Annotated in this window: 51 protein-coding genes, 1 tRNA gene and 1 pseudogene (1 of these 53 running past the window's edge); 28 read left to right on the top strand and 25 right to left on the bottom strand. The window is 49.2% G+C overall.

Annotation, left to right across the window (positions count from 1 at the left end; all coding sequences use genetic code 11):
• Positions 1-1,248, bottom strand: partial view of an alpha/beta hydrolase family protein gene (locus ACQ4MZ_RS12510; protein ID WP_430845415.1) — the 5' portion only. 3 nt of this gene lie to the left of the window's left edge; only the first 1,248 of its 1,251 coding nucleotides appear in the window; the start codon lies at positions 1,246-1,248; its stop codon lies beyond the left edge, outside the window.
• A gap of 169 nt (positions 1,249-1,417) precedes the next feature.
• Here ACQ4MZ_RS12510 and ACQ4MZ_RS12505 point away from each other — a divergent pair, with 169 nt between their 5' ends.
• The 6 genes from ACQ4MZ_RS12505 (at position 1,418) to ACQ4MZ_RS12480 (ending at position 8,139) form a co-directional block, all read left to right on the top strand.
• Positions 1,418-2,728 carry a cytochrome ubiquinol oxidase subunit I gene (locus ACQ4MZ_RS12505; RefSeq protein ID WP_430845414.1) on the top strand — a complete coding sequence of 437 codons (1,311 nt, stop codon included), beginning with the start codon at positions 1,418-1,420 and terminating at the stop codon, positions 2,726-2,728.
• Between the two features lie 219 nt (positions 2,729-2,947).
• Positions 2,948-3,973, top strand: coding sequence for a cytochrome d ubiquinol oxidase subunit II (locus ACQ4MZ_RS12500; RefSeq protein ID WP_430845413.1), 1,026 nt, complete (start codon positions 2,948-2,950; stop codon positions 3,971-3,973).
• 176 nt (positions 3,974-4,149) lie between these two features.
• Complete coding sequence (locus ACQ4MZ_RS12495; protein WP_430845412.1) at positions 4,150-4,896, top strand: LytR/AlgR family response regulator transcription factor; 747 nt, start codon at positions 4,150-4,152, stop codon at positions 4,894-4,896.
• Between the two features lie 135 nt (positions 4,897-5,031).
• Positions 5,032-6,288 carry an L-fucose:H+ symporter permease gene (gene fucP / locus ACQ4MZ_RS12490; protein WP_430845411.1) on the top strand — a complete coding sequence of 419 codons (1,257 nt, stop codon included), beginning with the start codon at positions 5,032-5,034 and terminating at the stop codon, positions 6,286-6,288.
• Positions 6,289-6,327: 39 nt separating this feature from the next.
• Positions 6,328-7,116, top strand: coding sequence for an SDR family oxidoreductase (locus tag ACQ4MZ_RS12485; protein WP_430845410.1), 789 nt, complete (start codon positions 6,328-6,330; stop codon positions 7,114-7,116).
• Positions 7,117-7,125: 9 nt separating this feature from the next.
• Complete coding sequence (locus ACQ4MZ_RS12480) at positions 7,126-8,139, top strand: zinc-binding alcohol dehydrogenase family protein (protein WP_430845409.1); 1,014 nt, start codon at positions 7,126-7,128, stop codon at positions 8,137-8,139.
• A gap of 104 nt (positions 8,140-8,243) precedes the next feature.
• On the opposite strand, the gene ACQ4MZ_RS12475 is transcribed toward ACQ4MZ_RS12480, so the two are convergent.
• From ACQ4MZ_RS12475 to ACQ4MZ_RS12445, 7 genes are read right to left on the bottom strand one after another with little or no spacing between them, the layout of a single operon-like run.
• Entirely contained in the window at positions 8,244-9,362 is a 1,119-nt protein-coding gene (locus ACQ4MZ_RS12475; protein WP_430845408.1) for an ABC transporter permease, read from the bottom strand.
• Complete coding sequence (locus tag ACQ4MZ_RS12470) at positions 9,359-10,465, bottom strand: ABC transporter permease (RefSeq protein ID WP_430845407.1); 1,107 nt, start codon at positions 10,463-10,465, stop codon at positions 9,359-9,361. Before ACQ4MZ_RS12470 ends, ACQ4MZ_RS12475 begins: the two co-directional genes overlap by 4 nt.
• A gap of 2 nt (positions 10,466-10,467) precedes the next feature.
• A complete protein-coding gene (locus ACQ4MZ_RS12465) occupies positions 10,468-11,214 on the bottom strand; it encodes an ABC transporter ATP-binding protein (protein ID WP_430845406.1) in 747 nt (248 codons plus the stop codon).
• A gap of 8 nt (positions 11,215-11,222) precedes the next feature.
• On the bottom strand, positions 11,223-12,134 hold the full coding sequence (locus ACQ4MZ_RS12460; RefSeq protein WP_430845405.1) for an ABC transporter ATP-binding protein: 912 nt from the start codon (positions 12,132-12,134) through the stop codon (positions 11,223-11,225).
• Positions 12,134-13,069: an HlyD family secretion protein gene (locus ACQ4MZ_RS12455; protein ID WP_430845404.1), complete on the bottom strand. Its 936-nt coding sequence runs from the start codon at positions 13,067-13,069 to the stop codon at positions 12,134-12,136. The genes ACQ4MZ_RS12460 and ACQ4MZ_RS12455 overlap by 1 nt, the downstream gene beginning before the upstream one ends.
• An 18-nt stretch (positions 13,070-13,087) precedes the next feature.
• Complete coding sequence (locus ACQ4MZ_RS12450) at positions 13,088-14,374, bottom strand: TolC family protein (protein ID WP_430845403.1); 1,287 nt, start codon at positions 14,372-14,374, stop codon at positions 13,088-13,090.
• A gap of 58 nt (positions 14,375-14,432) precedes the next feature.
• Positions 14,433-15,044, bottom strand: a complete 612-nt coding sequence (locus ACQ4MZ_RS12445; protein WP_430845402.1) for a TetR/AcrR family transcriptional regulator — start codon at positions 15,042-15,044, stop codon at positions 14,433-14,435.
• 164 nt (positions 15,045-15,208) lie between these two features.
• Here ACQ4MZ_RS12445 and ACQ4MZ_RS12440 point away from each other — a divergent pair, with 164 nt between their 5' ends.
• The 11 genes from ACQ4MZ_RS12440 to hslV all read left to right on the top strand — a co-directional run bounded on the left by ACQ4MZ_RS12440 (position 15,209) and on the right by hslV (position 26,955).
• Positions 15,209-15,565, top strand: coding sequence for a hypothetical protein (locus ACQ4MZ_RS12440; protein WP_430845401.1), 357 nt, complete (start codon positions 15,209-15,211; stop codon positions 15,563-15,565).
• A 32-nt stretch (positions 15,566-15,597) separates the two neighbouring features.
• A complete protein-coding gene (locus tag ACQ4MZ_RS12435) occupies positions 15,598-16,623 on the top strand; it encodes an HTTM domain-containing protein (RefSeq protein WP_430845400.1) in 1,026 nt (341 codons plus the stop codon).
• 126 nt (positions 16,624-16,749) lie between these two features.
• Positions 16,750-18,537, top strand: coding sequence for a translation elongation factor 4 (gene lepA, locus ACQ4MZ_RS12430; RefSeq protein WP_430845399.1), 1,788 nt, complete (start codon positions 16,750-16,752; stop codon positions 18,535-18,537).
• A 12-nt stretch (positions 18,538-18,549) separates the two neighbouring features.
• Positions 18,550-20,247, top strand: a complete 1,698-nt coding sequence (locus tag ACQ4MZ_RS12425) for a DUF6044 family protein (RefSeq protein ID WP_430845398.1) — start codon at positions 18,550-18,552, stop codon at positions 20,245-20,247.
• A gap of 110 nt (positions 20,248-20,357) precedes the next feature.
• The gene (locus ACQ4MZ_RS12420) at positions 20,358-21,089 is read left to right on the top strand and encodes a class I SAM-dependent methyltransferase (RefSeq protein ID WP_430845397.1); all 732 of its coding nucleotides are present in this window, start codon (positions 20,358-20,360) and stop codon (positions 21,087-21,089) included.
• Positions 21,086-21,880 carry a class I SAM-dependent methyltransferase gene (locus ACQ4MZ_RS12415; protein ID WP_430845396.1) on the top strand — a complete coding sequence of 265 codons (795 nt, stop codon included), beginning with the start codon at positions 21,086-21,088 and terminating at the stop codon, positions 21,878-21,880. Before ACQ4MZ_RS12420 ends, ACQ4MZ_RS12415 begins: the two co-directional genes overlap by 4 nt.
• A complete protein-coding gene (locus tag ACQ4MZ_RS12410; RefSeq protein WP_430845395.1) occupies positions 21,877-22,695 on the top strand; it encodes an aldolase/citrate lyase family protein in 819 nt (272 codons plus the stop codon). Before ACQ4MZ_RS12415 ends, ACQ4MZ_RS12410 begins: the two co-directional genes overlap by 4 nt.
• Positions 22,692-23,636 carry a D-2-hydroxyacid dehydrogenase gene (locus ACQ4MZ_RS12405; protein ID WP_430845394.1) on the top strand — a complete coding sequence of 315 codons (945 nt, stop codon included), beginning with the start codon at positions 22,692-22,694 and terminating at the stop codon, positions 23,634-23,636. The genes ACQ4MZ_RS12410 and ACQ4MZ_RS12405 overlap by 4 nt, the downstream gene beginning before the upstream one ends.
• Positions 23,636-24,382, top strand: a complete 747-nt coding sequence (locus ACQ4MZ_RS12400) for a glycosyltransferase family 2 protein (RefSeq protein WP_430845393.1) — start codon at positions 23,636-23,638, stop codon at positions 24,380-24,382. Before ACQ4MZ_RS12405 ends, ACQ4MZ_RS12400 begins: the two co-directional genes overlap by 1 nt.
• 232 nt (positions 24,383-24,614) lie before the next feature.
• On the top strand, positions 24,615-26,306 hold the full coding sequence (locus ACQ4MZ_RS12395; RefSeq protein WP_430845392.1) for a pyruvate dehydrogenase complex dihydrolipoamide acetyltransferase: 1,692 nt from the start codon (positions 24,615-24,617) through the stop codon (positions 26,304-26,306).
• Between the two features lie 106 nt (positions 26,307-26,412).
• Positions 26,413-26,955: an ATP-dependent protease subunit HslV gene (hslV, locus tag ACQ4MZ_RS12390; RefSeq protein ID WP_015815054.1), complete on the top strand. Its 543-nt coding sequence runs from the start codon at positions 26,413-26,415 to the stop codon at positions 26,953-26,955.
• 41 nt (positions 26,956-26,996) lie between these two features.
• Here hslV and dacB read toward each other — a convergent pair whose 3' ends face one another.
• Entirely contained in the window at positions 26,997-28,475 is a 1,479-nt protein-coding gene (gene dacB, locus ACQ4MZ_RS12385) for a D-alanyl-D-alanine carboxypeptidase/D-alanyl-D-alanine endopeptidase (protein ID WP_430845391.1), read from the bottom strand.
• Between the two features lie 198 nt (positions 28,476-28,673).
• Between dacB and ACQ4MZ_RS12380 the strand changes: the two genes are divergently transcribed.
• Genes ACQ4MZ_RS12380 through ACQ4MZ_RS12360 form a run of 5 tightly spaced genes read left to right on the top strand, consistent with a single transcriptional unit; the run spans position 28,674 to position 33,983 of the window.
• Positions 28,674-30,095: an MBL fold metallo-hydrolase RNA specificity domain-containing protein gene (locus ACQ4MZ_RS12380; protein WP_430845390.1), complete on the top strand. Its 1,422-nt coding sequence runs from the start codon at positions 28,674-28,676 to the stop codon at positions 30,093-30,095.
• Between the two features lie 39 nt (positions 30,096-30,134).
• Entirely contained in the window at positions 30,135-31,091 is a 957-nt protein-coding gene (locus ACQ4MZ_RS12375; RefSeq protein ID WP_430845389.1) for an acetyl-CoA carboxylase carboxyltransferase subunit alpha, read from the top strand.
• An 8-nt stretch (positions 31,092-31,099) separates the two neighbouring features.
• A complete protein-coding gene (locus tag ACQ4MZ_RS12370) occupies positions 31,100-31,735 on the top strand; it encodes an HAD family hydrolase (protein WP_430845388.1) in 636 nt (211 codons plus the stop codon).
• Positions 31,725-32,924, top strand: a complete 1,200-nt coding sequence (locus ACQ4MZ_RS12365; protein ID WP_430845387.1) for a site-2 protease family protein — start codon at positions 31,725-31,727, stop codon at positions 32,922-32,924. The genes ACQ4MZ_RS12370 and ACQ4MZ_RS12365 overlap by 11 nt, the downstream gene beginning before the upstream one ends.
• A gap of 45 nt (positions 32,925-32,969) precedes the next feature.
• Complete coding sequence (locus ACQ4MZ_RS12360; RefSeq protein ID WP_430845386.1) at positions 32,970-33,983, top strand: phosphotriesterase family protein; 1,014 nt, start codon at positions 32,970-32,972, stop codon at positions 33,981-33,983.
• Positions 33,984-33,988: 5 nt separating this feature from the next.
• On the opposite strand, the gene ACQ4MZ_RS12355 is transcribed toward ACQ4MZ_RS12360, so the two are convergent.
• The 8 genes from ACQ4MZ_RS12355 to ACQ4MZ_RS12320 form a co-directional block, all read right to left on the bottom strand.
• On the bottom strand, positions 33,989-35,275 hold the full coding sequence (locus ACQ4MZ_RS12355) for a sensor histidine kinase (RefSeq protein WP_430845385.1): 1,287 nt from the start codon (positions 35,273-35,275) through the stop codon (positions 33,989-33,991).
• Entirely contained in the window at positions 35,272-36,645 is a 1,374-nt protein-coding gene (locus tag ACQ4MZ_RS12350; protein ID WP_430845384.1) for a sigma-54-dependent transcriptional regulator, read from the bottom strand. The genes ACQ4MZ_RS12355 and ACQ4MZ_RS12350 overlap by 4 nt, the downstream gene beginning before the upstream one ends.
• Positions 36,646-36,892: 247 nt before the next feature.
• Positions 36,893-38,059, bottom strand: a complete 1,167-nt coding sequence (locus tag ACQ4MZ_RS12345; protein ID WP_430845383.1) for an ABC transporter permease — start codon at positions 38,057-38,059, stop codon at positions 36,893-36,895.
• 80 nt (positions 38,060-38,139) lie between these two features.
• Entirely contained in the window at positions 38,140-39,384 is a 1,245-nt protein-coding gene (locus ACQ4MZ_RS12340; RefSeq protein ID WP_430845382.1) for an ABC transporter permease, read from the bottom strand.
• A gap of 74 nt (positions 39,385-39,458) precedes the next feature.
• The gene (locus tag ACQ4MZ_RS12335; RefSeq protein ID WP_430845381.1) at positions 39,459-40,121 is read right to left on the bottom strand and encodes an ABC transporter ATP-binding protein; all 663 of its coding nucleotides are present in this window, start codon (positions 40,119-40,121) and stop codon (positions 39,459-39,461) included.
• Positions 40,122-40,285: 164 nt separating this feature from the next.
• Complete coding sequence (locus tag ACQ4MZ_RS12330) at positions 40,286-41,734, bottom strand: TolC family protein (RefSeq protein WP_430845380.1); 1,449 nt, start codon at positions 41,732-41,734, stop codon at positions 40,286-40,288.
• On the bottom strand, positions 41,731-42,975 hold the full coding sequence (locus tag ACQ4MZ_RS12325; protein ID WP_430845379.1) for an efflux RND transporter periplasmic adaptor subunit: 1,245 nt from the start codon (positions 42,973-42,975) through the stop codon (positions 41,731-41,733). The genes ACQ4MZ_RS12330 and ACQ4MZ_RS12325 overlap by 4 nt, the downstream gene beginning before the upstream one ends.
• 188 nt (positions 42,976-43,163) lie before the next feature.
• The gene (locus tag ACQ4MZ_RS12320; RefSeq protein ID WP_430846396.1) at positions 43,164-44,426 is read right to left on the bottom strand and encodes an asparagine synthetase B; all 1,263 of its coding nucleotides are present in this window, start codon (positions 44,424-44,426) and stop codon (positions 43,164-43,166) included.
• Between the two features lie 204 nt (positions 44,427-44,630).
• Here ACQ4MZ_RS12320 and ACQ4MZ_RS12315 point away from each other — a divergent pair, with 204 nt between their 5' ends.
• Positions 44,631-45,875, top strand: a complete 1,245-nt coding sequence (locus tag ACQ4MZ_RS12315; RefSeq protein ID WP_430845378.1) for an ABC transporter permease — start codon at positions 44,631-44,633, stop codon at positions 45,873-45,875.
• 115 nt (positions 45,876-45,990) lie between these two features.
• Positions 45,991-46,074, top strand: a tRNA-Leu gene (locus ACQ4MZ_RS12310).
• 748 nt (positions 46,075-46,822) lie between these two features.
• On the opposite strand, the pseudogene ACQ4MZ_RS12305 reads toward ACQ4MZ_RS12310, so the two are convergent.
• The 4 genes and pseudogenes from ACQ4MZ_RS12305 to ACQ4MZ_RS12290 form a co-directional block, all read right to left on the bottom strand.
• Positions 46,823-47,380, bottom strand: a pseudogene (locus tag ACQ4MZ_RS12305) (recombinase family protein); the annotation flags it as partial.
• A gap of 448 nt (positions 47,381-47,828) precedes the next feature.
• Positions 47,829-48,248 carry a transposase gene (locus ACQ4MZ_RS12300; RefSeq protein ID WP_430845377.1) on the bottom strand — a complete coding sequence of 140 codons (420 nt, stop codon included), beginning with the start codon at positions 48,246-48,248 and terminating at the stop codon, positions 47,829-47,831.
• Positions 48,160-48,522, bottom strand: coding sequence for an IS3 family transposase (locus ACQ4MZ_RS12295; RefSeq protein ID WP_430846394.1), 363 nt, complete (start codon positions 48,520-48,522; stop codon positions 48,160-48,162). The genes ACQ4MZ_RS12300 and ACQ4MZ_RS12295 overlap by 89 nt, the downstream gene beginning before the upstream one ends.
• Positions 48,523-48,730: 208 nt before the next feature.
• A complete protein-coding gene (locus ACQ4MZ_RS12290) occupies positions 48,731-49,000 on the bottom strand; it encodes a hypothetical protein (protein WP_430845376.1) in 270 nt (89 codons plus the stop codon).
• A gap of 301 nt (positions 49,001-49,301) precedes the next feature.
• Here ACQ4MZ_RS12290 and ACQ4MZ_RS12285 point away from each other — a divergent pair, with 301 nt between their 5' ends.
• Positions 49,302-50,624 (top strand): C10 family peptidase, encoded by a 1,323-nt coding sequence (locus tag ACQ4MZ_RS12285; RefSeq protein WP_430845375.1) that lies wholly within the window; start codon positions 49,302-49,304, stop codon positions 50,622-50,624.
• A gap of 10 nt (positions 50,625-50,634) precedes the next feature.
• Entirely contained in the window at positions 50,635-51,168 is a 534-nt protein-coding gene (locus tag ACQ4MZ_RS12280; RefSeq protein ID WP_430845374.1) for a hypothetical protein, read from the top strand.
• Positions 51,169-51,602: 434 nt separating this feature from the next.
• On the opposite strand, the gene ACQ4MZ_RS12275 is transcribed toward ACQ4MZ_RS12280, so the two are convergent.
• The 4 genes from ACQ4MZ_RS12275 to ACQ4MZ_RS12260 all read right to left on the bottom strand — a co-directional run bounded on the left by ACQ4MZ_RS12275 (position 51,603) and on the right by ACQ4MZ_RS12260 (position 54,076).
• Positions 51,603-51,812, bottom strand: coding sequence for an integrase core domain-containing protein (locus ACQ4MZ_RS12275; RefSeq protein ID WP_430845373.1), 210 nt, complete (start codon positions 51,810-51,812; stop codon positions 51,603-51,605).
• Positions 51,733-52,089, bottom strand: coding sequence for a DDE-type integrase/transposase/recombinase (locus tag ACQ4MZ_RS12270; protein WP_430845372.1), 357 nt, complete (start codon positions 52,087-52,089; stop codon positions 51,733-51,735). Before ACQ4MZ_RS12270 ends, ACQ4MZ_RS12275 begins: the two co-directional genes overlap by 80 nt.
• Positions 52,090-52,551: 462 nt before the next feature.
• Positions 52,552-52,764 (bottom strand): transposase, encoded by a 213-nt coding sequence (locus ACQ4MZ_RS12265; RefSeq protein ID WP_430845371.1) that lies wholly within the window; start codon positions 52,762-52,764, stop codon positions 52,552-52,554.
• A 403-nt stretch (positions 52,765-53,167) separates the two neighbouring features.
• Complete coding sequence (locus ACQ4MZ_RS12260; RefSeq protein ID WP_430845370.1) at positions 53,168-54,076, bottom strand: hypothetical protein; 909 nt, start codon at positions 54,074-54,076, stop codon at positions 53,168-53,170.
• Positions 54,077-54,190: 114 nt separating this feature from the next.
• Between ACQ4MZ_RS12260 and ACQ4MZ_RS12255 the strand changes: the two genes are divergently transcribed.
• Both ACQ4MZ_RS12255 and ACQ4MZ_RS12250 read left to right on the top strand, forming a co-directional pair.
• Positions 54,191-55,567 (top strand): hypothetical protein, encoded by a 1,377-nt coding sequence (locus tag ACQ4MZ_RS12255; protein WP_430845369.1) that lies wholly within the window; start codon positions 54,191-54,193, stop codon positions 55,565-55,567.
• A gap of 11 nt (positions 55,568-55,578) precedes the next feature.
• Positions 55,579-57,411, top strand: a complete 1,833-nt coding sequence (locus ACQ4MZ_RS12250; RefSeq protein WP_430845368.1) for a sialate O-acetylesterase — start codon at positions 55,579-55,581, stop codon at positions 57,409-57,411.
• Positions 57,412-57,671 lie beyond the last annotated feature (260 nt).

The raw sequence follows: 57,671 nt of genomic DNA, 5'->3' as shown, positions 1-57,671 counted from the left end.
ATCCGCCCTCCCGTCCTTCAAAAACACCGTCGTCCCAGAAATCCCATCGGTATCCTTCAAATAGAAGAAAGCATACTTATACCCTTCTTTTGGAACCGGCTGGACGATCGTCTGTGTATCTTCATTGATCGTGGATGGGACATAGCTCCATACGCGGTGCTCGTTGTCGGAAGTCACATCATTGGTATAGTAAAACTCGGCAGAAGCTACCTGCTTACCCGAGGTAGGTTTTAGGATAACCGTTAGCTGATTTTTATCCAAACTAATGGTACTCGCCGTCACAAACGGGCGAGGATTACCATTTAATGCACCATCGAAAAAAGTACGTATCTCAGCAGGTGCCCAACCGTCCTTATGGCTATGGGGCATATCAGGAATAATGCATACTTGTTTGTTTTTACTTAACTGATAGGTCTTAATATAGGGGCCAACATTATAGTGCTTATCCTTATTTCCATTGATGAAAAACATAGACGGCTTTGAATAAGACAGGTAAGCCGACGGGTCAAAGAACTTCATCCAACCTGCTTTCGCCCCAGGCGACAATGCGTTCAGATTTTGTTTGAAAACGTCCGATTCATCGTAAAAACCACAGCCGTAAACCGGCGCGGCGGCGATGAAGCGGCTATCCAGACTCGCCACGAGGCAGGTAAGATAACCTCCCCAGCTAATGCCGGTCACGCCCGTGCGGAGCGGATCGATCTCGGGAAAGCTCAACAGCAGTGAATGCGCCAGAATAGAGCTCGCCACCGCGTGGTAGGTCCACACATTTTTCAAATTGCCTTTTTCGATCTTCTGAAACTTGTTTTCATTCGACTGCTCCGGCCCGGGTTGCTCTATCTTCTTACCATCAGCGCCATTACCCGACAGATCCATCGCAATCACTGCATAACCTTCGTTCGCCCATTTCTCCACCCATTCGCGGAATGCTTTCCCGCCTCCGCCATGGATGAGCACCAGGCCTGGGAACTTCTGGTTGGTCGCGGGGCGACCGGCGACAATATCCGGATTGGAATAGTAGGCAAACACCTCCGTCGGCTTGCCTTCGAAATCAACGCTTTTGTACAATAGCGATCGCACGGTGCTGGTGTCATCGAGCCAGCGCGACTGCGGCGCGGCGCTGAGCTCATTCAAGTCCCACAGCAGGGTATCGACTTTGATATGCCTGGCGTCGATCAGCCACGGTTGTTTGAACTGTGCATGGGCGCCGACCGCCAGCAATAGCAGTAGGGCAATGATTTTTTTCACCGTGTTCATGGTTATTTTTAACACTAGAAACATTTTGATAAAAAAAGACCAGAAAACCGATCATTTTAGCACAAATGATGGTTGTTCTAGAAAGTCTTGACTAGTTTTGAAATACCCTTTGGCAGCTGTTCCTAACCCGAAAAAGGTATTTTTCAGTAAATCTATTCCCATGAACGACTTCATAGCCGCCAGATCCCAAATGGCCCTTTCCCTGGGCTTCCACATCATATTTTCCTGTATCGGAATGGTCATGCCGTTCTTCATGGCCGTGGCCCATTATTACTATCTCAAAACCGGCCAGACCATCTACAAAAACGTCACCAAGGCTTGGAGTAAAGGGGTTGCCATTTTCTTCGCAACCGGCGCGGTTTCGGGTACGGTGCTTTCTTTTGAGCTTGGGCTTTTATGGCCGGAGTTTATGAAACACGCCGGGCCTATTTTCGGAATGCCGTTTTCCCTGGAAGGAACGGCATTTTTTATTGAAGCGATCGCGCTGGGCTTTTTTCTTTATGGCTGGGACCGGTTCAATCCATGGTTCCATTGGTTCACCGGAGTGTTCGTGGGTGTAAGCGGACTGGCGTCTGGCATACTCGTGGTCGCGGCTAACGCGTGGATGAACAGCCCTGCGGGTTTTGAACTTTTAAATGGCCAATACCTTAACATAGACCCCATTGCGGCGATGTTCAATGAAGCCTGGTTCTCGCAGGCGTTGCACATGACGATCGCTGCATTCGCCGCAACCGGCTTCGCGGTGGCGGGGGTGCATGCGCTCATGATCCTGCGAGGGAACAATGTTCTTTTCCATACCAAATCCTTCACGATCGCGGCAGTATTCGGCTGTGCAGCGGCGCTCGTGCAGCCATTAAGCGGCGATATTTCCGCCAAGGACGTGGCGATCCGGCAACCTGCAAAGCTGGCAGCGATGGAAGCCCATTTTCATACCGAAAAATCGGCGTCATTGATTGTGGGAGGCATTCCCAATGAAGCAGAAAAAAAGGTCGATTTCGCCATAAAGCTGCCGGGTTTCCTGAGCTTCCTGGCGCACGGCGATTTCACGGCGGAAGTAACCGGCCTCGACCGCATTCCTAAGGAAAACCATCCGCCCGTTGCGGTAACACATTATGCATTTCAGGTTATGGTTGGAATGGGTATGGCCATGATGTTCGTTTCCATCCTCTACTTTACGGCATTATGGAAAAAGCGAAAGTGGTTGCAGGAGCGCTGGCTTTTGAAACTGTTCGCCATAGCGACTCCACTGGGTTTCATAGCCGTTGAAGCCGGCTGGACCGTAACCGAGGTAGGCCGCCAGCCGTGGATCATCTACGGCATCATGCGCACCGCCGATGCCGTTACCCCGATGCCCGGCATTGCCTATTCATTTTATCTTTTTACAGCCATTTATGTCTCGCTGGCAGCATTTGTAGTTTTCATGCTGTACCGGCAGATTAAGATGGTTGGGAGGTTGTACGATGTTGAATGAATTTTGAATGATTGAATGACTGAATGACTGAATGATTGAATGATTGAATGTAGTCATTGGGTCAGAAGCAGTCGTGAATTGTCAATATCAATAATAAATACAACACCCGACCATTCCTGACCACACTTGACAATACCTGATTTTTATCCAGTCATTCAAAATTCATTCACCCATTCACCCATTCAATCATTCAATCATTCAATCATTCAGTCATTAACAATGCTATACGTCGTCATCACATACCTCTGGGCGTCGATCCTGTTGTACCTGCTGCTGGGCGGGGCGGATTTTGGCGCGGGGATCATTGAGCTTTTTACTTCGCAGAAAAACAAGCAGGTTACACGCAAAACGTTGTATTCGGCCATCGGACCAATTTGGGAAGCGAACCACATGTGGCTGATCATCGCGATTGTGATCCTGTTCGTCGGCTTTCCGGTGATTTATTCGACCATGTCGGTGAACCTCCACATTCCGCTTACCGTCATGCTGATAGGCATTATCGCCCGGGGCACGGCGTTCACATTCCGGCATTATGATGCGGTGGTTGACGATATGCAGCATCTTTACAATACCATTTTTGCGATTTCCAGCTTCACCACACCGCTTTTTCTGGGGATCATTGCGGGCAGCGCGGTATCCGGACATATCGATCCTCAGGCCGGTTCTTTTGCCGATGCCTACATTTTTAGCTGGCTGCATTGGTTTGCGGTCACGGTCGGGCTGTTCACGGTATCGATTTGCGGTTTTCTGGCATCGGTTTACCTCATCGGCGAAACCGATGTCGAGCATGAGCGCCTGCGCTTTGCACATAAGGCACAGTTTTTCAATATCGCGGCAGTGGTCTGCGGGGCGCTGGTATTTATTGCCGCCTGGTTTGAACATATTCCACTGTTCGACTGGGTTTTCGGCAACTGGACAGGACGCATTGCCATCCTTTCAGCTACGCTCTCGCTGATCTGGATGTGGACTTTATTGTATCAGGGAAAAATTGGGCTGCTGCGGCCGCTGGCGGGTTTCCAGGTGACCATGATCCTCCTTACCACGACTTTCAGGCATTTTCCCAATATCGTTATTCTGAAAGGCGGCGGCTATTTGTCGCTCACTGAGCACGCCGGTCAGGAAAAGACGATCGAGGCGCTGGCATGGGCATTGTTACTGGGCAGCGTTCTGATCCTGCCGGCGCTTTTCTACCTGATTTACAGTTTTCAGAAAAAACCGGTCGGCTACGAAAGTCAGGCGCATTAAAATCCGCCTTCAAAAGCACACAAAATCGGGTTGGTTTAGGACTGCCGTTCCTTTCAATAACCGTTTGGTACCATACGGACATTGGAATAAGCTCGGTTGTACCCGTTATCATACTTTGTGAAAAAATCGCAGCCGGGTGAGCTGCATTCACAAGGTATTTTAACACCATACCCACTATGATAAAAGCGCTGATCATCGACGACGAGCCAAGGGCCCGCAATGTTTTGCACCAGCTTATCATCAGTTTTGTACCCGAAATCACCGAGGTACGGACTGCCGCATCCGTGGAAGAACCCAGGGGCGTACTGGAATTTTATCAGCCCGATCTGGTTTTTCTGGACGTGGAGATGCCTCACCAGAACGGGTTCGACTTTTTACAGCTTCCCAACAATCCCGACTTCGATGTCATCTTCATTACAGCCCATAATCAGTACGCCGTTCAGGCGATACGGTTCAGTGCGCTGGACTACCTCCTGAAACCCATTAGTCCTGAAGACCTGAAAGAGGCGGTGAAACGCCACACCACCAAGAACGAAAGTGCCCGGCAGCGTAAAATGCTGTTCGAGAACCTGGCCGCCAACATTGATAAACGGGACATGAAGGATTTCCGGCTGGCGGTACCTTCGAGCGAGGGCGTTTTCTTCTTTTTGGTACATGAAATTCTTCGCCTCGAAGCCGACCGGAATTACACGATCATCCATCTGATCAACAAACGGCCATTCATCGCGAGCAAAACACTGAAGCATTTCGAGGATATGCTGGCCAAGTTCCGTTTCATCCGAACCCATAAATCCCACCTGGTCAATCTCGACCATATTATCCGGATCAGCAACAACAACGAATTCATCATCCTCTCGGACGGCTCGCGCATCGAGGTATCACGCAGGAAAAAGGACGAGGTCCAACGGCAGCTGAACATCTGAAATCCAGCCTTTGCAAAACAATGTATGGGAATGTTTGTAGGGCAAAGAAGCATTTCCCCGTAAAAAAATATAATTCCTTTGCATTGTTTTGTTTTACTTTACAGCCGTTCCTGCATCTATTAATTTTTAACCTTTATGACCGATCGTAAGACGCGGCTGGCTGTCATCCTTATCACGTCACTGTTTTTTCTCTGGGGCTTCGCCCTCAACCTCAACCCGATCCTGATCCCGCATTTAAAAAAAGCCTGTCAGCTCAGCGACTTTCAATCCGCGCTGATCGACTCCGCTTCCTACATTGCCTACTTCCTGATCGCATTGCCTGCCGGGCTTTTTATGAAAAAGTATGGATACAAGGCGGGTATCGCCTTTGGATTGTTGCTTTTCGCCACCGGCTCGTTTCTCTTTTATCCGGCGTCCGAAATGCGGCATTTCGGGTTCTTTCTATTTGCATTGTTTGTGATCGCCAGCGGGTTGACCATGCTGGAAACAGCGGCCAATCCCTACATTACCGTACTCGGCGATCCCGATTCGGCTACGCAACGGCTCAATTTCGCACAGTCGTTTAATGGTCTCGCGGCATTTCTAGCACCATTAATGGGCGGGAAATTCATTCTCTCCGGTAAAACACTCAGTGAAGCCGAGCATCAGGCGATGTCCCCGGATCAGTTAAATGCCTATCTGAATGAAGAAGCCGCCTCCGTACAGATCCCATTTATATTGATCGGTCTGGTCGTGCTGTTCGTCGCGGTGATGATCTGGCGGACCTCGTTGCCTGAAATCAAGGAGGAGGAAGAAGTCATAGATCAAAAACCGGGCGGCTCGATCTGGGGCGAAAAAAACCTGATTCTGGGTACCACAGCGCAGTTCTTTTATGTGGGTGCGCAGGTGTGTATCAGCAGCTTCTTTATCCGTTTCGCCGATCATGTGGCTGGTATTGATGAAAAGACGGCTGCGTACCTGCTTTCCGGTGCGTTGCTTGCATTTATGATCGGCCGGTTTATCGGTACTTACCTGATGCGTTTCGTCGCACCTCCCCGCTTGCTGGCGATTTACAGCGTTGCCAATATCGTTCTGCTCGTTATGGCAGTACTTACCGACGGCATGTTCTCGGTTTACGCATTGGTAGGCGTCGAATTCTTCATGTCGATCATGTTCCCGACGATCTTCGCATTGAGTATCCGCGGATTGGGTGAAAAAACCAAAATCGGTTCATCACTCGTAATCATGTCGATAGTAGGCGGAGCGTTTTTCCCTGTAATTATGGGGCAAGTATCGGATATTTCGTCCATTCAAACAGCTTACATAGTCCCTGCGGTCTGTTTTCTCGTAGTACTATACTTCGCGATCCGTAACAGCTCGGTGAAGAGTGTGACGCTGAGTACCTCTCATTAACAGATAAGCTATCTTTTACGAGTCTTTATATTAATCATAATGGATTTAAAACTTCAAAATAAGGTGGTCATCGTGACCGGCGGTGCCAAAGGTATCGGTGAAGGCATTGTACAAGTGCTGGCATCCGAAGGAGCAATTCCCGTGATCGTAGGTAGAAATGCAGAGGATAACCAAAAGGTAGTCGATGCACTGGCGGCGGCAGGTAAAGAATCTCTTCAGGTAGCGGCCGAACTTACCCAGCCCGAGGCTTCCGAAAAAGCAGTTAACGCCGTTTTGGAAAAATATGGCCGTATCGACGGTCTGGTCAACAATGCAGGGGTAAATGACGGTGTAGGACTTGAAAACGGCTCCTACGGCGGTTTTATCGCCTCTTTACACAAAAACGTGGTGCATTATTATCTGATGGCACATTACGCATTACCGGCATTGAAAGCCTCCAAGGGCTCCATCGTAAACATCAGTTCCAAAACTGCCGATACCGGTCAGGGTGGAACGTCGGCATATGCAGCTTCCAACGGCGGCCGTAATGCACTGACCCGCGAATGGGCGGTAGAACTGCTCAAATATGGCATCCGTGTAAATTCGGTGATCGTTGCCGAATGCTGGACGCCGCTTTACGAGAAGTGGATCGAAACACTGCCCAATCCGCAGGAAAAACTGGCGGCGATTACTGCGAATATTCCATTGGAAAACCGCATGACAACCGCCGAGGAAATCGCCAACATGACCGTTTTCCTTCTTTCAGAAAGATCCAGCCACACGACCGGACAACTCATCTACGTCGACGGCGGCTATGTCCACCTCGATCGCGCCCTGGCCAATTCCTGATACCGATCCATGGAAATACTCGTTTGTACCACGCCCGGCTCGTTCTCCTACGAACAAGCCGAGGCACCGGTAGCCACACCGGGACACACCTTATTGAAAATCAAAAGAATAGGAATCTGCGGCACCGATTTGCATGCCTATGAGGGAACGCAGCCTTTCTTTCATTACCCAAGAATACTTGGCCATGAACTGGCGGGCGAGATCATCGAGACGGATGCGCCGGGTTTTGTGAAAGGCGAGGCTGTAACATTTGTTCCGTATTTCAACTGCGGCAAATGTGTTGCATGCCGAAATGGCCGTCCTAACTGCTGCGCCAGCCTGAAAGTGTCGGGCGTGCATATCGACGGCGGGATGGTGGAATACCTCTCCGTCCCCTCCTATTCGCTTGTGCACGGCGACGGCTTGAGCTTCGACGAACTCGCGCTTGTGGAGCCGCTCGCGATAGGCGCGCACGGCGTGCGCCGCGCTGATGTGCGTAAGGATGAGTTTGTGCTCGTGGTCGGTGCAGGCCCGATTGGCTTGGGAACCATGGAATTTGCCCGCATTGCCGGTGGAAAGGTGATTGCCCTGGATATTAACGATCAGCGCCTGGCATTCTGCCGTGACCGCGTCGGCGTGGAGCATACTATCAATGGCCTTCATGAGGATGTCGCCGGACGGTTGGCCGAAATCACAAACGGTGATATGCCGACCGTCGTCATAGACGCGACCGGCAATTTACGCGCTATTAATACTGCGTTCGCTTATCTGGCTCATGGAGGGAAATATGTGCTGGTAGGTTTGCAAAAAGGTGAAATCGCATTCAGCCACCCTGAATTTCACAAACGTGAGGCCACATTAATGAGCAGCCGCAACGCCACCCGCACCGATTTTGAGCATGTGATCCATAGCATGAAAAACGGGTTGGTCGATCCGAAAACCTATATCACCCACCGCGTAACGTTCGGGCAGGTGAAGGATCAGTTCGAAAGCTGGCTCGATCCGGCTAACGGGGTGATTAAGGCGATGGTCGAGATGGGTTAGTTGGGGCAGGAATAGCCAGGGATGGTCAGAGGTAGTCAAGTGATGGTCAGGGGTAGTCAAGGATGGTCAGGGGTAGCCAAGGATGGTTAGGGGTTGTGGAATCGTTAGTTGGTTTTCTTGTAGTTCAGAATGGCCCAGCTGTTTAAAACAAGGGCCATTAATGATACTATTCCGACGTGCGGGAGAATATCGGCGAAGCTACTGCCTTTAAGTACGACCATCCGCATTACCTCGATCATGTAGCGCACCGGGTTAGCACGCGTGATCAGCTTGGCCCAGTCTGGCATACTGTCGATCGACGTGAACAGACCTCCCAGCAATATGAACAGCATCATGAAAAAGAACATGATGAACATGGCCTGCTGCTGGGTATCGCAAAATGTCGATACCAGCAGCCCGAAGCCCAAAACAGCCAGCAAATACACGGAAATGAATGCGTAAAGCGTAAGCAAACTGCCGACCGGTACGATCCCGTACACAAACCGTGCTACCAGGAGACCTATTGTGAAAACGATATTGGCCAGCACCCAGAAAGGGATCAGTTTACCCAATATAAAAATGTGCTTTTTGATCGGCGTCACGTTGATCTGCTCGATCGTCCCGATTTCCTTTTCCCGCACGATGTTCAGTGCGGACAAAAACCCGCCCACCATTGTGACCAGGATCGCCAGAATGCCCGGGACGATAAATACCTTGTAATTCAAAACCGGATTGAACCAGTTCGAGGCCACCACGTCGATCACAGGAAACTGGCTAAACCGCGGCGGTGTGACGAGCTGCATCCGGATGTCTGCATTGAAATCCCCGATTATAGTTCCTAAATAAGAGCCGCCCAGGCTCGCCTTGGTACCGTTAATCGCGTTGACGGCCACAAAAAGCTTTTCGTGATCTTCCCGGATCAGGTTTCTTTCAAAGTCATGCGGGATTTCGAGGATCAGATCAGCCTTATCGGATTCAATCAGGCCGAATGCCTCCTTAAATGACGCATTGTAACCCGTGAGCCGGAAGTAGCCGGATGCGACAATTTTAGCAATCAGTTTCCGGGAATAGGGCGATTTGTCATGATCGACGACCGATAAATTGATATTCCTCACCTCATAATCAGCTGCCAGCGGCATGATTATCAGCTGCACCAGCGGCATAACAAAGATCATTGCCACAATGGCCTTATCTCTGAAAATCTGCCTGAATTCTTTGCGTAACAAAAATCGTAATGTCCTCATTGCAAACGGATTTTAAAACTCTTCAAACTGACCAGCAGCAGAAATACGGTCATACCGGACAAAATCAGTGTTTCTTTCCAAAGCTCGGTTAATCCTAACCCTTTGATCATGATCGATTTGACGATAATGTAAAACCATTTGGAAGGCACAATATTGGAAATGACTTGCAATAGCACGGGCATGTTCTCGATCGGGAATAGAAATCCGCTGAACATCATCGTCGGCAACAGCATGCCCATCAGCGAGATAAGCATGGCGATCTGTTGAGAGGAAGTTTTGATGGATATGAAAATACCCAGCGCCAGACAGGTGACGATAAACAATGTGCTTTCCGCAAACAGCAGTGCCACGCTTCCCTTGACAGGCAAATCCAGCACAAAAACGCTCAGCAGCAATATCGCGGTCACATTCACGAGCGACAAAACGAGGTAAGGAAATGCCTTGGCAAATATCACCAGCACCGGCTTGAATGGCGACACGAGCAGGATTTCCATCGTACCGGTTTCCTTCTCCCGTACGATGGAAATGGCGGTCATCATCACCGAAACCAGCAGCAGCACCAGCGCCATCACGCCTGGTACGAAACCATGCGCGCCTTTGAGCTGCGGATTGTAGAGCATTCGCACCTCGGGTGTAATACGGTAGGGAATTTCCAGATTCTGATTGAGCTGGTTCTGGTAATCCATGATGATCGACGACAGGTAATTGGTGACCATATTCGCGGTATTGACGTCGCTGGCGTCGGTAATGATCTGGATCTGCGCCTTATTCTGGTGCAGTAAATCCTCGTTAAAATTGGCTGGAAATACTACCACAGCTTTGATCTTCCCCTTCTGAAACGTACTCAATATTTCGCTGTGGCTCAACGCAGCCTGCCGGATGTCGAAGTACCGGCTCGAACCGATCTTCGTCAGCAGTTCCTGCGAGGCATTGTCTCTGGCATAATCCACCACCAGGATTTCGGAATCCTTCACCTCGTTGGTCAATGCAAAGCCGAATATCAATATCTGCGCGATGGGCATCCCAAACAGGATCAGCAGCGTGCGGCGGTCGCGGAGCACGTGGTAAAATTCCTTTCTGACAAAGGCGAGAAACTGTTTCATGACTAGTCCCCTCTTTTTGCGCCGCGCGCGAGTTGGTAAAACACTTCGTCCATCGACCGCACATGAAAGCTGTTTTTCAGGTTTGCCGGCGTGTCGAGGACTTCCATTTTTCCATCCACCATGATCGATATACGATGGCAATACTCGGCCTCGTCCATGTAATGCGTGGTCACGAAAACGGTAATGCCGCTATCGGCGGCTTCGTAGATCATGTCCCAAAATTGCCGGCGGGTCACGGGGTCTACCCCGCCCGTAGGCTCGTCGAGAAACACAATTTTGGGATCATGCAACACAGCCACCGAGAAAGAAAGTTTCTGTTTCCAGCCGAGCGGAAGCGATCCTACCAGCTTGTTCGCTTCGCTTTTCAGCCCTAGCCTTTGAAGTAATTCTTCGGTTTTGGATTTGATACGCTCGTCGGAAAGACCGTAAATGCCCCCGAAAAACTCAATATTTTCCAGTACCGTCAGGTTTTCGTAAAGTGAGAACTTCTGGCTCATGTAGCCGATATTCTTCTTGATCTGCTCAGTCTGCGTGTACACATCATACCCCGCAATGGTCGCCTTGCCAGAACTGGGAGCAGAAAGGCCGCATAGCATGCGCATGGCAGTGGTTTTGCCGGCGCCATTTGCGCCGAGGAAGCCGAAAATCTCCCCCTTATGTACGTCGAATGTAATTTCGTTGGTGGCTATAAAGTCCCCGAACCGCTTGGTAAGCTTCTCGCAGACTATCACTTTATCGTCCTGCATCATGGCGGTTTTTAATGTAATAATTTGATAAATGAATCCTCGATTGTTACCTCGGCCTCTTTCACCTCCACGCCTGTAAGTCCGCGCTCTCGCAGGTATGCCTGCAATGGGCGCGTGTCCGTATCTGCGTCGCGTAGCACTGCATGTGCGTACTCGCCGAAAGCGTAACTGTTCAGAATGTCCGGATGCGCTTCAAGGGTTTTCAGTAATTGGTACATTTCGTTGGCCTTAATGGCCAGCAGCCGGTCGGGATAGTTATTTACGATATTCTTGGGCCTGTCGATAGACAGTATTTTACCACCCTGGATCAATGCAATGCGGTCACAAAGAGAGGCTTCGTCCATGTAGGGCGTCGAAACGAGGATCGTAATGTTCTGTTCTTTCAACCTCCTGAGCATTTCCCAAAACTCCTTTCGCGAAACGGGGTCGACACCCGTGGTAGGTTCGTCCAGAAATAATGTGGTGGGTTTGTGGATCAATGCACAACATAATGCCAGTTTCTGCTTCATCCCACCGGACAGCTTTCCCGCACGCCGGTTTTTAAAAGGCTCGATCTGTACGTAAATGTCTTTGATCAAATGGTAGTTTTCCTCAATCGTCGTACCGAAAACGGTAGCGAAGAAATGCAGGTTTTCTTCGATAGTCAGGTCCTGGTAGAGCGAAAATTTACCGGGCATATACCCCACCGTACTGCGTATTTGCCTGAAATCCTTCACGATGTCATACCCGTCTACACTACCCGAGCCGCCATCGGGCAGCAGGAGCGTGGTCAGCATCCTGAAAATGCTGGTCTTGCCGGCGCCGTCGGGCCCTATCAACCCGAAAAGCTCGCCCTTATTGACGGAAAACGACACATCATCTACCGCCACAGCTCTATCCGTGCCGTAAGTTTTGATCAGATTTTTGACAACAACCGCTTCCATTATTTCAGCGCGACTTCACCGTACATGCCTATTTTCAGATATCCGTCATTCTTTACCCGGATCTTCACCGCGTAAACCAGGTTCGCGCGTTCGTCCTTTGTCTGAATGGTCTTGGGGGTAAATTCCGCCTTGCTGCTGATCCACTCGATCGTCCCGGGCAGCTCACGGTACTGGCCGCCGGCACTGTCCACGAGCACTTTTACCTGCTGATTGAGCTTAATGCCCGTCAGTTGGTCTCCCGTCAGATAGGCGCGCAGAATAATTGTGGAGAGATCCGCGATTTTGTACAGAGGCTTCCCTGCCGCGGCGACTTCATTTGCCTCCGCGTATTTTGTCAGCACGGTACCATTCACTTCGTTGACAATCCTCGTTTTGGCAAGCTGATCGTTAATCTGCTCGATCTGGGCAACCAGCGGCTGCACATCCGCCCGCAAGCCGGAAGTTTGCGTTTTCAAAACCGACGTTTGCGCGGCGTCCTGCTTACGGATTACGTCCAGCTGCTTTTGCAATTCTTCAACTTGCGCATTGATATCGTCGAGTTGCTTAGGTGTAGCCGCATCGGCTTTGAGCAAGTTCTGAACACGTTTCTGCTCGTGGAGCAGATTATCAAGCCGCACCTGCGACACGGCGATCTGCTGTTTGTAAACATTTGTCTGCGCCGCAATGTCGGGCAGGCGGCTGCCGGTAGCCCTGATTTGCGCTTCGAGTTGCATTTTGCGCAGCGACAATTGTAAACTATCAATATATCCCACGGTCTGCCCGGCTTTTAGCTGCTGGCCTTCTTCCAGGTCCAGCGCCATAATGCGGCCCGTTGCCTCGGCGGATACAATCGTTTCCACAGCCTCGAATGTCCCCGAAGCATCGTAGAGATTCTCTTTTCCATTACAGGCCGCTATCGCCGCAGCCAATATGATCAGATAAGAATATGTTTTCATGTGTTTGTATTTAAAGGCTTATTCAAAATGGGTACCCAGCGTGTTATCGAGGCTATACTGCGACATCAGCAGCTGAATACCGTGCAGGATCTTACTCAGCCGCGCCTGATCTTCGGCATTCACTTCACGCAGGAAGTCGTTGGTGTTAATCACGCCGTTTTCGAGTTGGGCCGCGGCTGTGGTCTTAATGCTTTCGCGGAGCGTGATAATCTCATCGTCCGTCCTCAGCAACTGGCTGAAACGATCGAGTTCCGCGTTTTGCTGTTTGGCTACCAGATTGGTATTGAAAAGAAATGTCTCCTTTTGAAGCTGAATGGCATCCCGGTTGCTGCGGATCAGCTCCCGGTCCTTCTTAATGGTATATAATCCGGAAAGTGACCAGTTCAGCCGCAGTCCGGTAATGTAATACGGATTGAAGCCATTGCTAAGAATATTCAATGCGGGCCGGCCGTAACCTCCCTGGAAGAAAAAATTGAGTTTCGGGCGGTTGCGAACGTCCAGCAGTTGTGATTGCACATCCAGGCTACGGTTTTGGGCGTCATAAAGTTTGAGTTCCGGCCGGTTAATATCGCCTCCCGCCACCAGGCCCGCAGGCTTTTCCAGCACTGCTGAATCGCCCAATGACTGGCCTGTCAGCATTCCCAACATTTCCAGGTATGCTTTCCGGCTCGCATTCAGATCAATGGCACGCTGGTCGGCTTTCAGTAATTCCGCTTTCAGAGTATTCGCATTGCTTTTGAATGCGGTCCCGTTGTCGATGAGCGCCTGCACTTTACGAATCCCCAGGTTGATATCCTTTTTCAGCAAATCATTTTGTTTCAGCTGCTCGTCGAGCATTAATACACCGAAAAACAATTGGTTCACCCGCTCGTTGAGCTTGTATAATTCCACTTCCAGCTTTTGGGATTCCACCAGCGCGTTCGCCTCATGCGAGCGTACCTGTGTACGGACGTTGCCTCCGTCGTAAACCGCCTGGTTTAACTCGCCGTAAACCTTGTACTGATCTTTGCTAATGCTTGGAAACTCTACACCAGGGATCGAAACGGGCAGTTTAAATTCCGTCACCGCCGACTGGTATGTGGCCTGCCCCTGGACCATAAGCTGCGGCAAATAGCCCTTTGCGGCATTGCTCACCGAGTAATCCCGGGCCTTTTCGATCAGCCCCTGCTGCCTGATCATCGGGTAGTTTTTCCGGGCGAGCCGGTAAGCTTCCCGGATCGTCAGTGGCCCGTCCTGCGCTCTTAGGCACGTGGTTATCAGCGCAAAAACACTGATCACCAATGGCATTCTGAATCCATTAATCATTTTATTTATTCGATTTATTTAATCATTTGATTAATTTCTATTCAAAAAAATAGGGCGGTTAACCCTGATCCAACATCAGTTTCATCCACGCCGGAACCAGCTTTTTACGCTGCTCCATCAGTTGCCGGTACATGTCTTCATTGCCCAGGATCGGTTGCAACACCGGCTTTGCGACAAACGGAAACAAGTTCATTCCCAGCAGGTTCATCAGAAAATGAAATGGGTTAATATCACTTCTGCGCTCTACGAGCTGCTTGATGAAAACCGATTCCGTGAGATGCTTCCGGGCCTGAAACCGGTTTGAAAGCTGCTCGGGATTGTTGCGGATTTCACTCAGCACGAAAATCGGCAGATCGGGATGTTCCAGAAGCATATTAATGTAGCTCTCCGTGATCTTTTCCAGTTTCTCTTCTAATGTCGTCGACTCGTCATTGAGAACCGGCCCCAATACGCCGAACAACTTGTCGATCCGCTCGGCCATCACAATTTGAAAAAGCTTTTCCTTACTGCGGAAATAGTAGTTCAGCAGCGCCAGGTTAATACCCGCTTCTTCGGCAATATCTCTCGTACGTGCATTGCCATATCCCTTTTTGGTGAACACAAGGCTCGCCGCCTCCTTGATCTTCTCTTCCGTGCTCAGGTCCAACTCCGCTTTTTTTGCTTTCGCCATCAGTCAATTTCCGTTTGATGCTTCAAAGGTAACGTTATCTTCGATTTAACCAAAATATTTAATCAAATGATTAAATATTTTGGTTAATACTCTTTTCATTAACTTTTACGAGAAAATACGGCAACTCAAAATAGCTCTATGATCCGTAAATCTATCATGCACTCATGACTTCATCATCTTTTAAAAAATGGCTTCCCGGAATACTCTTCCTATCGGCCCAGGTCACTAACACACTGTATGAACTTACCCAGGACACCCGGACAATCTCCTGGGCGCCGCATACTACGCAGGTCTTCTACCGCATTGACGCTTTCCAGAATGGCGTTACCTGGGGCCGGCAGGCCGTCGAGGCCCGTTACGGGTTAGCCCAAACTCAATGGGAAGCACATGCGCCGGGTAATCTCAGGCGGCTTGTCACTTCGGTAGAAGCACAAGCTCCTACTCACCCCGACAGCGTCAGGATCTCTTATCGCCGTAATGGGGCACCGGAACAAACGTATCTGTGGAAAGCCAGCCGTTGAGCACTATGCGCCATCTTAATCCTTTCTATGTTATGGGAAAGGCCGTCGTACCCGAGCTCGTGCTCGCAGTGCGAATGCTGGCCATCTATCTGCTTTTGACGGGAGAGTTTCCCTTCAATGGCAACCAGGGCGGCGGCAGGTTCTACCCGCTCATTGAGTGGCTGGGCGAACTGGGCACCGACGAGGAGTTCAATATGGGCGTCAGGTTGCTGTTCCTGAGCGGCATCGGCTTGCTCCTGTTTTCGCGCTTTATACGTTTTGGCGCACTGTGCGTCGGTCTGGCATTCGTCACCGGGCTCCTTTCCTGCCAGATATGCATCTCCGTGGCCCACCTTTTTACGGGTTGTGTGTTCCTGTGCACCGGGCTTAGCAACCATGTTACGGGAACAGACCTGATCCGTTTCCAACTCGCGGTGCTCTACCTGGGCGCCGACCTGAACAAGGTTTTCGATCCCGACTGGTGGACCGGCGCCAGTATGGAGACACTTTTGGTAACCAAACATCAGATCGCATCCTATATAGAGGCTGCCAGCATTTTCCCCCGTGGTTTTTTGTCACAAATGATGGGCATAGGAGTGATTGTATTACAAATCAGTATTGCTATCCTCCTGCTTCGCCGGGCGACTATCGTTTATGCAATGCTATTGGCGCTTGTTCTGCATTTGCCGATGGTGTTATTAATGCAAATGACATTCGGGCCGTTTCTCTTCGCGCTGGTTACCGCCTATGGCTCTTTGCTCACATGGCCGCGGCGCCTGGCTTACGATAACCGTTTGCACAGTAGCGTGCTGGCTAAATGGTTGACGTGGCTGGATTTTAATCGACAAATGAATCCCTGCGCAGGTGATGCAAAGGAGTCGCTAACCTCCTGGCTGAGGACCGGCCTGCATTACCTGGCACACCCTGCTATGCTGTTGTCCATGACCGTTCTGACTGCCGCTATGGTGCGCTATGGCCAATTAATTCCCCTGACCTCAGTCGTAGTCGCGGCGTATTGGCTTTACGCCTGGCCGCAGCGGAAGCACGCAAGACGAGCGCCTTCGCCTGCAGGTGTGTGAGCACGCTTGTCATTTTTAGTTTGAACTTCTGTTTGAAAACATCTTGAAATATTAATTACCCTCGTAATTTTGTGATTGCTTTGACCTGAACTATATATTCAAAGCATTGGAATAGGAACAACTTTCATGAAGAAAATCCGTAATTTTTGCATTATTGCCCATATTGACCACGGGAAAAGTACCCTGGCGGACCGTCTGCTGGAATTTACCAAAACTGTATCGCAGCGCGAAATGCAGGCGCAATTGCTCGACAATATGGATCTGGAACGTGAACGCGGCATCACTATCAAGAGCCACGCGATCCAGATGAACTACATTTATAAAGGAGAAGAATATATACTCAACCTGATCGACACCCCGGGCCACGTGGATTTTTCCTACGAGGTTTCCCGCTCGATCGCTGCCTGTGAAGGCGCATTGCTGCTCGTGGATGCCTCACAAGGCACCGAAGCGCAGACGATCTCCAACCTGTACCTGGCGATCAACCATGACCTGGTAATCATCCCCGTTTTGAACAAGATCGACCTTCCCGGCGCCATGCCCGAGGAAATCAAGGACGAAATGGTGGATCTGCTGGGCTGCGACCGCGGCGACATTATTCCTGCCAGCGGTAAAGAAGGTATCGGCATTGAGGACATCCTGAATGCAATTGTAGAACGCATCCCTGCCCCTGTCGGCGATCCGGAAGGCCCGCTGCAAGCGCTGATCTTCGACTCGGTTTTTAACTCGTACCGCGGTATCGAGGTAATCTTCCGTGTGAAAAACGGCAGCATCAAGAAAGGCGACAAAGTGAAGTTCATGGCGACCGGCAAGGAATATATTGCCGACGAAATCGGGACGCTGGGGTTACAGCAAATACCCAAACAAGTGGTCGAATGCGGCGACGTTGGTTACCTTATTTCGGGTATCAAAGTAGCCAAGGAGGTGAAGGTAGGCGATACTTTCACGCATATCGACCGCCCTGCGAGCGAAGCGATTGTAGGTTTCTCGGAGGTTAAACCGATGGTTTTTGCCGGTATTTACCCGGTTGATACCAGCGAGTTCGAAGAGCTTCGCGAGGCAATGGAAAAATTGCAGCTGAATGACGCGGCATTGGTTTGGGAACCTGAAACTTCGGCGGCACTCGGTTTTGGTTTCCGTTGCGGCTTCCTGGGAATGCTGCACATGGAGATCGTCCAGGAACGTCTGGAACGCGAGTTCGATATGACCGTGATCACGACGGTACCTTCCGTGCAGTTCCGTGTTTTGACTACCAAAGACAAAATCCTGAATATCAGCGCTCCGTCAGAAATGCCTGAGCCTAACCATATTAAATATATCGAAGAGCCGTACATCAATGCGCAGATCATCACCAAATCGGACTACATCGGCCCGATCCTGAACCTGTGTATGGACAAGCGGGGTATCCTCAAAAACCAGATTTACCTCACTGCCGAGCGCGTGGAGCTGCAATTCCTCATCCCGCTGGCCGAGGTGGTTTTTGATTTCTTCGATAAACTGAAAACAATCTCCCGCGGTTACGCTTCACTCGACTATGAACTGGCAGGTTACCAGGAGTCGGACATGGTGAAACTCGACGTGATGCTCAACGGCGAGGCGGTGGATGCATTGTCGGCTATCGTACACCGTTCGAAATCTTACGAATGGGGTAAAAAACTTTGCGAAAAGCTACGTGAGCTGATTCCACGCCAAATGTTCGAGATCGCCATCCAGGCAGCCATCGGACAGAAGATCATCGCCCGCGAAACCGTAAAAGCCATGCGGAAGGACGTTTTGGCCAAATGTTACGGCGGTGATATTTCCCGTAAGCGCAAGCTCCTCGAAAAACAGAAGAAAGGTAAGAAGCGGATGCGCCAGGTGGGTAGTGTAGAAATTCCGCAGGAAGCATTTATGGCCGTTTTGAAGATCAACTAGTAATTCCACGATATGAAAGCAAAATACCAGCATTACTACCTCAGAGGGTTGTTGCTGGTATTTTTGCTTTATCATGCGCCCACCATTTTCCTGGGCCAGAGGGCATATTTCAATGCCTTCGACTCGCTCGATTCGTTTGTGGTATGGTACCGGCTCGCCACGCAGGACGCCTACGCATGGGCGCCCTCGTACGCGATCATCGAGCCTTTTATGGGAGGTGTGCCCAAATTCACGCTGGTCAGCACCTATAATGTGTATTACTGGCTCAATCTCCTGCTACCTACTTTTACAGCTTTCCAGTTCTACAATGTCTTCATCAGCGGTGTCGCACTGATCGGCATGTGGCTGCTTTGTCGGCGGCATTTGGCTGCCAACGAGCCTGTTTCGGCCTTTCTGGCTTTATCATTTGCATTTACCCCCTTCCTGCCAACCTGGGGACTGAGCATTGCGGGCCAGCCGCTTCTGGTATTTGCCATCCTGAATATTCGCAAAGAAAGCCCGGCCATCTGGAACTGGCTGATCCTGGCGGCGTTTCCATTTACCTCCAATTTCCAGTCAGCCGGGGTATTCATTCTGTCTGCATTCGGAGCGTTGATTGGCTATGACATTGTTCAAAGACGTCCGGTTAAACGACTGCTTCTGGCGTTTGCAATCTTGCTGGGCGTGTATCTATTCACGAAGGTCGACCTGATACAGAATTTACTCGGAGGGGAAGGATTTGTTTCGCACCGGATGGAGATGCGACGGTTTCCGGTGCCGCTGGGTGTTTGCTTTAAAATATTTGCCCGGTACTTCCTGCTCGGCAATGTCGATGTGGCGTTGTCGCTGCATACGTTCGTGCTCCTGCCGTTTGTGTGCCTGGTTTATGCGTTACATGTTATTCGCAAAAGGGAATTACCGCGGGGCATTACTATTACGCTGGGCATTATTACACTTATCTGCTTTTACATTGCGATCCTGAACTGGGAGCCGCTGGTGAACCTCCGGAACAGCTCCGATCTGCTGCGTATGTTCAGCCTGGAAAGGTTTCATATCTTTCTGCAAATGCTCTGGCACATTGCGGCAGGGCAGGCATTGCTATTGATTGTTCCCCGATACCAACCTCGCGTTTTGATTGCGGTAGCGGCCATGCAGCTTGTGGTTTGCTTCGCCTACCAGCCCACCTATTACGAACGCTTCGTCAAAAAATTCGTCTCCATTGTTCCCTATCACTACATCTTCACCTACGAGGATTACTATGCCGAGCGGATGTTCGACAATATCAAAACGGCCATCGGCAAGCCGGTAGACACCTACCGCGTAGCGAGTATCGGCATTCCGCCGGCGGTGGCCCAATACAATGGCATGTGGACGATCGACGGGTATTCGAGCAATTATCCCCTTCCTTATAAACACCAGTTCCGGAACATCATCGCCGGTGAACTCGAAAAGAACAGTAACAACCGGGGCTTCTTCGACTTCTGGGGCAGCCAGAGCATTGTCGTGTACGACCAGGGGCTACCCTATTTTGAAACCCACATGACGCGTGGCATGGCCCCTTCCGAGCGCCCGATTACGCTCTCGCATGAGGCATTACGCGAGCTCGGCTGCGACTACATTTTGTCTGTGGAAAACATCGCAAGCCCGGAAAAGTCGGGCTTGCGTAAGCTGGCGATATTCCGTTCAGCGATCTGGCATTTGAGTCTTTATGAAGTCATTAACACTCAGTGACGTATATGTAACCGAAAGATATTTATAACCGGTTAAAAAGTCGTGATTAACGGGTTGCCCATTGGGGACATTTTTGCGTATATTCACACACTAAAAGATCCCCTTTCTTTATGAGCATCGTAGTTTCCAACATCAAATTTCACAATAACCAACAGCTCGATTACTTCGGGCATAAGATCAAAAAAACGATGATCCCGGTTTCTTCGCCTTACGTGCGCAGGCATGTGAAAGAAGTAATCGACTTTGCGGGAATCAAAAAATCCGATCGGATTATCGACGTGGCCTGTGGAATGGGGAAATATACGCTGAACTTCCTCGCTCAGGGTTACCGGGTGGAGGGGCTCGATTTGTCGCCATTCCTTTTGCAGCAGCTATTGGTCTATAACGACAACAAGTTTCCCGTCAAGCTCCACGCCGCCGATATTCTGGACGCTCCCGAAGAGCTCAATGACCAGTTTGATGTGGTAATGGGCTTCATGGCCCTTCATCATTTTCATAGCCTGCATGCTTGTTTCCAGGCCATGTACCGGATATGCAAACCGGGCGGAAAACTGGTATTTCTCGAACCGAACGCGTATAACCCGCTTTACTACCTGCAAATCGCATTGACGCCCGGCATGTCCTGGGAAGGAGATAAGGGGGTGGCGGACATGACCAAAAAGAAGCTGTTCAGCGCGATGGATTACGCCGGTTGGAAGAATTTGAAGATGAAAAGATTTGGCTTTTACCCGCCCTTCCTCTCTAATACCACATTAGGCCAGAAAAGCGAACCTGTCCTGGAAAAAATTCCTGGATTGAACACTTTTCTGCCTTTCCAGATCATCACAGCAGAAAAAAGATGATTGAAGAAAAAAGAGAAAAGTGGCTTGTTTCCTATCCGGACGACGGCAACTCGGTGTGTTTTGAAATGGAAGACATGTCATTCTGGTATCAGCACCGGAACGGCTGCCTTGTGGAGGCTATGAAAGCGAATGGTTTTCCCGAAGATTTTCTCGATATCGGAGGCGGCAACGGCATTACCGCATTGGCGATGCAGAACGCAGGCTACAACGTAACGCTGGTCGAGCCCTATGCGACCGGGGTCGAGAATGCCCGGAAGAGAGGAATCCGGTCGACGATCCAGAATACTTTGGAAGAATATGTAGCCAAAGTTAATGGAACAGCCCCCGCAGCGGGGTTCTTCGATGTGATGGAGCATATCAGTGATGATAAATCCTTTCTCGAAAATATCAACCGGCTGCTCACTCCCGACGGGCGGATCATGCTCACGGTACCCGCATTTCAAAGCCTGTGGTCGGAAAACGACGTGCAGTTGGGGCATTTCAGGCGGTACACCCTCGGACAGCTCTCCGCACTGCTTGCGGAGGCTGGATTCAAGGTGACTTATGCCACCTATTTTTTTTCGCTCGTGTGGGCACCGATGTGGCTTGCGCGGGTATTGCCGGAAAAATTCGGGATTAAAAAAGATAACACTCCGGAAAAGAAACGGAACGAACATATGGCCGGCCGCCCTGCCACAGCGCGTTTATTGAGACGTTTGCTGGGCTGGGAAATAAACGCCATCCGAAGCAGGAAAAGAATCCCATTTGGTACCAGTTGCCTGATCGTTGCACAGAAAACAAGAGGCTTGTGAAGCAAAATTTACACGACCATTTCCAGCTCTTTCTATTCTCGACCGACCCAGCGATCGTCCGAACGGCCATCGCAGCGGGCGTGGACGGCATCATTGTTGATTGGGAGAACCAGGGAAAGAAGCTCAGGCAAGAGAATTTCGATACGCAGATCAATTATGATACCTATGAAGATCTGTGCCGCGTGCGGGAAGTAACGCCGGCGGGTAAGCTGATTTGCAGGATCAACGGCTTCTCTCCCGAGTATACGTACGAGGAAGTCGAGCTCGCGTTGCGCGCGGGAGCCGATGAGATCTTCCTGCCGATGGTCAGGACGGTTGCAGAGGCACGTGACACGCTGCAAATGATCGGCGGGCGGGCCGGGTTTAACATCCTGATCGAAACGACCTCGGCACTCGACTGCGTCACCGAACTCGGCAAATTACCGCTCCGCAGGGCCTACATAGGGCTCAACGACCTGCATATTCAGCAAAACAGCAGGAATATTTTCGTTCCGCTCATGAATGGCACGGTAACCGACATTCGCCGGCAGTTCGAAATACCACTCGGCGCAGGAGGTGTGACCTACCCCCCGAATGGCATGCCGATCGCCAGCAAATACCTGATCAACGAATATGCCCGCCTGGGGATCGATTTTAGCTTCCTGCGCCGCACGTTCATCAAAGACTACGCTAACCATAGCATGGAACATATGGTCCATCATATCCGCAAAGCCTATGATGAAGCCCGCAGGCGATCTAATGAGGAGGTATCTGCCGATTTCCACGCATTCCGCGAGCAGGTCGAAAGCTGGACCACCAATCCACACCACGCATGATCCTTCTGATGTATGACCCGGTACAGGCCCATTTACAGCGCCTGCAACAAGCCGCGCCGGATCAGGAAGTAGCCATTGCACACTCACTGGAAGAGGCACAGCAACTCATCGAGAATGCTGAGATCGTGCTGGGTAACCGCTATTTTATTCAAAGTCTCCCCTTTGCCAAAAAGCTTCGCTGGATGCAATCCAATTCGGTGGGGGTCGACATTATATTAACGCAAAAGCAGCTCCTTCTCGACAAGGGCATCACGCTTACCTGCGCCCGCGGTGTGTACGACGCCGAACTGGCCGAACATACCGTCACCCTGCTGCTGGCGCTCTTCCGCAATATCCATTTGCTTCGCGACGAGCAGCATGCACATTCATGGCAACGGCACAGGTTACGCACATTACACAATAGCCGCTGCCTCATCCTGGGCTGGGGCAGCCTCGCGCAGGAGATCGCACGAATGATTACCGCCATGGGCGGGCGGGTTTCTGCGGTGAGAAACCAAACCGGGGATTCTGAGGAGCAAGGCATTTCAATATTTGGACAGCAAAGCTGGCAAGCTCAGTTAGCCGATACGAATGCCCTGATCATTTGTCTCCCCAAAACTCCGGGAACGCACCATTTCGTAAACGGGGCTATTCTGGATCAACTGCCCCAACGGGCATTTGTGGTCAATATCGGCAGGGGCGGGACGCTCGACGACCAGGCATTACTCGAAAGGGTGCAAACAGGCCAACTGGCCGGCGCGGCGCTGGATGTATTCGAAGAAGAGCCGTTATCTGCCGCACATCCGATCTGGGCGGAGCCTCGAATACTGATTACTCCTCATGTAGGCCGTAGCCTTGAAGGGCCGGAATTCAAATGGCAGCCGCTTTTTGAAGAAAACCTCGCACGCTACGTGCGCGGCGAAGCGCTGCTGAATATTGTCAACTACGAAAAGGGGTATTGATGATCAGCATTGTTGTTCCCGTATATAAAAGTGCTTCTACACTGGTGGCTTTACACGAGCGGGTCAGCCAGGTATCCGCATTGCTGCCTATTTCCTGCGAAATTGTGTATGTCAATGACGCTTCTCCGGATCATTCGCTGGCTATCCTCCAACAGTTGCCGCCGACCATTTCCTTTCATATTATTAACCTGAAAAAGAATGCCGGCCAGAGCAGTGCATTGATTGCCGGAATGGCATTTGCGCGGGGAGACCTTGTTGCCACAATGGACGCCGACTTGCAGGACGAGCCTGAGAACCTGCCGACGTTGATCGGCGCTTTAAAACCGGGGGTGGATGTTGTTTTCGGTAAACGTCAGGGAAAATATGAGTCGCCCGGCAGACTGCTTACCTCCTATTTTTTCAAAGGAATGGTACATTGGTTCTCTGGCAGGAAGATCCCGATGAATGCAGGGCTTTTCATGGTGGCAAGAAAGGAAGTGATGGGTGATTTCATTTCATATTTGCCTCACGCCCCTTACCTCATCGGACTGATCGCCAAAGCAGGTTTGCGATGCGCCACCATCGCAGTGGAGCGCCCGGAGAATGCATTCGGTGAAACCTCCTATACTTTCCGGAAACGTATGCGGGTCGCCCGCAGCTTTTTCCGCACTCTTCGGCTTCCAACTCCGGAACCAGGGCCGGAGCCTGCTGAATGGCTAAATTCACATCTTTTGGCAGATCATTTATATATCGACCCAAAGCAGTGAAAGTATGTTACCAGGGCGCCGTTTAGGGCCCGGCAAATTGGCAAAACCGCGCATCGCGGCCATACCTTACTGATTATCAAGCATTACAAGAAAGATGAATTTTCTGAGAGAGGACTCCAACGACCGATAGGGGCAATTTTATAATGTCAAACATCTCTCCTATTCACCTTTTATTGTAATTTTGACCAAAGTCTGAATTTCGACCAAGAACAAAAATACCTTAACAAGCGATATGGCAGAAGTAATTCGTATGCCCAAGATGAGCGACACCATGGAAGAAGGTGTTATCGCGGAATGGCACAAAAAAGTAGGTGATAAAATTAAATCAGGTGAAGTGATTGCTGAGGTGGAAACCGACAAGGCAACCATGGATCTCGAATCTTACTGGGACGGTACCCTTCTATATATCGGCGTAAAAAAAGGCGACGCAGTACCTATCGACGGTATCATGGCGATCGTAGGCGCTGAAGGTGAAGATTACCAATCGCTGCTTGACGGTGCCAGCAACGGAAACGGATCAGCTCCTGCCGCGCCAGCCGCTCCTGCTGTTGAAACCGTAACACCACAACCCGCCGCTGCCGAGGCAGCCCCTGCTGCGGCAGCCGCTGCTGCGAAACCTGCCGCATCTACCGAAAAAATCAATGCTGCGGTAGTTCGTATGCCTAAAATGAGCGATACCATGGAAGAAGGCACGCTGGTTTCATGGCAGAAAAAAGTGGGTGATAAAGTAAAATCAGGCGATATCCTGGCCGAAGTCGAAACCGACAAGGCCACGATGGAACTGGAAGCATACGAAGACGGTACTCTGCTTTACGTAGGCATTAAAGAAGGCGATGCGGTACCGGTTGACGCGATCATCGCGGTAATCGGTGAAGAAGGAGCGAACGTGGAAGCGTTGCTGGCCCGCGAAAATGGCGAAGCTCCCGCAGAGACTGCCGCCGCGCCTGCGCAAGCTGCATCGACACCCGCTGTAAATGGCTCAGAGAAAGCCGTTTCAGTGGCTGATTCCAACGAGCGCGTAAAAGCATCTCCATTAGCCAAACGCCTGGCTGACGAAAAAGGCATTAACCTGAGCGAAGTTTCAGGAAGCGGCGACAACGGCCGCATCGTAAAACGCGATGTGGACGAGTTCAAACCTGCTGCACAGCCATCAGCTCCTGCGGCTGCACCGGCTGCTCAGCCTGCGGCTGCCAAAGCGGAAGCGGCACCCGTTGCACCTGCGACAGGCGTGGCGACGTCCGGAGATTTTGTGGATACTCCGGTATCGCAAATGCGCAAAACCATTGCGCGCCGCCTGAGCGAAAGCTTGTTCACTGCGCCTCATTTCTACGTGACCATGGAAATCAACATGGACAAGGCGATGGCATTGCGCCCGCAGTTGAACGAAGTGGCTACCGCGAAGATCTCTTTCAACGACATGGTGATCAAAGCCTGCGCCGTGGCATTGAAGCAACATCCTGCCGTAAACTCAGCTTGGCTGGGTGACAAGATCCGTAAATACAACTATGTCAACATCGGTGTGGCAGTAGCGGTGGACGAAGGTCTGCTGGTACCTGTTATCCGCGAAGCTGACAAGAAAACGCTTTCCGCCATTTCAGGCGAAGTGAAAGACCTGGCCGGCAAAGCGAAAGATAAAAAGCTGCAACCGAAAGACTGGGAAGGCAACACATTCTCGGTATCCAACCTCGGTATGTTCGGTGTAGACGAATTCACAGCGATCATCAACCCGCCGGATTCTTGCATCCTGGCGATCGGTGCGATCAAGAAAGTGGCTGCTTTCAAGGAAGATGGAACGGTTTACCCAACCAACATCATGAAGGTAACGCTTTCGGCCGACCACCGCGTAGTTGACGGCGCAACGGCAGCTCAATTCCTGCAAACAGTGAAGAAACTGTTGGAAGAGCCGATGAGCATGCTGGTTTAACCCCAATACAAATGCATGAAAAAGTGTCAGGCCCGCAAGGTCTGGCACTTTTGTTTTAAAAGGGCTTTTGTTTCAAACGCGACAAACATTTGCATTAAATATCAATATGGAGAAAATACACGCTACTACCGTCCTCGGGGTACTGCACAACGGCACTGTCGCACTTGGCGCGGACGGTCAGGCTACAATGGGCAATACAGTTGCCAAGAGTAATGTAAAAAAGATCCGCACGCTGCAAGGCGGCAAAATTCTTGTCGGCTTCGCAGGGTCCACGGCCGACGCATTCACGTTACTGGATCGTTTTGAAGAAAAATTGAATGGCTATGGCGGCAATATGAAACGCGCTGCCATCGAACTGGCCAAAGACTGGCGCACCGACCGCTATTTGCGTAAGCTCGAAGCGATGATGATTACTGCCAATAAGGACGAAATTCTGGTCATTTCGGGAACAGGGGACGTTTTGGAGCCGGAGAATGGTATTGCTTCTATCGGCTCGGGCGGGAACTTTGCATTATCGGCAGCGCAGGCATTGAAAAAACATGCTACCCATCTTTCAGCAGAGGAAATGGTGCGGGAAGGACTTACCATTGCTGCTGATCTTTGCATTTATACCAATCATAATCTGGTGATTGAGAAAGTCGTTCAGTAGTGAAACGGATGGCGCGAAGCAGGAGCTTCGCGTTATCGTCCTCACAACTCCGCCATCAGCGTCATCAGCTTTACCAGCGAATCAGAAATCACGCGATTACTCCCCGGCACGTACTTGTGCGCGATAATCGTAAAACTAAGCAATGCACCGGATTTTGCATTCACATACCCCGCGAACGCCCGCGTCCCTTCGATAGACCCGCTCTTCACATGCATATTACCCGCCGCGCGCGAGCCCTTTCCAAGATTGCGCACCGTGCCGTTTTGTCCCAGAATGGCAATACTCTGATAAAAATCCTTAAAACTGACATCCTTATTCGACAGATTCAGGATATCGGTTAGACTACCTGCTGTAATGGAGCCCGACGGCGATAACCCGCTCCCGTCTTTGATATAAAAACCTCGCAAGTCGGCTCCCCTGCCCGACCAATAACCTGTAATAGCTGTCGCCGCATCATCAAACCCCGAGCTCCCGGAAAGCCGTTTGCCGGACTGCTTGAAAAATACGTCCGCAAAGAGGTTAATGCTCCAAAAATTGGCCTGCTGGCACAGCTCGCGCAAAGGCGGCGACTTGTATTCGTCTATAACCTTCTTTGGGTTAGGCGTAAGCAGCACTTCGTTGCCCGGTACCGGCTCTGCTTCTGCTACCACCACCCCATTGTCCGACAGTGCATTCTTCAATGCATATGCCGTGTACCATGCCGGATCGGGAATGGAGCCTTTTACCGTAAAAACCGCATTCCCGGCTGGTACTGTGCCCGTGAGCAGCACATTGTTCCCGAGCGGGCTGCTGTAAATGATCGTGTTATCGCCTGAACCGCGTTCACCGGTGGTAACCTGGTTCGTAAATGACAGATATGGAATCACAGGCTCCGTACCGAGTACCGTCGTAGGGTCGCCGGGCTCGACGCCCGGCTTGAACTTCACGCGGTAAAGGTTTTCATTAAAATTAAGCCCTTGCACACCTGCTCCGTAATAATTGCCCATATCGCCCCAGATCCAGGTGCTGGCGACAGCTTCTTTATCGAAAAACGAGGCATCGCCGATGACTTTCCCTTTAATGTATTTGATACCTGCTTTTTTTACTGCCGCGACCCACCGGCTGATCATTTCCGCCGCCGCAGGATAACCTTTAAACCGGTCACTTCCCAGGGAAGGATCTCCGGTTCCATGAATGAAGAGATTACCCGCGAGCGTATCACCGCGAAGAGCACCGTCGTATTCGAGGAAAGTCTGGAATTTAAAATCACCTCCAAAAAGCGCCAGAACCGTAGCCGTGGAAACGAGTTTTAAAGTCGAAGCCGACGGCAACGAGCGCTCCGTATTCAATGCAAATACGTTTGTACCCTCTTTTACGGCCTTTATACTCACTGCCAGCGAGCCGCTCCGCATAAACTCGCTGTTTTGCAGTTCGAGCACGGCATCGCTGAAACGGACGAGTCCGGTACTGTCGATGACCTGCGCCGATACCGCGCGGCCAGTCAGGAGTATGCAAAGCAAAAAAAGGGTGGTTCTCATCATATTAAATATTCGCCGGACACAAAAATGGTGCCGCTTTGTCTAATCTAGTAACTAATGTCCGTATCTCAGGCTGTTTTTTGGTACTTTTGTAAGATATTAGACAAACGATTAATAGTTTACAAAGAAAAGATACAATAGTGATATTGATTTTTCCGCCAGATGAAAAATGCAATATAGCTTTCACCCCATACTATTTATATGAAATTGACATTTTGGGGGGCTTCGCAGCAGGTCACAGGTAGCATGTTCCTCTTGGAATCGGACGACTACCGCATCCTGATCGACTGCGGCTCCGATTTTGATCTGGATGAGATCGGTAAGAAAACAAGATACGAACAGCAGAAAAGCGTTTTCCCGTTTGAACCCAGTCTGATCAACACCGTACTGCTCACACACGCGCACATCGACCACTCAGGGAACATTCCGAACCTGTACAAAGAGGGTTTCGAAGGACGGGTGGTTTGCACCGAGCCTACCATGGCCCTGACGTCGCTATTGCTAAAAGACGCGGCCAACCTGCACCAGAAACGGCTCAATTCGCGGGTTAACTCCAAAAAACGAAGCGGCAAGAAAAAGCGGGAAGTGCCTATGGATTACTATGTTGAAAAACATGTGATCGAGGCGATGGACAACTTTGTGCCCGTTGCATTCGGGCAGCGCTACCGCATTGCCGACAATGTGACGGTGACCTACTACGCCGCGGGGCATTTGCTCGGTGCAGCACACATTGTTCTGGAAGTCTATGAAAATGGCGAGAAAAAGCGGCTTTGCTTTTCGGGCGACATCGGCCGGAAGAACTATCCGCTGCTGATCGATCCGCAGGAGGTCCCGCAGGTGGATTACCTGATCTGCGAATCGACTTACGGAAACCGCTTGCACGAGGACAAGCGCGGCACGGTGGAAACGCTCGCGGATGTAATCAAAAGGACCTGTATCGACATTCCAGGCAGGCTCATTATCCCGTCATTCAGCGTTGGCAGAACGCAGGCGTTGCTATACACGCTCAACAAGCTCTACCTCGACCGCTCCTTCCCCTACATTAAAGTATTTTCCGACAGCCCATTGGCACATAGCAGCACGAAGGTTTATCAAAAACATGTCCGAATGCTGAACAAGGAGGCCCGCGACTTTAAGGAAGAGAATGACATGCTCTTCGATTTTGAGAACCTGATCTACCTTGAAAGCGCCGATGCGAGCCGGGCGGTTTCGAACTATAACGAACCTTGCATTATCATTTCGTCGTCAGGAATGGTGCAGGGCGGACGCGTGGAGGCGCACGTGGAAGCCAATATCGGCAATCCTTATGCGACGATCCTGATGATCGGCTATGCGTCGGAGGGGACCCTCGGATGGCGTCTTTTGAATGGGCAGGACACGATCTCTATTCGCGGAAAGCAGCACCCGGTCTTGGCTAATATTGAAAAAATTGACGTATTTAGCGGCCACGGAGACCAAAACGACTTAATTAATTTTGTAAAAATGCAGGATCCGGAAAAACTGAAACGCGTTTTCCTCGTCCACGGAGAGCAGCAAAGCATGGCTGAATTCCAAAGTAAAATCCAGGAAATCGGCTATCATTCGGTGGAAACGCCATTGAGGGGCACTACTTACGAACTCTGACCGCACCTGATCCCGCCCACTAATCACAGAACCTGAATTATGAGAACATACCTCGATTTTGAAAAACCTATGGCCGAGCTCGAACGCAAGCTCGAAGAAATGAAAGCATTGGCAAAAGAAAACAATGTGGATTTTTCGGACGCCATTGCGTTGCTGGAAGGCAACATCACCAACCTTCGAAAAGAAATATTTGAAAACCTCACACGCTGGCAGCGTGTGCAACTCTCCCGCCACCCCGATCGTCCCTACACGCTTGACTATATCGAACTGATCTGCGACGAGTTCATCGAATTGCACGGAGACCGCCAGGTGCGTGACGATCCGGCTATTATCGGTGGATTGGCGAATGTCGGCGGACAGTCGTTCATGCTCATTGGACAGCAAAAAGGCCGCAATACCAAGCAGCGCCAGCACCGGAACTTCGGTATGCCGAACCCGGAAGGTTACCGCAAGGCATTGCGCCTGATGAAACTGGCGGAGAAGTTTAACAAGCCTATCGTGACGCTGATCGACACCCCGGGTGCATTTCCCGGTATGGAAGCCGAAGAGCGCGGACAAGGTGAGGCGATCGCACGCAACCTGAAAGAAATGTTCATGCTGAAAGTGCCCGTGATCTGTATCGTGATCGGCGAAGGTGCTTCCGGTGGTGCGTTGGGTATTGCTATCGGCGACCGTGTGCTAATGCTTGAAAACACCTGGTACTCGGTAATTTCGCCTGAAAACTGCTCGGCGATCCTTTGGAGAAGCTGGGACTTCAAAGAGCAGGCGGCCGAAGCCATGAAGATCACAGCGAAGGACATGACTAACTACAAGTTGGTGGACGGCATTATCGCCGAGCCGCTGGGTGGTGCGCACCTCGACCACAAATGGATGGCCGAAGAGCTGAAAAGAACAATTCTTGAAAATATTGCTGAACTCGGCGCCATCAGCGAGCAGGACCGTATCGACCAGCGTATCGATAAGTTCTGTTCCATGGGCGTGGTAGTAGAAGCCTAAGCATATCCATGAAAAACGACAAGATCAGGAACATCATATTCGACCTTGGCGACGTCATTCTCAACATCGACGTCCCCATTGCTTCCAAATCATTTGCGGAACTGAGCGGGCGGGAACAACACGAGATCCTGACGATTTTCAAAGAGAGCGAAATTTTCCGCCAGTTTGAAACCGGTCTGATGGACGAACCCACGTTCCGGAACTATGTGCGCGAAATCCTGAATTTTCCTGACTTGTCGGACGAGGCCATCGACACCGCGTGGAACAGCCTTCTGCTCGACCTTCCGCCCGAGCGCGTGGAACTGCTCAAAAAGCTGGCTACGAAATACCGGCTGTTCCTGCTCAGCAACACCAGTTCGATCCACATCACGCAGGTCAACAAAATCCTGGAAGCATCGACGGGCGTCGAAAAGCTGGAAGATCTATTCGAAACCGTTTTTCTTTCCTACGAAATGGGCCTGATGAAGCCCGATCCCCGTATTTACCAGGAAGTGCTCAACGAAGCCGGCCTGAAAGCGGAAGAAACGCTTTTCCTCGACGACAATGCGGACAATATCCGCAGTGCATCGCAGCTCGGTATCGAAACCATCCACGTCCAAAAGCCGGTCACTATTCTGGAATACCTCAAAGACTATGCGGTCTAACACACGAACCCACATCATCCAGGCAGCCCTTTTTATCATCACCATCATCACCACGACGATGGCCGGTGCCGAATGGATGTTCGGGAATATATTCGGATTCGTTTACGACATGCTGTTTTTCCTGATCGGCAAGCCGGACGGAAAGGAAGTGCCTGTTCCCACCAAACCGATGGGTTGGGCAGAATTCATGCAAGGCTTCCATTTTTCGATACCATTCCTACTGATTCTCACCATCCATGAGTTCGGGCATTACTTTGTTGCGAAGGCGCATAAAGTTAAGGTGACGCTGCCGTTCTACATTCCGCTGTGGTTTGGTATATCGCAAAGCATTGGTACACTCGGCGCGTTCATCCGCATTAAGGAAGTGGTTAGATCGCGGGTTAAATTCTTCGATATCGGCATTGCCGGGCCGCTGGCAGGCTTCGCGGCTGCACTGGTAGTGCTTTGGTATGGGTTCACGCATTTGCCTCCGCCGGATTACATTTTCAAGATCCACCCCGAATACGAACGTTTCGGACTCAATTATCCTCAGTTTGCTTACGAAAACCCGGCTGGTAACCTCATGCTCGGAGACAATATCCTGTTTTGGTTTTTCAAAAACTACGTGGCCGATCCCGCGCGCTTGCCACATGCGTATGAGATCATCCATTACCCGTATCTTTTTGCGGGGTACCTGGCCTTGTTTTTTACTTCGCTGAACCTCATCCCCATCGGCCAGCTCGATGGCGGCCATATTCTCTATGGCATGATCGGTAAAAAGCGTTTCAATGTTGTGGCACCGGTTCTGTTTGGCATTTTCGCGTTCTATGCCGGCCTGGGCGTATTCCGCACCGAGTCTTTCGCGACCGGCAGCGACGCCGTGTTTTATGAACGGCTCTTCTATCTCGCCATTTACGTGTATTTCCTTTACATCTGTTTCAAACGCGCATTCGATAACCCGTCGACAGCGCTGATGACCAGCTTACTGATCGTCGTGGGCCAGTTCGCCGTCACCTACGTCCGCCCGGACTGGGATGGTTCCGTGAATTTGCTGCCGTTTGTATTCATTCTGGGCCGTTTTCTCGGCATTCGCCACCCCGACACGGAAGATAACACGCCACTCGACACTCCACGATTTATTCTTGGGATCGTTGCGTTTGTGATTTTCGTGATCTCGTTCAGTCCTACGCCATTTATTATTATTGAATAAAGGAGATTGATCGCTGTCAGCCTTTTTAAATGAAGAAGGCTGACTATGGTAATGGACATTTCCCGCAGACGATTTCTGGCAACACTGGGCGCTGCTCCGCTCGCAGCAGGCATTAAACCTGCCGATGCGCATTTCACCTATACTGTTCTTGGTAAAGTCGGAATTTCCCGGCTTGGTACTGCATTGATCCACGAACACGTCCTGGTCGATTTTATTGGTGCAGACAAGATTTCCCCCGATCGTTGGATGCATGATGAAGTAATCCGTAAAGTCCTGCCTTATTTGCTTGAAATCAAACAACGGGGCATTCGAACGCTCGTGGAATGCACACCTGCATTCATTGGCAGGGACGTGATTTTGCTGAAAAAACTCTCCGAACAATCGGGCATGAATATCCTGACTAATACCGGATATTATGGCGCTTCGGATAATAAGTATTTACCCAAATGGGCGTTCCACGAAACCGCAGAGCAACTGGCAAGCCGCTGGACTACCGAGTTCGAGCAAGGCGTCGAAGGCACCGGCATCCGACCCGGATTCATCAAAACCGGTGTCAATAGCGGTGCATTGTCAGAACTCCATCAAAAACTGATCAAAGCAGCAGCGCTCACGCATTTGAAAACAGGGTTGACAATATGCTCTCACACTGGTCCGGCATTGCCCGCGCGCGAAGAAATTGAAATACTGAAACAATCGGGTGTGCATCCCTCGGCATTTGTGTGGGTACACGCGAACGGTAGCGCGCAGGAGCTGGAAAGTGTAGGTCAAAGTGGCTGCTGGATCAGCCTGGACGGAGTGAATGCCCACAATATCGGCAAGCATGTGGAATTGCTTACTTTTTTGAAGAACAAAGGCCGGCTTAGTCAGGTGCTGATTTCGCACGATGCGGGATGGTACCGGCCCGGAGAGCCTGGCGGAGGCGAATTTCGGGGCTTTACGACAATTTCCGACAAGCTGGTTCCTGCATTGAAAGCAAATAGCTTTACCGAAGCGGATATCCGCACATTAATGGTTACCAACCCTGCAAAGGCATTTGCAATACGCATTCGGAAAAGCTAGCTCACCTATTTCTCAATACGAAACTCGGTCCAGCCATCGGACCCTGTTTCCAATGCAAAATCGAAGCCGTGATTTCCCAGTATTTCGCGGGTTAATGTGAGACCGATTCCCTGTCCGTCGCGCTTGGTGCTGAAAAACGGATTGAACAATTGACTACTTACATCCGGGTCGATCGGTTTTCCGTTATTACGAATGACCAGGCGGTCGCTAGTCGCGCTGATCCGCACCTCCTGTCCACTTTCACAAGCCTCTACCGCATTCTTGATCACATTGATCAGCACCTGCTCCATTTGTCCCTTGTCGACATGCCAGAACACATTCTCGTGCGATTCGCTTATCACCTTCACATTTCGCACAGATGCCCCATTCTGCATAAATATGGTCACATCACGTGCGAGCAGGCCCATATCCGTACGTTCCCGCACGGGTGCGGGAAGGCGCACCACGTCCGCGAAGTTGCGCATGAAGCGCGTGAGCTGCTGATTGCGCTCCGACGCAACATGCAATGCGTCCTTGATATCGCCGTAGTCGGTATCCGGCAACAAATGTGTCGTCGTCTGCAATATCGAATCCGTGGCGCCCAGGGTGTTATTCACCTCATGAGCCATCATCCTGATCACCTTGCCATATGCATTCTTTTCCGATTCGAGGATTTCATTGGTTAATTCCTCAATCATCAGAAAGGACCGACGGAAACCGCGGTCCATGAAGTGCGACCGCTGTGCCTTGAACGTAGCAATGCCATTGGTCTTGACCATTTTGGATTCACCATCCGGCAGGCCGGCAAGTTCGGCGAGCAATGGCAGGCCGGCTTCCTCCGGCTTTTTCCCGATTAATGCACCATTCTCCTGCCCAAATTGGCTTTTCGCCTTGCTATTGAGTGATTCTATGCGATCATCGTAATCGAGGATAATGATGGAAATGGGTGAAGCTTCAATGAGTTTTTCCAGAAAAAAATGCTGCTCGTTCAGCTTGATCCGCTCCTCACGCAGTTGGTCGATCATCAAATTATAAACTTCTATCAGCACATCGACCTCCCCTTTGCCGGTCGGGACAAACTTGATCGAAAAATCCTTGTCCTTGATGGCTTCAATTCCGGACTTCACAAATTGGATAGGTTGCATAAAGTTGTTGTAGAGAATGATAGACATTCCAGCCGACAGCAGTAAAAACACTTCCGAGGCGATAAAAAGGGCCTTATTCTCAAAAAGCAGTTTATAAACCAGCAGGACCAGTACCAGGTGTACTGTCGCGATGTAGGCAATGTATTTCGTCTTCGTGGACAACCTCATACTTCCTCCGAATCAAAGGATATGCCGAACTTCTCCAACCGCCTGTACAATGCAAAGCGGGTAATCCCCAGCGAGCGGGCTACCTTGCTGACCTTGTTCTGATGATGCTGCATCGCCCGGACGATCATCTGGTACTCCATTTCTTCCAATGTGATGCTGCCTACTTCCGGCACGTGCTTTTGCACCGATGCGGCGTTGCCTGCATTTAAGTTGCGCTGAAAATCGTCGATTTCCAGCACATTATTGCCAGCCAGGAGTACAGTCCGTTCCACCAGGTTTTTGAGCTGCCGGATATTGCCTTGCAGCGGTAATGTTTTGAGCCATTTCAAAGCCGCATTGCTGATTTTCAGTTCCGGCCGGTTGTAAATGGCTTTCAGGTTATCGGCAAAAAATGCGGAGAGAAGCGGAATATCGCCGGGTCGCTCACGCAACGCGGGAAGTTTTACAGTGATCAGGTTAATGCGGTAATAAAGGTCTTCGCGGAATGTGCCCTGCGCCACCATTTCTTCCAGGTTCCGGTTGGTAGCACAAATAACCCGCACATCCACTGTCCGGCTCTTGCTGCTGCCCAGCGGCTCGAACGTCCGCTCCTGCAACACACGGAGCAACTTTACCTGGCTCGACAGCTCCAACTCCCCGATCTCGTCCAGAAAGATTGTGCCCCGATGCGCCATTTCGAAGCGTCCCATACGATCAGCTTTGGCGTCGGTGAATGCGCCGCGCACATGTCCGAACAGCTCGCTTTCAAATAAGGTCGACGAAATGCCGCCCAGGTTTACCTTCACGAATGGCCGCATTTTGCGTCGGCTGTTCAAATGAATAGCCTCGGCGACCAGTTCCTTACCCGTGCCACTTTCGCCCGTAATGAGCACGGGCGCATCCGTAGGTGCAACCCGGCCGATGGTTTCAAGGATATCAAGCAGCTTCGGATCTTCACCCACAATGTTTTCGAAATGGTATTGCTGGTCCAGTTTCCGCCTGCTGCCCGCCTGCTGCGCCGGTTTAGCCAGGTTCAGAATCGTTCGGATAGACTGGATGAGGTAATCGTTCTGCCACGGCTTCGTCACAAAATCAGCGGCACCTTCCTTCATTCCCCGCACCGCGAGATCGATCGTCCCCCAGCCGGTAATCAGGATTACCGGTATAGCTGCATTATGCTTTTTGATCCGTTGCAGCAAATGCATTCCCTCTTGGCCCGACGTTTCGATCGAAAAATTAAGGTCGAGCAAGATCAGCTCCGGGGTCACCGCTTTCAGTATTTCAAACGTTTCCTCCGGCGACCCAGCCCCGCGCACGTCGAAACCCTCCTTTTTCAAAAGAAGCAAGAGAGAGGTGCGGATGGCAAGGTCGTCGTCTACGATTAGGAGCATGGTGGCGTTTTATGAACGATGTCTTTTAACAGCGGACAGCTGATTACTGAACTGCTGCCAGGTATTGTCAAATCTTGTCAGGTATTGTCAAGTGTGGTCAGTGATGGTCAGGTATTGTCAAATCTTGTCAGGCTTGGTCAGATGTTGCCGATGGATCACCAATGACAATACCTGACTATAAATGACCACACCTGACTTTTTCATTCACTCATCGCCCCGGTGACCCGGTCACTCACTCAATCATTAACTACTCCTCGTGCAAAGCAACGGCCGGATGTATCGTAGCGGCTTGCTTGCTGGGGAACCAGGCACATAGTGTTACAATGATATAAATTACCACGACGGCAGCCAAAATCGCGATGATGTAAATTTCCTTATCGAGGTCAAAAACATTCATGAGCGGGAACTGTACCGCAAAAATAAGGCCGATAATGAGGCTGAATGTCGCCAGCACCCATATTTCACCGAGAAACTGGCCGGTAACTCCGGACTCTGTGGCGCCCATGGCCCGACGCAGACCGATTTCGCCCTTACGTTTGGCAATATTGAGGTTTAAAACACCGAAAAGGCCCAATGCGACATTCGTAAGCAAGAATCCGCTCACAATCAGGAATACCAGCACGGGAACGAGGGTCAGATTCTGGCGGGTTTTGCGCGAATCTTTGAGGTAACCCACTTCCACGCCCCAGCCGGGCAGCATCATCGCAATGTCCTTCACCAGACGCGCCTCAAAGTGCGCATCCGTGCCGGGTTTGGTTTTGATTAATATGTTCGCGTTCCAACGGTCGTTTTTTTCCAGCATTTGAAACAGGCCGGGGCTGTCCGACATAAACTCCCCTTTCGCCTTGAACTTGTCGACAACGCCGACCACTTTGTAGGAAGTCTTGTCGTCACGTTTGACGACCTTGTTCAGGCCCGACTCGTTTTGGAACAATTTATCTTCCATAGCCTGGTTAATCACAATCGGAATGAACTTGCCGACCAGGTCGCTTTCGGCATACCATCGGCCTTTCTTAAGAGGTAAATCAAGTACTTTGGCCAACTCGGTGTCGGTGTAATAAAAGTCCCCACCTACACTCACCTTATTATAAGTTACCGAATTGCCGATTTGATTGGCCGAAAAGGGTGTGTTACTGCTCATGCGACTTGCAGCAACCACTTCGGAATAGGAGCGCACGCGCTGTATGGCGCGTTGCAATTTCGGGGCCAGGTCGGTGGTATCCTGGTTGGACGACAATTCAAGGTTCCACACTTGTTCGTACTGAAAACCGATCGGTTGCAGGTAGTTGCGCAGGTTAAAAACAATAAGCGTGAGTACGCCGAATAGCACCATAAAAGCGGCCCACACCTCGATAATGAGCAGGGAATGCGTGCCTTTTTTATTCCATATCAGTTTGAAAAGATGTCGTAGCATGGTAGTCAATTTTGAATGATTGAATGACTGAATGTTGAGTGGCCGCATTGGTGCCACTGTGATTCAAAGCCCTGATTAAGTCAAGCTTTTAGCGCTTCCGCTATTTTCAGTCTCGACATTCTGAATGCAGGCAAAACACCTGAGAGTAGTCCGAAAACGAGGCATACCAACACGCTGATCAGAAACACCGGCAGGTTGATGGTCAAATCGGCATACGCGATCCATCCGCTGGAATTGATGAAATGGATGATCACCAATGTCAATATCAATGCAAACCCACCGCCGATGAAAGTGATAAATACGTTTTCAATAATAAACTGCCACAAAAGCGCTTTCGAAGGTGCCCCGAAAGCCTTTCTGACACCGATCTCAGAAGCCCGTTCAAGGATGCGGCTAACGTTGACATTCACCAGGTTCACGGCCGGCAGCCCCATGATCATCAGCAGCACCAGCCCCACGATCGCGTAAAGGGTAATACGGTCCTTTTCACCCCGTGTGAACATACTGAGGAAATGGTCGAAATAAGTTTCCGCTTTGACGATCAGCACATTGAAACGGTTATTATCCGAATATTCCGAGCGGGGAATACGGGCAATATAGCTATCGAATTCCGCCTGAACGGCAGGAAGGTCATCCGGACTTTTAGCCAAAACAATGGCCACGAAGCGCCCGCGCATTCCTTTTTCCTCGTAGTTACTTTTAGGGGCAGTGTAAGGAAAATACACGTCCGAATAGGTGTAGACGCGCGTCGGCGGGCTACCCTTCACAACTCCGATCACCCGGTAGTTGATGTTTTCGATATCGATTGTTTTCCCAACCACAGATTCGGCGTCACTACCGAAATACTGCTTTCGCAGGGCATCGGTAATTACTGCCACATGGTCGGCGTTGCGAATGTTGGTATCGTCGTAAGGCTTGCCTTCCAGAAATTCGAAATCAGTCACCGACCAGAAATCGACATCGGTATATTTGGTATTCAGTTTGATCCGCTTGCCATTCACATAGGCATTGGAAAAGCCGAAATTATTCATGATCGACACCCGCTCGGCAGTCTTCAATGACTTGGCATACTTCTTCAAAAAATCAAAAGAAGCAGGTCCCGACGACATTGTCGTATTCGCCGAATCGGTTTGAAGAATGGTAGCAATATACAGGGAGCGGCCGCGCTTGGCCTCCGGATAATGTGCTCCGAAAAGATGGTCGAGAAAAGAAGTCACCACCATCAGCACGGTCAGCGTAAGCGTAATACCGAACAGCGTGATGAAAGTATAGAAAGGATGCCGCAGCAATACCTTCCAGGCGATTTTTATATAGTTTGAGAGCATCGGTAGTGAATTTTGAATGACCGAATGATTGAATGACTGAATGTTGAATGAGTGACCGGGTCAATCATTCAACATTAACTAACCTGCGTCCCGTCAAACAGCCGTATCAACCTGTCGGTCTTCTTTGCCATGGCTTCGTCGTGGGTGACCATGACGATGGTGGCGCCGTCGGTATTCAGCTTTTGCAGAATGCCGAGGATTTCATTTCCCATCGCGCTGTCGAGGTTACCGGTCGGCTCATCGGCGAGGATGATTTCGGGATTACCGACGATCGCCCGGGCGATGGCGACGCGCTGCTTCTGCCCGCCCGAAAGTTGCTTGGGAAAATGCTTCATGCGGTTACTCAGTCCCACTTTCTCCAACGCCGCCTGCGCGAGTTCGCGACGCTGCCGGGCCGACGTATTCCTGTAAAGCAGCGGAATTTCGACGTTATCTATCACTGATAAATCATTGATCAGGTGAAAGCTCTGAAAAATGAAGCCCAGCTTGCGGTTACGCAATTCGGCCAGGTGTTTGTCGGTATAGCGTTCCACGGGCGAGCCATCGATCTCGATTTGTCCTTTTGAAGGCGCATCGAGGAGCCCGATAATGTTGAGCAAAGTACTCTTCCCGCACCCCGAGGGCCCCATTATCGAAACGAACTCGCCTTTCTTGACATCAATGTTGATGTTGTTCAATGCCAGCGTTTCGATCGAGCTGGTACGGTACACTTTTTCTACGTTTTGGAGTTTGATCATGGCACGGTACTGGTATGTTAGACGTTTTGAATGGTTTAAAAGGTCAGGCCTAGTCAAGTGTCAGGTGTGGTCGGGAGGTAGTCAGGTATGGTCAGAAGTAGTCATAAAATTGTCAAGAAACAGAATTAAACCAGACAACACTTGACTAAACCTGACTTAATTATTCAATAGGCAATCTTACGGTTCTGCTCAAAATCATAAAGTGTCAGCAGCCGCAAACTGTAATAGGCCTGCCAGTAATCCCGCAGCGCGAGAATGTAATCGCGGCGCGCGATGTCCTTTTCCTGCGTGGCTATGCCGAGGTCGGTTACGCTGAGATCGCTGAGGATAAAACGCTCTTTGGCGATCTGGTATCGGTCTGCGGCGATGCCATCGGCTACCTGTGTGAGTTTCACCTGCTTTTGCAGCATTTGTAAAAGGGTTACCTGGGTAAATATTTCCTGCTCAAAGGTAAGCTTATCCTGCTCCACCGATTGCTGCGCAAATTCCTGAGCTGCTCGGGCCACCTCGGTCCTTGCTTTATTTCGTCCCCACGTCAGGATGGGCAGCGTGAGTTGAAGTTCTACAAACTCGCGATCCTGCGGGCTCACATATACATCGCGCGGGAGACTGCCCTGGTTCGACAATCCGAAGGTAGCGTTCAGCGTGGCATTCAGTCCGTTGTCTTTTCGTGCCTGCTGCACATCGCGCTCGGCTTCGAGCAGCCGGCGTCGGAATGCTACAGAGGCCGAGCGGTTTGCAAATGCCTCGTCGAGGGCAACCTGCGGATCGATCGCAAATTCGCTGGCTTCTGCCGGAATACCCAATTCCAGTTCGCGCTCGTCGCGTGAGCCCATGTACATTTTCAGTTTGAGCGACGCCACAGCCGCCGATTGCTGAGCCGAAGCGAGATCCTTCTGTGCCGTAAGCAGGCCCATTTGCAATTGCAGGAGGTCATTCTGAGAAATTTTACCCAGTTCCAGCTTGTGCTTCGCAATTTTAAAGAGCGTGTCATTATTGCTCCGGTTCTTCTCCGCGATCTGCAAATTCACCTGCGATACCAGCAAATCGAAATAATACCCAGTTGCATCCAGCGCCACCTGTTCCAGTGACTGAATATACTGCTGGTTGCCTTCCTGGTATTTCAACGGCGAAATCCTGCGGTCCCATTTGAGCGGATTGAAGCGGAACAGTGGCTGTTTAATGCCAATTTCAAACGGAATGCCATTGTAGCGCGTCACATTGCGTTGGAAATCGTCGAAACGCTGCATTTGCTGTTGTACATAAATAGTACCACCGGTCATGGCGATGCTCTGGCTGAGCGACAGGTTGAGCATGGAATTATTGTTTGAAACAGGCTGGAACGACACTGTACCGTCGGGCTGCACTACTTCGATGTACGATCGTGTAAACCCCGGTAATGTTCCCAGCAGGCTCAGTTGCGGCTTGTAGTCGGCCTGAAACGAACGAAACTGCCAGTAATTGGTCTTTTTTTGCGTTACAGCCTGCTTGGAAGCGATCGACTGCTCCTTCGACTGCTGTACCACTTCTTCGAGCGTCAGCTTGCGGATTTGCGCGGAAACGGCGCCGAAATGCAAAATGAGAATCCAGAGGAAAAGCTTTCTCATAATCATTGAATGGTTAGCTCTTCCAGGTGTTCGTAATCATTCATGTTGGTCAGGATTACCTTCTCCCCCGCTTTCAGGCCACTTTTGATTTCGACATAATCAAAATTGGAAAGGCCGGTTTCGATCTCTCGCCGGTGTGCCTTGCCGTTTTCGAGAATATAAACATATTGTTTCCGCTTACCCGTAAACGCCGGGCCATTCGCCACGCGCAGTGTTCGGGCACTCTTGCTCGTCACCACGTATACCTCCACTTTCATATTGGGCCTGAGCGATTCGTTCCGGGCATTGTCCAGCTGGATTGTGAATCCGATCACCCCGTCCTTCACAGCCGGCTTCACCTGTGTAATTATCCCGCGCAGCTGCACCTCATTGATTTTGATAATGGCCCCGAGCCCCGCTTTCACCTGATCCGCATATACATCCGAGCAGCTTCCTTCGACCCGAAAACTACCCAGATCCGCCACTTTCGCCAGCATTTCGCCTTCATTCACCGACGAACCGATGTTCTCGTTCACCCACGTAAGCACGCCCGGGCGATCGGCGATGATGTCGGCCATTTTGAGCTTGTGCTGTAATTCCTGTAAGTTTTTACCTTCGATCTGCGCGCCCAGCTCGGTTTCACGCAAGCTCGCCCCCATCGACTCTCGGTTATACCGGAGGTCGTTTTCCAGCTGCCGCTTTTCAAGTTCCGCGATTTTCAATGCATTCTCGGCACGGGTAATGTCCTCGACAGTCCCGCCACCCACTTTTTGTAGCCTTTTAGCGTCTTCAAAATCCGCTTTCAGTTTGTTGATATTGAGGGATTTGATCTTATCGTTAATTTCCGCATCATACAAATTCTTATTGAGCTTCATGCGTAGCTGATCGATACCGTTCTTTTTCAGTTCGAGCTGGTCTTTGTAGCGTTCAAATTCGATCTCGGTTAACGACTTGTCGAGTTCTACAATCGGCTGTCCGGGTTTCACACGCGTTCCGGGTGTAAGCAATATACGCTTGATGCTCGCGCGGATAGGGCTTGTAAAGATCTGCTCGTAGGCCGGAATAATTTCTCCCGACGCGGTAAGCGTGTTTTCAACGTCGCCGGTTTCGACAGTACCGGTTCTCACGCGGGCACTTTCGAGCGTGCTGGAAAGCGATTTCTTAAAAAAGTAAAACAAAACTGCCAGCCCTATCACGGCGGCACCGATGATCACCCATCGGCGGTTTCTGCTTTGCTTGACATATTCCGGTGCAATTTCCCGATCCATGTGGATTTGATTGGAGGTTTTCGGTAGAAAAATTCATGGCTAATACCCTTCTATTTATCCGAAATCCGTGCCAATTGATAAATAACTAAAAATCAATCAGTTACATAACTTCATAAAAACAAAAAACCGTGCGATAACGCACGGTTGGTGTGATTTCAAACGCTTTTCTTTCGGTGTTAACTTTCCGGTCAGGTCTTTAATTTCTTCTTTTTCGCAGCCGGGAAAAGAATGTTGTTCAGAATCAAACGATAGCCAGCCGAGTTCGGGTGCAGATTCAGATCGGTAGGTTCTTCGCCCACCCGGTGTTGGTAATCCTCCGGATCGTGGCCACCGTAGAATGTAAAAAAGCCTTTGCCATGCGTGCTGTGAATGTAGCGTGCTTCCTTGGCATTTTTATTCTCCGCCAGGATGATTACCTCCGGTTTGATAAGCCGGTTCTTGAAGGCAGTGGTTTGCCCGAGAAAACCTTTGATGATGGTCTGGTGATTTTGTGTGAGCATGCTCGGCACGGGGTCCCACTTGGCCGAAAACTGGAACAGCGAGAAAAAGTCGTTCGCTTCGACCATTCCACGTTCGTCGGGCTGGTTATCGATGTCCGAAAACTCAATTTCATAAGGATAAGGTATCGTTTTGAAATCCTGGAATGCAAATGAATTACCGTAATTCAGCTTTGTATTCGCTGCGGGATCCGCTGGTGTGCCGTCATACATGGCATCCACGATATCTATGCCATCGGCAGCCAAAGCAATATCAAACGTGTCCGTCGCATTGCACATCGCGAACATATAGCCTCCGCCGGTCACAAACTCCGCAATCTTTTTGGCGACCGCCAGCTTCATTTGCGGTACATTGTTGAACTGGAACTTGGTAGCGGTCTCCTCTGCTTCCTTTTTCTGCTCACGGTACCAGGGATAATCCTTGTACTGGAAAAACTTCCCAAACTGCCCTGTGAAGTCTTCGTGGTGCAAATGCAACCAATCGTATTCAGGTAATTTGTTATTCAAAACTTCATCATCATACACTACATCGTACGGAATTTCAGCATAGGTGAGTACCAGCGTCACCGCATCGTCCCAGGGGAGCTTGGATTTGGGAGAATACACCGCAATACGGGGCGCTTTTTGTAGTTTCACCGCGTCCATATTCACATCCGGCGAACTGATCTGGTTTAATATCTGCCCCGCCTGGCCTTCGGAAATAACTTCAAAACTTACTCCCCGTACAGTCATTTCCGATGCAAACTGCTGATTGTAAGCCACCATAAAACTGCCGCCCCGGTAATTGAGGAGCCAGTCCATTTCCATTTCATAGTTCTTCAGTATCCAGAAAGATATGCCATAAGCCTTCAAATGGTTCTTTTGAGACTCGTCCATCGGGATCAGCAGGCGGTTTGCCATAGCATTCAGCGAGCCTATCAAAAAAATGACGAGCGGGATATACAGGCGTATCACTGGTTTGATTCTTTCGACTTTCATGCGCAGTTTTACATTCAGGTAAAGATTAAATATAATAAAGAATCCGGCACGTTCCGAAATCTGTCACAAAACTCGTACCGGTTCCCGGCGTCCGGCCGCATTTCACGCCCTGTGCGGATTCCATGCAGACACTATTACTAACGACCAAACCTTGTTTCTGGTGCACCACCTTTATATGCCATGATTATACGCGAAAATATTGAAGAAGGCCTGCGTTCGATCCAAAGTAATCTCCTCCGGACTGTGCTGACAGCCATGATTATCGCCATCGGCATTACCTCCCTTGTGGGAATACTCACGGCCATCGATGGTATTCAGGGGTCGGTTAACAGCAGCTTCGCCGATCTCGGCGCCAATACATTCACCGTCCGCAACCGCGTGGACGACGATTTCCGAAGCGGAGGCCGCCGCAGCAAACAATATCCGTCGGTCACTTACCGTCAGGCAAAAACCTTCGCTGATAAATTCAAAGCTACTTACCAGGCCACAGCATCGCTTTCCGCCGATATTGCCGGTGCCGTGCAGGTCAACTACCGGAGCAACAAAACCAACCCGAACAGTAATGTAGTGGGCTCCGACGAACAGTACCTGGGCATTAACGGCTACAAGATTGACCTGGGCCGTAACCTCGACAAGAATGATCTCGAGAAATCCCTGAATGTTGCAGTACTGGGCCAGGAAATTGCACGCAAACTTTTCGAGCGTAACGATCCGCTCAACAAGGAGATCACCTTCATGGGCAGCCGGTATAAAGTAATAGGTGTTTTGGCCAAAAAGGGCTCGCTGGGAGGCAACAACAACGCTGACCGGCTCATCCTCATCCCGCTTGAAAATGGCCGCGGCCTTGCTGCCAACCGCACGCTTACCTATAACATCACTGCCTCGGCTCCTAATGTGGCTGATGGAGATATGATCGTGGAGGAAGCCCGCGGCATGATGCGCCGGATTCGCAACGACGAACTGGGCAAAGAGGATTCGTTTACCATCGACCGTGCCGATGCCATGGTAAAGGATTTCGCGAACATCACCGGTTATCTGCGTATCGGCGGCTTCGTAATCGGCACTGTGACACTGCTGGGAGCTTCTATTGCATTGATGAACATTATGTTGGTATCCGTTACCGAACGGACCCGTGAAATAGGCATCCGGAAATCCCTCGGCGCTACTCCGCGCGTGATCCGCATGCAATTCCTCATCGAAGCCATTGTGGTTTGTATTCTCGGCGGTATCGGCGGACTAATCCTCGGCATCATCGTTGGAAACTCCATTACCGGCGTTATCAGCGAAAACGCCACCTTCGTAGTCCCGTGGCTCTGGATGGCCGTTGGCATTGCCATATGCGTAATGGTGGGCGTGCTCTCCGGCATCTATCCGGCCATCAAGGCGTCGCGCCTGGACCCTATCGAGGCATTGCGCTATGAATAAGCAGGTTAGCAACGAGCCTTGAATTTTGCCACAAAATTCTTGTAAAAATTTGCACCGATGGCTTGCTTAATCTCTTTTTATACCTACTTTTGCACTCCCAACCCAGAAGATCAATGCCCAGATGGCGGAATTGGTAGACGCGTTGGTCTCAAACACCAATGAGGTAACACTCGTGCCGGTTCGACTCCGGCTCTGGGTACTAAACGGGACTTTGGCGAGAAATCGTCCGAAGTTCCGTTTTTTGTTTTAGCTAAATCACTGTTTATCTGATAGATAAACGAAGCCACCTCATTGATTTTTCCGGTTCGATAGCCGTTTTCTGTAAATATGAGCTTTTCGGGGAATATCGAACCAATGATTTCACGCTTCAACTTGATGTCTGCTCCGGTATAGGTCTTGTCAAGCCTGAAAAGCACCGCTAGCACCTTTTCAATCATCTTTTCCAAGCCCTGAACACCTCCTGCATTGTCTGTCAACTCGGTTAATCTTGCTTCCAACCTCAGCAGTTTGTCTTCAATCTCGGTTTTGATCGTTCTGTAATCTTTGGGATCGATATCTGAGGACAACAAAAGTTCTCTGGCTTTTGCGAGCCTGTTATTAAGCGCATCGATTTTGTCGAGCAGTTGCCGCTTTTCATTTTGAGATGTTTTTGCTTGATCTGAAAACTCATCGGTTACCAGCTGCCGGAATATTTCGGCCGTCACTTTTCTTGGTGTGAATTTTTGCAGTTCACTGACAAAAGCATCATTGACGAGCTCGGCTGGATAACGGCATCCACAGGAAGCTACGCAGTGGTAGTAGTGGTAACGACCATTCCGGCCTTTCGAAGCGCTGGCTGTCAGCATACGGCTGCATTTGGGACAACCCAAAAAGCCCCGGAGCGGGAACATTTCGTTGGACAGCTTTTTCACGTTAGGCCTGTGCCTTTTCCGTTTTCCATCAATCGCGTCCTGTACGTCGTAAAATAGTGTTTCCGAAATCAGTGGCTCGTGCTGACCGTCTACCAAGCGGTACTCTTCGTCTTTATAACCTTTCACCTCGATTTTGCCAAAGTAAACCGGATTCCCCAGCGCGCGCCAGAAACAGGTTTTGCTGCATTTAAGGCCTCTTCTATGCGCTTGCCTTCTGACTTCTTCTATGGAATGTATGCCCTTGGCTACCTCCTCGAATGCCCATTTCATTAACCCAGCATATGGCTCATGGATCGCTATGTATTTTTTCCCGCTTTCGGTGACCCTGTTCACGTAGCCAACTGGCGCCACCCCCATATAGCGCCCCTCCTTTCTAGCCCGTCGCATTCCATGAAAAGTATTTAAAGCCCTGCGGTCATTCTCTACTTCGGGCGCAGCCAGATAAAAGGCTAGCATCATTTTATTTTCGGGAATCGAAAGGTCGAGCGGCTGTTCGATCGCCTGCGGCTCCACTCCCACTTTTCTCAGGATATTGATCATTTGGTAAGCATCGCCCGCATTCCTGCTAAAACGGTCCCACTTAGTAAAAAGCACCAAGTCCGTTCAGATCTTAATACCATAGAATGACAGAGTTAAAACTCCGCCATACGTAAAAAGATTGTAAAGAATCAATTTGAGATGAGGCGCAAAAATCATAACTTAGTCAGTGAAATTGGTCAAATATCTTCATAATCGATCATTTCATCTGGTAACCTATCCGGTAACCTGGAAATTGAAGTCTGAAATATCCCTGTTTTTGAGACAGTTAGGCGAATAAGATGATTCCAGCGGGATGACCGAGGGCGCCTCAAAGGGCGCTTTTTTCATTTAAAAAATTCGTTATTGTGAATTTTTTAAAGATGAGTCCGTCATTGCGATTCAATCCACGTCAAAACATCCGGTAACCTTCGGTAACCTGCCTTTTGGGTACAGGTGTGGTCGACCTGGCTTATCAAGCCATAGATCCCCCTCTATCCAAATCGCTTCTTAAAAGATGAAATGTTCAAATATTATTACCTATCGAATGGGTGACAAATCTCAAGAACATCCTAGTAGCCAAAATTATCTTCCAGCATCTTCTTATTTGCAAATTGACGTGGTTCCCTTTTGGTTCCGCTTTCAACCTACTCCAGAACGACTCGGCCCAAGCATTGTCGTGCGGATCATCGGCACGGGACATGCTCTGTTTCATCCTAAAGGCCTTAAGTAGTTTCTTCATTTTGTGCGATAGATACTGTCCGCCACGGTCCGAATGTACGATCATGCCCGGCTTTACCCTACGTCTCAGGAGAGCATCCTCCAGTGGCTCCCCAACAAGGGTTTCCTGCATATTATCACCCAATTGCCAGCCAACTACCTGACGAGAGCACAGCCGCGGTGGCGGACCACTCCATCCACACGCACAAATATGCCCATTTGCCACCTTTTAAAGGCATGTACGTAATATCAGAAACCCACGCAGTATTAGGTTTGCTTGGTTTAGGCTGACTAAGCAGAAGATTGGGAGATACCTGTTTCCCGTGTCTGCTATCTGTTGTCCTTAGAATAAATTTCGGCGGCTGAATAGCCCTTAATCCTTCTTTGCGCATGATTTCAGCGACTTTTCTGCGCCCGATTTTTATACCTTTCTGCTTCAAGGATTCCTTGATGCGCCTGCTACCGTATCGCTTGAAATTCAGAATAAACTCCTTCCGGATCTCATGCTTAGGCCTGTTATATTTTTTATCTGCATTGTGGCTTTTCCCTTGCCTGTAACGATAATAAGCGGTTCGGCTAGCCTCGAAAAGCGAGCACAGGTAGCTTATCTTTTCTGCCCTTGAAAATGAGTATATCAGCTCATAGACGTCCCTGAGTTGGACTGGCTCAAAAAACCTAATGCCTTTTTTAAAATTTCGCGGTCGGTTTTTAGGCGTTCATTTTCCGCACGGAGCTTAGCAACTCCGCAGCTAGCTTCGCTGGTTTGTCGTTGCCATTTTCGCCGCTATTCGTTTTTGTCTTTTTTGTTACCATTCTCTCCAACGACAGACAACCCGCGGCGGCGGACCGCTTCTCGGCAATTCCAAAACCCTCCGAAATCTCCCTGGCACTTCTGCCCGAAAAGAGCACTCTGATCATCTCTTGTTTGAACTCAGCATCATAGCTCCTACGAGTCTTCACCGATTTTTGGTCTTTCATTTTGCATCACGTTGTGCAAAAATGTGTGCCGCTTTTCGGAGCCACCTCAAGGCATTCGCTACGGATTTATTGCATAGTGAAATTCCGGACTCTTTCTCCGCTGTCAGGTAACAATGTTTAAGACACACCTACAAGCCATCGTCGAAAAAATAGGCAGCTTCGTCGGTCGATATGAATTGCTCGTCGAAAAAAGATGTCTCGTGAGCAAATGTATTACCGGGTTCGGATTTAAATAATCTATTTTGCTCCACCTTGAAAACATGGGGTACAAATAATAACTCTCACACAAACCTAGTTTTAAATGAAACGAACTTTAGTAAAATGTGCACTCCATTATTGCACAGCAGCACTTTTGGTATTTAGCTGCTCAAAAACGGATCAACCCAATCCTACGGTGACCAGTCCTGAATCCTTCGCGATTGACCGAAACGAGGCCCTAGAACTTGCCGTTAGTGGATTTAATGTAGCAAGTGCTCGCACATCCGGAGCCAAGCCAAAAAAAGTTAAAGAAATGAAGGAGTTCAAAGAAGCCCGAGGTAAGACAGTATTTTATTCTATCACTTATGATGAGAATCAGGGTTTTTTGCTGATGTCGGCCGATCGCAGACTTTCGCCAATATTGGCATATTCAGACCAAGGATCATTCGATATGAATACAGATAATCCCGGGATCTTACTTTGGAGAGATTTGGTCGTCGATCACTTCAAAGGTGTAGAAAAAAATACAAAAGCTCACATTGACGTGGAAAATAGCTGGAAAGCGTTCGAAAAAAACAACGTGACCAACGGAAGAACATCGGATGCTCCAGTTAACACACCCGAAGCAAGTTGCGAATACTTTGTTACGCACCCGATTCCGCAAAATACTACGATCTCAAATATGACTAGTAGCATTGCAACCTGGCGTCAGGGAACAGGATATAACTATTACTGCCCATCGACTACTATTGTTACCTGTAGTGGTCAATGCGGAAAAGCAAAAACTTCGTGCGGAGCGGTGGCCGTAGGTCATGTGCTTAGGTATCATAAAAAAGCGATTACTGCTAATGGGAGATCTTTCACAACTGCAATGTTCACCAGTATGGAACCTAGTTTATCTTCTAGCAACTGTACCCCGACTGCTGAAAATCAAACAAATGTTGCACATTTACTTAGAGATGTCGGCAACGACCTTGACGTTCACTATAATACGCCAGATCCACTTTTAGGTGGCGGTTTTGCGTCGGGTAGTGGGTGCCAGTCTTGGAACTACCCTGGAAACGTTAAAGATTTCTTTAATAACCATGGTTATACTTCAAATTCCTTTGACTTTTTCGGGCTGAACAATGAAAGTCGCGTACGCGACGAGCTTTTGGCCCATAGGCCAGTAGTTGTATTTGGAGCTGGCTGCACGACCTGCTTAGGCAGTGCCCACATTTGGGTAATTGATGGCGTGCAGGATTTGAATGCAATATATACGGACCAACAAGGGTTCTGTTATCATTATCGCCATACGATGTATCAAATGAACTGGGGGTGGGGTAACAGTTCGGAGAACAATACTTGGTTCAATTACACGGGGATCACTGGTAGCGGTACTCTTTATAACAGTTCAAACATGACAGCATACACTGTGGTACCTTAAACTTCATATTATGACAAAGGGAATTTTCATTTCAATCATTTTGATGGGGATAGTGCTAAACGGCTGTGGTTGGAAGACGCCAGAAGGAGCACGTGCAAATCCAGAGGCAAATAAGAGCAATGGCTACTGGCACCTGACTTCCCTTTATAAGCAAAACAAGGAGGTAGATATATCAAAAGCTGACAGTGCTGCTTATTTAAAAGTCAGCAGCCACACTAAATACGACAGCGCTTTTAATTCCAGGGCCATGTATTATTTGTTTGCGTCTTATTCGAACACGTTTAAAGAAACTGGTAGTATGGATGCATCCTCCTGGGATTATTCGACAAACAACAAAAAATCGACCGAAACCCAGTGGTTCAGGATTTCTCCCAAGAAAGGATTCCAAATCACTTTTTACCTGAACGAGGCTAATAATCCCGCCTCAGGAATGGTGAATCTTTCACATCGAATGGATATCAGTAATGTGATGGAAAGCGAGGTGTATCGACCTGAGTTGGATACCGTCCGGTACGTTTACACGCAGGCTGATAAGTTCTTATAGCTTCCATATTTTACAAGTAAAAAGGCTGACTCATAAGAATCAGCTTTTTTTGTCGGCAGATGAGATTACAATCCCGTTATGGCCTTTAACGCCCACACCGGATGCATAAGGGTTGTGTTCGCTCCGTTAACACCGCCTACGCCGACTTGGGGCCTGCTTGGAATGATTGGTTTGTTATAACCTATTAGCTTAGTATTAAATAGAAAGCCCTGCAAGTTTTGCAGGGCTTTTCAAATGGATGCGCGCTCGACTTCGCCGATCTATCGATTTTTCGTTATATCGCTCTACATACAGCTTACTATGTTGCCAAGCATTTTTCCCGCGCCATTGAGGATACCGAAGATTAGGCAGATTGGCAGGATAAATGGCAAATAAATAACCCACATAATCGCTAGGGCGAATGAAGCCCTTACCTTAAAGAGGACGGTGAATGCTTAGACTTTATTCATTTCTAGTTTCTTGGCAAACGTTGCTGGTGCCAAGCCAGCCAGCGCTTGATGCGGATGAAAGCGATTATAATCTTCCATCCATTCGTCGGACAAAATGCGAACTTGCTCTAGTGATTCAAATAAATAGGCATCTAAGACATCTTCGCGGTAAGTGCGATTCAATCGTTCCACATAGCGGTCCGCCGCCACGGCCATTTTGCATCGGTTTTCCCGGCTGAATATAGTGGATCGCGATGTTTTTATCTTCACACCATTTCCTGAATTTATCGGCAAGGAACTCCGGGCCATTGTCAACCCGAATTTGTTCAGGATATGGTCTAGCCAATGCGATCAGTTCCAAAACATCGATCACTTTTTGAGCAGGAAGCGAAAAATCGGCATGTGCCGCCAGTACTTCTCTGCTGCAATCATCGATAATTGTCAAGGCACGGATCTTACGTTTATTTACCAGCGCATCGGAGACAAAATCCATGCCGTGCGGCGTCCGCTCCAGCTCTTATTGGGTTCATTGGGCACTTGCAAGGGCTGTTTGATTCGAGCTGGTAGCCGGCGTTTGTGGCGACGTCGATGCTTCAAATTTAGCAGTCGGTACACACGAAGAACTCCTTTACGGTTCCACACTAAGCCCTCATTGCGAAGTCTTCCAAAATAATCGTCAAAGCCTCTTGTGGAATAAACTTCCGCATATGCCCGCAATTTTTCAATCACTAGACTATCATCCTTTCGGCTACGATAGTACCACTTGGATCGATGGATTCCGACTACCCTGCAAGCCCTGCCGACGGATATTTTCTCTTCAACAGCCCATTCCACCGCCGGGCGGCCCCGTAGTTCCTTTTGTCGACAAGGCTCTACAGCTTTTTTTCGATGATGTCCTTGGCGAGTTTATAGTCCAGTCGGACCGCCGCGCGGCTCAGTTCAGCATACATCTGCTTTAATCGACGGTTTTCGTCCGCGCGGCGGCCGCTTGGAGCGCTTTCAGCTCCTTCAACTGCGCGGCCTCCATACCACTGTATTTTTTGCGCCAGTTGAACAAGGTCGCCTTGGAAATACCGTATTCGCGGCAAACATCCATTGCTTCTCGGCCACCCTCATACTGTTTGAGAATCGCCACGATCTGGGTCTCTGAGCAGTTTTTCTTTTTCACATGACAGTTAAAATTAGCTCTTTTCGAGTCTAATCCTTCACCGTCCTAATTCCAGGTAAGCCTACACATTCACTTCGTAATGAGGTCAACATTAAACCGACGAGACATGAAACAAAGCCGGAGGAAATTCAAGGCAATGACGGCTGTTTGAAAAATAGGATGCCACAGACCACTTGATTCCGTGACAGATTGACCAACAGTTCAAATCTACTTACTTGAAGGTAATTTACTAATGAAAAGAATGAAGGATGGTCAATCTGAACCGAAGTGGGGGGGCATCCCAAAGTGAAATCCGGTGGTCAGCTTTACTGCAATCTCCAACAGAACGTCGGTTTTCATTAGTTGGATAAATCCTATCTGTTGAAATGTGGGTACATCAAAAATGTTCCAGAGGTTTCCGATTTTAATTGTAGTAGGAATATTCAAACCTTTCCACCGATTCCAGATCCTGGCCATCGAGCGTACTAGTAACAGCTACTGCTTTCGGATAGCCGTTTGATAAATATTCATATTTGTAATTCGAAATCAAAATTTTACCATCTTCTCGCACATAAGTTGACTTTATGATATTATTGGGACTTAGGCAATTTATGGATACAACGTTCCCGCTATTTAAACCTAATTTAAAGAATGGGTTAGGGCGGTTATCATATTCGTAGGTTGTCGTGGACGTTTTCCCGTCAGATCCAATATTGTTTGATCTGTCAAAGACCATTACGACTACATTATTGGAATGATCTCGAAAATAAACTTCATTGTAGTTATAAACAGGGGTGGAGGGTATTAGACATTGTTTCTTAGTTATAAATCCTGCTTTATTGAATGAGTAGATAAATTTTGTTTCGGGATTGTTAAAGTTTTTGCCTTGGCTGACCACTCTCGTGCTGTCGTCTGCTGATAATTCGAAATCCAACAGTTGCAAATCAATCCAGTTAGATGACAAATAATTCTCCTCCACACTTATAATCTCAGGCCGCCTTACAAGAATAGATTGGATCTTGCCACCCATACGTTTGGGGGCAACAGTTGATACAATTCGCATCGAATCCATTTTAATATACTGGTTAATTAGGTCCAGGAGGCCATTTTTATAATAAAAACTGCTACTCAATACCCCGTTGTAATGCACGTTCTTAATCTTGAAAAGAACTGTATCGGTACCAAAAGGTGCTTGTTGCGCATTAACCAATCGATCAAAGTTTGGATCCGGAACCTCTTTGTCGCATTGACTAAAACCAAACAAAACCAACGCAAGCCAAAGATTTTTAAGCTTTAAAGCGCGAAAGAAAAATTTTATTATGCTCGTAACCATAAAATAAGTTTTAACCAAATATAGAATTATTTTAGCAAGTACACAAAAGTATTTCTATTTTTGAACAAGCGGTTACATCTAAGTTATTTTCACTTCATTTCAACCTTTAAAACTATGAAGTTCTTCAAACTCTACGTGGCTTTTGAAGCAGTTTGCTGCTGTTGGTTCCAGAATTTAGTATGTGCACAGCAAGAAACAACAGCATCTCCCAATTTTGTCGCAGTCCAGGTGAAAGCTGATCCGTCTTTTTCATGGGCACCCCGGCCAGGTACTGTACAACTTGGTAAAATCAGCAAGGTAAACGGAACTGAAGCCGTTTTATTGACTATTGGAACAGGAACCGCCGCTGGTTATCGGGATGGTGGCCTTTTCAGACAGGGACAACTAACATCCTATCCTAATCTTGTAGCCCGACAAATGGGTCTAGTCGATTTTAAGCAGCCTCTATTCTCGGTCGACAAAGGAAACGGCACGGGATATCTTGTCGCTGACGGAAAAGGGCATTGGTCTAAGGTTGTCAATAATCTTGCATATTTGTCACCTGATTCGATGAGGCTTTCGCCCTCTGACGAAAACACTATCCACAATTTCTCGGTACCAGGAAATCACCCAAACAAATATTTATTAAATCCCACTTCACAGCTAGAGTACGCGATCAAATTTTATGAGGAAAACCCTTCAATGAAAATGCGGGAAAATAGTGATTTGTTGTGGACTGCCGGGGAGATGCCGACAGCGCTGTTGAGTCGATTCATTCCAAAGCAGGCAGGGAGTGCTTGGGATTATCTTACACAAATAAATCCGAATGCAGCAATAGTGGATCTGAATACGGATATATACACCCAAATACATCTAAACGGAGGCCAAGCGGGTATTTTAGCGGCACGTGAACGGTATTGGGAGCTTGATGTAATAAACTTCTTGAATCAAAAAGGGGCCAAGTATGTCTATGCAACTTCACCGGACATTCTTGACTTTCCTTATTTCCATATTTTCAATCCAAAAACTCTGCCCCAAATTTATTCTATCGACATCAATATGTTGAGGAATGGATCGCCAAACCCCGAGGTATTGCCGGCTGCTTCAATCCTATTGCCCACGCAAAACACAAGGAAACTGTTTGATGGAAAATTCACCGAGTATGACTGTCTGTTGGAAACAGACGTGATAACGCCTGATGAAATGTCCAGGCCCGACGCGTACAATAAGATGGTAATTCAGTGGTCAAAAGAATTTAACTACCCCATCGTCGATTTTTATACGATTTATAAAACAATTTTAAAAGGAGACTATATAACTGATGATGGACTTAAGATAGATCCTAGTTATCCGGGTGGAAACTTCTTTTCCAGCGACGGGATGTATCCTTCTGCAATTGGTCAAGCCGTTCTAGCTAACGAGGTGATTAAAGTGTTCAATAAATCATTTGAAGCCAATATTCCATTAATTCATGTCGGAGACTTTGCGAAAGAATTAACAAAAATTCAATAGAGTACAATAGCTTGACAGATTTCTCAACTATTAATGAAAGCAATATGATCTTCTCAGTACAAAAAACCCAGAAATTATCTTTGGCATTCATTGTCATGCTCTTCTTGGCCCCATCAATAAATGCGTTCGCGCTTCCTCCTCTAGGGACAATGTCCATAAGCTGGCCTATCAACCGGTCCGTTTTTCAACGAAATTCGTCTAATCAGGCAAATGTATTTTTTGCCGGACAATTCTTTTATAATGACCAGGTTGACTGTGCTGCCCTCGATTTTTTCTACAAAATCCAAAAAAGGACATTAGACACCGGAACACCAAATGGGGACCAGGTTGGCTGGACACAATATTTTTTGGCTAATACCAATACTGGTGTCTTTAATTCTACGATCAGCAATTTACCAGCTGGTTGGTATGATCTGCAGGTCAAAGCTACAACTGGTGGAGTTAGTGGTACAGTAGCTGCAACAGCAACAATCATATTTGGTGTCGGAGATGTTTTTGTAGTTGCAGGCCAGTCAAATGCACAAAGTCCTGGGATTGCAGATGGATTCAATTCAAATACAATGCTTACCTCAGATTCTTGGGATTGCGTAAATGTTCACAATTATGATGGTGCATGCAAACCGGAAACTGATCAATTGCCGACAATGGTAAAACTCATTAACCAGGCAAATCCTAGTTTTAGAACCGGCCCCAGCGGTTTTAACAGTTGGTATTACGCCCCACTCGGTAAACAGATCGCCGAGAATTATGGAGTCCCTACCGCTTTTTTCAATGCGGCAATGGGAGGAACCACAGTGGAGAATTGGAGCCTGGGAGCTCAAAATCTTGCGACGGGTTGGGCGGGAGCACCCGCTTGTCAAAATTACAATCCATCGATACCCGCTGCCGACGCACTCGGACAACCATATCGGTCATTGAAGAATATCCTTAAGTACTATGCGAAAATATTTGGAGTGAAGGCTGTATTGTGGCATCAAGGTGAGTCAGACAATGTTGCAAATACAACCGCAGTAGACTATCAATCCAGGTTACAAGTCGTCATCAATCAATCCCGGACTGATTTCGGCTCTTCAAACTTGACGTGGTTTGTTGCCCGGGTTTCATATGTCAGTGTCAGTAATACCACAGACGCAAATGTTATTAGCGGTCAAAATAATATAATCGCCGTAGCAGGTAATAATGTGAAAGCCGGTCCTTCGACGGACGGAATAAATGGCTCAACTAAACGATACGATGGCTTACATTTTTTCCAGAGTGGTTTAACTGACGCAGCTACTCTGTGGCGAAACTCGATTTACGCAACGACCAGCAATTTGTTTTCCGCCTCAACTCCGCCGATAGCAAGCTTTCAAATAGGTCTGCCTGGGTACCCAATACAAGCGGCGGCCGGTTATAGCGTGTATAATTGGAACTCCCGAGTTGCTCCGTCCGCTACCACGCAGACTGCTTATGTAAACGGCCGATGTTTTGTCAAAGATTCAAATGGAAACTGGCTAATCACTCCTGAATACATCAGCGGTGCTTTCTGTGGATTAAGTGGAGGGCGATTATCCGCCGAGACACCACAAGAAAATATCAACTCAAGTTTCAACTTTTTTATAGGAAGTAATCCAGTAACCGATAAATCGTCAAATATAACCTTTACCATGCCGTATCAGGCGAATATCAGACTTGAAGTAATTGATTTGTCTGGCAATTCGGTGAAAAAATTGGCAGAGGGTAGTCACGCACCAGGCCGGTACAACTATCCAATTTGGCTTCAAAATGCCCCTTCCGGGACCTATATATGTAATTTACAAGTCGATGGAATAAGCATGTCGAAGAAATTTGTGTTTGTAAAGTAGATATTTGCGATTGCCGACTAAGCGATTCTGAGATTGAGCTGAAAAGTGCGCATTCAGGTCACCATTTGATAACCTCGCTGGGCAACAAAAGCCCTGACAAGCTACATTCACGCTTGCCAGGGCTTTGCATTTTAACGGCTGGAGAACTGCGTAATTTCCAAAAAGGCCTCCTTTTTGCAATCGAAACGCGTTTACGAGCTGTAAGAGCACTTTATGGGGGGAGTCGACGCTTAGATAAACCCATTGAAGGAAAGCTTACA

The sequence above is a fragment of the Dyadobacter sp. BHUBP1 genome, from assembly GCF_050587785.1.
In the GTDB taxonomy this organism is placed as follows: Bacteria; Bacteroidota; Bacteroidia; order Cytophagales; family Spirosomataceae; genus Dyadobacter.
This window is presented reverse-complemented; position numbering and strand designations above follow the sequence as displayed.

Excerpts from the sequence above, each read along its gene's own strand:
- ACQ4MZ_RS12340 (WP_430845382.1), bottom strand. The coding sequence starts at position 39,384 with ATGCTCTCAAACTATATAAAAATCGCCTGGAAGGTATTGCTGCGGCAT.
- ACQ4MZ_RS12350 (WP_430845384.1), bottom strand. The coding sequence starts at position 36,645 with ATGCTCCTAATCGTAGACGACGACCTTGCCATCCGCACCTCTCTCTTG.
- ACQ4MZ_RS12395 (WP_430845392.1), top strand. The coding sequence starts at position 24,615 with ATGGCAGAAGTAATTCGTATGCCCAAGATGAGCGACACCATGGAAGAA.
- ACQ4MZ_RS12285 (WP_430845375.1), top strand. The coding sequence starts at position 49,302 with ATGAAACGAACTTTAGTAAAATGTGCACTCCATTATTGCACAGCAGCA.
- ACQ4MZ_RS12505 (WP_430845414.1), top strand. The coding sequence starts at position 1,418 with ATGAACGACTTCATAGCCGCCAGATCCCAAATGGCCCTTTCCCTGGGC.
- ACQ4MZ_RS12370 (WP_430845388.1), top strand. The coding sequence starts at position 31,100 with ATGAAAAACGACAAGATCAGGAACATCATATTCGACCTTGGCGACGTC.
- hslV (WP_015815054.1), top strand. The coding sequence starts at position 26,413 with ATGGAGAAAATACACGCTACTACCGTCCTCGGGGTACTGCACAACGGC.
- ACQ4MZ_RS12280 (WP_430845374.1), top strand. The coding sequence starts at position 50,635 with ATGACAAAGGGAATTTTCATTTCAATCATTTTGATGGGGATAGTGCTA.
- lepA (WP_430845399.1), top strand. The coding sequence starts at position 16,750 with ATGAAGAAAATCCGTAATTTTTGCATTATTGCCCATATTGACCACGGG.
- ACQ4MZ_RS12365 (WP_430845387.1), top strand. The coding sequence starts at position 31,725 with ATGCGGTCTAACACACGAACCCACATCATCCAGGCAGCCCTTTTTATC.
- ACQ4MZ_RS12470 (WP_430845407.1), bottom strand. The coding sequence starts at position 10,465 with ATGAAACAGTTTCTCGCCTTTGTCAGAAAGGAATTTTACCACGTGCTC.
- ACQ4MZ_RS12485 (WP_430845410.1), top strand. The coding sequence starts at position 6,328 with ATGGATTTAAAACTTCAAAATAAGGTGGTCATCGTGACCGGCGGTGCC.
- dacB (WP_430845391.1), bottom strand. The coding sequence starts at position 28,475 with ATGATGAGAACCACCCTTTTTTTGCTTTGCATACTCCTGACTGGCCGC.
- ACQ4MZ_RS12380 (WP_430845390.1), top strand. The coding sequence starts at position 28,674 with ATGAAATTGACATTTTGGGGGGCTTCGCAGCAGGTCACAGGTAGCATG.
- ACQ4MZ_RS12460 (WP_430845405.1), bottom strand. The coding sequence starts at position 12,134 with ATGGAAGCGGTTGTTGTCAAAAATCTGATCAAAACTTACGGCACGGAT.
- ACQ4MZ_RS12360 (WP_430845386.1), top strand. The coding sequence starts at position 32,970 with ATGGTAATGGACATTTCCCGCAGACGATTTCTGGCAACACTGGGCGCT.
- ACQ4MZ_RS12375 (WP_430845389.1), top strand. The coding sequence starts at position 30,135 with ATGAGAACATACCTCGATTTTGAAAAACCTATGGCCGAGCTCGAACGC.
- ACQ4MZ_RS12480 (WP_430845409.1), top strand. The coding sequence starts at position 7,126 with ATGGAAATACTCGTTTGTACCACGCCCGGCTCGTTCTCCTACGAACAA.
- ACQ4MZ_RS12400 (WP_430845393.1), top strand. The coding sequence starts at position 23,636 with ATGATCAGCATTGTTGTTCCCGTATATAAAAGTGCTTCTACACTGGTG.
- ACQ4MZ_RS12415 (WP_430845396.1), top strand. The coding sequence starts at position 21,086 with ATGATTGAAGAAAAAAGAGAAAAGTGGCTTGTTTCCTATCCGGACGAC.
- ACQ4MZ_RS12325 (WP_430845379.1), bottom strand. The coding sequence starts at position 42,975 with ATGGATCGGGAAATTGCACCGGAATATGTCAAGCAAAGCAGAAACCGC.
- fucP (WP_430845411.1), top strand. The coding sequence starts at position 5,032 with ATGACCGATCGTAAGACGCGGCTGGCTGTCATCCTTATCACGTCACTG.
- ACQ4MZ_RS12315 (WP_430845378.1), top strand. The coding sequence starts at position 44,631 with ATGATTATACGCGAAAATATTGAAGAAGGCCTGCGTTCGATCCAAAGT.
- ACQ4MZ_RS12355 (WP_430845385.1), bottom strand. The coding sequence starts at position 35,275 with ATGAGGTTGTCCACGAAGACGAAATACATTGCCTACATCGCGACAGTA.
- ACQ4MZ_RS12270 (WP_430845372.1), bottom strand. The coding sequence starts at position 52,089 with ATGGATTTTGTCTCCGATGCGCTGGTAAATAAACGTAAGATCCGTGCC.
- ACQ4MZ_RS12345 (WP_430845383.1), bottom strand. The coding sequence starts at position 38,059 with ATGCTACGACATCTTTTCAAACTGATATGGAATAAAAAAGGCACGCAT.
- ACQ4MZ_RS12455 (WP_430845404.1), bottom strand. The coding sequence starts at position 13,069 with ATGAAAACATATTCTTATCTGATCATATTGGCTGCGGCGATAGCGGCC.
- ACQ4MZ_RS12420 (WP_430845397.1), top strand. The coding sequence starts at position 20,358 with ATGAGCATCGTAGTTTCCAACATCAAATTTCACAATAACCAACAGCTC.
- ACQ4MZ_RS12440 (WP_430845401.1), top strand. The coding sequence starts at position 15,209 with ATGACTTCATCATCTTTTAAAAAATGGCTTCCCGGAATACTCTTCCTA.
- ACQ4MZ_RS12255 (WP_430845369.1), top strand. The coding sequence starts at position 54,191 with ATGAAGTTCTTCAAACTCTACGTGGCTTTTGAAGCAGTTTGCTGCTGT.
- ACQ4MZ_RS12445 (WP_430845402.1), bottom strand. The coding sequence starts at position 15,044 with ATGGCGAAAGCAAAAAAAGCGGAGTTGGACCTGAGCACGGAAGAGAAG.
- ACQ4MZ_RS12260 (WP_430845370.1), bottom strand. The coding sequence starts at position 54,076 with ATGGTTACGAGCATAATAAAATTTTTCTTTCGCGCTTTAAAGCTTAAA.
- ACQ4MZ_RS12335 (WP_430845381.1), bottom strand. The coding sequence starts at position 40,121 with ATGATCAAACTCCAAAACGTAGAAAAAGTGTACCGTACCAGCTCGATC.
- ACQ4MZ_RS12500 (WP_430845413.1), top strand. The coding sequence starts at position 2,948 with ATGCTATACGTCGTCATCACATACCTCTGGGCGTCGATCCTGTTGTAC.
- ACQ4MZ_RS12425 (WP_430845398.1), top strand. The coding sequence starts at position 18,550 with ATGAAAGCAAAATACCAGCATTACTACCTCAGAGGGTTGTTGCTGGTA.
- ACQ4MZ_RS12330 (WP_430845380.1), bottom strand. The coding sequence starts at position 41,734 with ATGATTATGAGAAAGCTTTTCCTCTGGATTCTCATTTTGCATTTCGGC.
- ACQ4MZ_RS12450 (WP_430845403.1), bottom strand. The coding sequence starts at position 14,374 with ATGATTAATGGATTCAGAATGCCATTGGTGATCAGTGTTTTTGCGCTG.
- ACQ4MZ_RS12495 (WP_430845412.1), top strand. The coding sequence starts at position 4,150 with ATGATAAAAGCGCTGATCATCGACGACGAGCCAAGGGCCCGCAATGTT.
- ACQ4MZ_RS12290 (WP_430845376.1), bottom strand. The coding sequence starts at position 49,000 with ATGAAAGACCAAAAATCGGTGAAGACTCGTAGGAGCTATGATGCTGAG.
- ACQ4MZ_RS12435 (WP_430845400.1), top strand. The coding sequence starts at position 15,598 with ATGGGAAAGGCCGTCGTACCCGAGCTCGTGCTCGCAGTGCGAATGCTG.
- ACQ4MZ_RS12475 (WP_430845408.1), bottom strand. The coding sequence starts at position 9,362 with ATGAGGACATTACGATTTTTGTTACGCAAAGAATTCAGGCAGATTTTC.
- ACQ4MZ_RS12465 (WP_430845406.1), bottom strand. The coding sequence starts at position 11,214 with ATGATGCAGGACGATAAAGTGATAGTCTGCGAGAAGCTTACCAAGCGG.
- ACQ4MZ_RS12405 (WP_430845394.1), top strand. The coding sequence starts at position 22,692 with ATGATCCTTCTGATGTATGACCCGGTACAGGCCCATTTACAGCGCCTG.
- ACQ4MZ_RS12275 (WP_430845373.1), bottom strand. The coding sequence starts at position 51,812 with ATGGCCGTGGCGGCGGACCGCTATGTGGAACGATTGAATCGCACTTAC.